General features: G+C 62.9%; 53 protein-coding genes and 2 pseudogenes (1 of these 55 only partly in view). 25 read left to right on the top strand and 30 right to left on the bottom strand.

Features of this window, described 5'->3' with window-relative positions; all coding sequences use genetic code 11:
* The 3 genes in view from catA to ACCD03_RS15555 are tightly spaced (at most 49 nt apart) and all read right to left on the bottom strand, a layout consistent with a single transcriptional unit that may run on beyond the window.
* A protein-coding gene (gene catA, locus ACCD03_RS15565; RefSeq protein WP_413412211.1) for a catechol 1,2-dioxygenase crosses the window boundary here: on the bottom strand, window positions 1-802 show its 5' portion. It extends 134 nt beyond the left edge of the window; only the first 802 of its 936 coding nucleotides appear in the window; its start codon is at window positions 800-802; its stop codon lies beyond the left edge, outside the window.
* 49 nt (window positions 803-851) lie between these two features.
* On the bottom strand, window positions 852-1,142 hold the full coding sequence (gene catC, locus ACCD03_RS15560; protein ID WP_413412210.1) for a muconolactone Delta-isomerase: 291 nt from the start codon (window positions 1,140-1,142) through the stop codon (window positions 852-854).
* Between the two features lie 37 nt (window positions 1,143-1,179).
* Complete coding sequence (locus tag ACCD03_RS15555; RefSeq protein ID WP_413412209.1) at window positions 1,180-2,289, bottom strand: muconate/chloromuconate family cycloisomerase; 1,110 nt, start codon at window positions 2,287-2,289, stop codon at window positions 1,180-1,182.
* A gap of 112 nt (window positions 2,290-2,401) precedes the next feature.
* On the opposite strand from ACCD03_RS15555, the gene ACCD03_RS15550 reads away from it, so the two are divergent.
* Together ACCD03_RS15550 and ACCD03_RS15545 are read left to right on the top strand one after the other, a co-directional pair.
* Window positions 2,402-3,313, top strand: coding sequence for a LysR family transcriptional regulator (locus tag ACCD03_RS15550; protein WP_045206370.1), 912 nt, complete (start codon window positions 2,402-2,404; stop codon window positions 3,311-3,313).
* Window positions 3,314-3,416: 103 nt separating this feature from the next.
* Window positions 3,417-6,452 carry a transglycosylase domain-containing protein gene (locus ACCD03_RS15545; protein ID WP_413412208.1) on the top strand — a complete coding sequence of 1,012 codons (3,036 nt, stop codon included), beginning with the start codon at window positions 3,417-3,419 and terminating at the stop codon, window positions 6,450-6,452.
* A gap of 3 nt (window positions 6,453-6,455) precedes the next feature.
* Here the strand turns inward: ACCD03_RS15545 and ACCD03_RS15540 are convergent, their stop codons facing one another.
* Window positions 6,456-8,009, bottom strand: coding sequence for an MFS transporter (locus ACCD03_RS15540; protein WP_413412207.1), 1,554 nt, complete (start codon window positions 8,007-8,009; stop codon window positions 6,456-6,458).
* Window positions 8,010-8,073: 64 nt separating this feature from the next.
* On the opposite strand from ACCD03_RS15540, the gene ACCD03_RS15535 reads away from it, so the two are divergent.
* From ACCD03_RS15535 to ACCD03_RS15480, 12 genes are all read left to right on the top strand, one after another.
* Window positions 8,074-9,039: a LysR family transcriptional regulator gene (locus ACCD03_RS15535; protein ID WP_024975704.1), complete on the top strand. Its 966-nt coding sequence runs from the start codon at window positions 8,074-8,076 to the stop codon at window positions 9,037-9,039.
* Window positions 9,040-9,072: 33 nt separating this feature from the next.
* A complete protein-coding gene (locus ACCD03_RS15530; protein WP_316677625.1) occupies window positions 9,073-9,552 on the top strand; it encodes a CreA family protein in 480 nt (159 codons plus the stop codon).
* A 182-nt stretch (window positions 9,553-9,734) separates the two neighbouring features.
* Window positions 9,735-9,911 (top strand): hypothetical protein, encoded by a 177-nt coding sequence (locus ACCD03_RS15525; protein WP_009238172.1) that lies wholly within the window; start codon window positions 9,735-9,737, stop codon window positions 9,909-9,911.
* A 370-nt stretch (window positions 9,912-10,281) separates the two neighbouring features.
* Entirely contained in the window at window positions 10,282-10,809 is a 528-nt protein-coding gene (locus ACCD03_RS15520) for a (2Fe-2S)-binding protein (protein WP_253539317.1), read from the top strand.
* A 19-nt stretch (window positions 10,810-10,828) separates the two neighbouring features.
* A complete protein-coding gene (locus ACCD03_RS15515; RefSeq protein ID WP_413412206.1) occupies window positions 10,829-13,207 on the top strand; it encodes a xanthine dehydrogenase family protein molybdopterin-binding subunit in 2,379 nt (792 codons plus the stop codon).
* A 15-nt stretch (window positions 13,208-13,222) separates the two neighbouring features.
* Complete coding sequence (locus ACCD03_RS15510; protein WP_413412205.1) at window positions 13,223-14,029, top strand: FAD binding domain-containing protein; 807 nt, start codon at window positions 13,223-13,225, stop codon at window positions 14,027-14,029.
* Between the two features lie 19 nt (window positions 14,030-14,048).
* Window positions 14,049-14,945: an AAA family ATPase gene (locus ACCD03_RS15505; protein WP_413412204.1), complete on the top strand. Its 897-nt coding sequence runs from the start codon at window positions 14,049-14,051 to the stop codon at window positions 14,943-14,945.
* 3 nt (window positions 14,946-14,948) lie between these two features.
* Complete coding sequence (locus tag ACCD03_RS15500) at window positions 14,949-16,181, top strand: vWA domain-containing protein (RefSeq protein WP_045206377.1); 1,233 nt, start codon at window positions 14,949-14,951, stop codon at window positions 16,179-16,181.
* Entirely contained in the window at window positions 16,172-16,849 is a 678-nt protein-coding gene (locus ACCD03_RS15495; protein ID WP_413412203.1) for an SRPBCC domain-containing protein, read from the top strand. The genes ACCD03_RS15500 and ACCD03_RS15495 overlap by 10 nt, the downstream gene beginning before the upstream one ends.
* Before the next feature lie 54 nt (window positions 16,850-16,903).
* On the top strand, window positions 16,904-17,935 hold the full coding sequence (locus ACCD03_RS15490) for an XdhC family protein (RefSeq protein WP_413412202.1): 1,032 nt from the start codon (window positions 16,904-16,906) through the stop codon (window positions 17,933-17,935).
* Window positions 17,936-18,208: 273 nt separating this feature from the next.
* Entirely contained in the window at window positions 18,209-19,312 is a 1,104-nt protein-coding gene (locus ACCD03_RS15485) for an SDR family oxidoreductase (protein ID WP_045206380.1), read from the top strand.
* A 99-nt stretch (window positions 19,313-19,411) separates the two neighbouring features.
* Window positions 19,412-20,134 carry an MgtC/SapB family protein gene (locus ACCD03_RS15480; RefSeq protein ID WP_413412201.1) on the top strand — a complete coding sequence of 241 codons (723 nt, stop codon included), beginning with the start codon at window positions 19,412-19,414 and terminating at the stop codon, window positions 20,132-20,134.
* A gap of 87 nt (window positions 20,135-20,221) precedes the next feature.
* On the opposite strand, the gene ACCD03_RS15475 is transcribed toward ACCD03_RS15480, so the two are convergent.
* The 11 genes from ACCD03_RS15475 to ACCD03_RS15425 form a co-directional block, all read right to left on the bottom strand.
* Window positions 20,222-20,533 (bottom strand): putative quinol monooxygenase, encoded by a 312-nt coding sequence (locus tag ACCD03_RS15475; protein WP_413412200.1) that lies wholly within the window; start codon window positions 20,531-20,533, stop codon window positions 20,222-20,224.
* Window positions 20,530-21,618, bottom strand: coding sequence for an aldo/keto reductase (locus ACCD03_RS15470; protein ID WP_413412228.1), 1,089 nt, complete (start codon window positions 21,616-21,618; stop codon window positions 20,530-20,532). Before ACCD03_RS15470 ends, ACCD03_RS15475 begins: the two co-directional genes overlap by 4 nt.
* Window positions 21,618-22,241: a DJ-1/PfpI family protein gene (locus ACCD03_RS15465; protein WP_413412199.1), complete on the bottom strand. Its 624-nt coding sequence runs from the start codon at window positions 22,239-22,241 to the stop codon at window positions 21,618-21,620. The genes ACCD03_RS15470 and ACCD03_RS15465 overlap by 1 nt, the downstream gene beginning before the upstream one ends.
* A 29-nt stretch (window positions 22,242-22,270) precedes the next feature.
* Window positions 22,271-23,254 (bottom strand): hypothetical protein, encoded by a 984-nt coding sequence (locus tag ACCD03_RS15460; RefSeq protein ID WP_413412198.1) that lies wholly within the window; start codon window positions 23,252-23,254, stop codon window positions 22,271-22,273.
* 161 nt (window positions 23,255-23,415) lie between these two features.
* Window positions 23,416-23,634 (bottom strand): hypothetical protein, encoded by a 219-nt coding sequence (locus ACCD03_RS15455; RefSeq protein WP_413412197.1) that lies wholly within the window; start codon window positions 23,632-23,634, stop codon window positions 23,416-23,418.
* 102 nt (window positions 23,635-23,736) lie between these two features.
* Window positions 23,737-23,940, bottom strand: coding sequence for a hypothetical protein (locus ACCD03_RS15450; protein ID WP_413412196.1), 204 nt, complete (start codon window positions 23,938-23,940; stop codon window positions 23,737-23,739).
* A 790-nt stretch (window positions 23,941-24,730) separates the two neighbouring features.
* On the bottom strand, window positions 24,731-26,272 hold the full coding sequence (locus ACCD03_RS15445) for a methyl-accepting chemotaxis protein (protein WP_045206382.1): 1,542 nt from the start codon (window positions 26,270-26,272) through the stop codon (window positions 24,731-24,733).
* A 143-nt stretch (window positions 26,273-26,415) separates the two neighbouring features.
* Window positions 26,416-27,354 carry a fimbrial protein gene (locus tag ACCD03_RS15440; protein ID WP_325649978.1) on the bottom strand — a complete coding sequence of 313 codons (939 nt, stop codon included), beginning with the start codon at window positions 27,352-27,354 and terminating at the stop codon, window positions 26,416-26,418.
* Window positions 27,355-27,855: 501 nt separating this feature from the next.
* Window positions 27,856-28,782 (bottom strand): fimbrial protein, encoded by a 927-nt coding sequence (locus ACCD03_RS15435; protein ID WP_325649779.1) that lies wholly within the window; start codon window positions 28,780-28,782, stop codon window positions 27,856-27,858.
* Window positions 28,783-29,347: 565 nt separating this feature from the next.
* A complete protein-coding gene (locus ACCD03_RS15430) occupies window positions 29,348-30,478 on the bottom strand; it encodes a 3-deoxy-7-phosphoheptulonate synthase (RefSeq protein ID WP_325649777.1) in 1,131 nt (376 codons plus the stop codon).
* A 78-nt stretch (window positions 30,479-30,556) separates the two neighbouring features.
* Entirely contained in the window at window positions 30,557-31,783 is a 1,227-nt protein-coding gene (locus ACCD03_RS15425) for a DUF2252 family protein (RefSeq protein WP_413412195.1), read from the bottom strand.
* A 37-nt stretch (window positions 31,784-31,820) separates the two neighbouring features.
* Here ACCD03_RS15425 and ACCD03_RS15420 point away from each other — a divergent pair, with 37 nt between their 5' ends.
* The gene (locus tag ACCD03_RS15420) at window positions 31,821-33,722 is read left to right on the top strand and encodes a glycoside hydrolase family 15 protein (RefSeq protein ID WP_413412194.1); all 1,902 of its coding nucleotides are present in this window, start codon (window positions 31,821-31,823) and stop codon (window positions 33,720-33,722) included.
* A gap of 5 nt (window positions 33,723-33,727) precedes the next feature.
* On the top strand, window positions 33,728-33,988 hold the full coding sequence (locus ACCD03_RS15415) for a DUF1289 domain-containing protein (protein WP_024975718.1): 261 nt from the start codon (window positions 33,728-33,730) through the stop codon (window positions 33,986-33,988).
* Window positions 33,989-34,057: 69 nt separating this feature from the next.
* Here the strand turns inward: ACCD03_RS15415 and ACCD03_RS15410 are convergent, their stop codons facing one another.
* The gene (locus tag ACCD03_RS15410) at window positions 34,058-35,494 is read right to left on the bottom strand and encodes an aldehyde dehydrogenase family protein (protein ID WP_413412193.1); all 1,437 of its coding nucleotides are present in this window, start codon (window positions 35,492-35,494) and stop codon (window positions 34,058-34,060) included.
* Between the two features lie 151 nt (window positions 35,495-35,645).
* On the opposite strand from ACCD03_RS15410, the gene ACCD03_RS15405 reads away from it, so the two are divergent.
* Window positions 35,646-36,182, top strand: a complete 537-nt coding sequence (locus tag ACCD03_RS15405) for a hypothetical protein (RefSeq protein WP_413412192.1) — start codon at window positions 35,646-35,648, stop codon at window positions 36,180-36,182.
* Between the two features lie 169 nt (window positions 36,183-36,351).
* A complete protein-coding gene (locus ACCD03_RS15400; protein WP_045206389.1) occupies window positions 36,352-37,245 on the top strand; it encodes a LysR family transcriptional regulator in 894 nt (297 codons plus the stop codon).
* Between the two features lie 17 nt (window positions 37,246-37,262).
* On the opposite strand, the gene ACCD03_RS15395 is transcribed toward ACCD03_RS15400, so the two are convergent.
* The 8 genes from ACCD03_RS15395 to ACCD03_RS15360 form a co-directional block, all read right to left on the bottom strand.
* Window positions 37,263-38,810, bottom strand: coding sequence for an acetyl-CoA hydrolase/transferase family protein (locus ACCD03_RS15395; protein ID WP_045206390.1), 1,548 nt, complete (start codon window positions 38,808-38,810; stop codon window positions 37,263-37,265).
* A gap of 322 nt (window positions 38,811-39,132) precedes the next feature.
* Window positions 39,133-39,756: a carboxymuconolactone decarboxylase family protein gene (locus tag ACCD03_RS15390; RefSeq protein ID WP_316677592.1), complete on the bottom strand. Its 624-nt coding sequence runs from the start codon at window positions 39,754-39,756 to the stop codon at window positions 39,133-39,135.
* Window positions 39,757-39,998: 242 nt separating this feature from the next.
* Window positions 39,999-41,621 carry an ABC-F family ATPase gene (locus ACCD03_RS15385; RefSeq protein WP_325649767.1) on the bottom strand — a complete coding sequence of 541 codons (1,623 nt, stop codon included), beginning with the start codon at window positions 41,619-41,621 and terminating at the stop codon, window positions 39,999-40,001.
* A gap of 111 nt (window positions 41,622-41,732) precedes the next feature.
* Complete coding sequence (gene ldcA, locus ACCD03_RS15380) at window positions 41,733-42,659, bottom strand: muramoyltetrapeptide carboxypeptidase (protein WP_413412191.1); 927 nt, start codon at window positions 42,657-42,659, stop codon at window positions 41,733-41,735.
* A complete protein-coding gene (gene tadA, locus ACCD03_RS15375; protein ID WP_413412190.1) occupies window positions 42,656-43,204 on the bottom strand; it encodes a tRNA adenosine(34) deaminase TadA in 549 nt (182 codons plus the stop codon). The genes ldcA and tadA overlap by 4 nt, the downstream gene beginning before the upstream one ends.
* Window positions 43,205-43,225: 21 nt before the next feature.
* The gene (gene queD, locus ACCD03_RS15370; RefSeq protein ID WP_253539229.1) at window positions 43,226-43,702 is read right to left on the bottom strand and encodes a 6-carboxytetrahydropterin synthase QueD; all 477 of its coding nucleotides are present in this window, start codon (window positions 43,700-43,702) and stop codon (window positions 43,226-43,228) included.
* A 78-nt stretch (window positions 43,703-43,780) separates the two neighbouring features.
* Complete coding sequence (queE, locus tag ACCD03_RS15365) at window positions 43,781-44,419, bottom strand: 7-carboxy-7-deazaguanine synthase (protein WP_413412189.1); 639 nt, start codon at window positions 44,417-44,419, stop codon at window positions 43,781-43,783.
* 246 nt (window positions 44,420-44,665) lie between these two features.
* A complete protein-coding gene (locus ACCD03_RS15360) occupies window positions 44,666-45,883 on the bottom strand; it encodes an MFS transporter (RefSeq protein ID WP_413412188.1) in 1,218 nt (405 codons plus the stop codon).
* Between the two features lie 149 nt (window positions 45,884-46,032).
* On the opposite strand from ACCD03_RS15360, the gene ACCD03_RS15355 reads away from it, so the two are divergent.
* From ACCD03_RS15355 to ACCD03_RS15340, 4 genes and pseudogenes are all read left to right on the top strand, one after another.
* Window positions 46,033-46,977: a LysR substrate-binding domain-containing protein gene (locus ACCD03_RS15355; protein ID WP_045206396.1), complete on the top strand. Its 945-nt coding sequence runs from the start codon at window positions 46,033-46,035 to the stop codon at window positions 46,975-46,977.
* Between the two features lie 10 nt (window positions 46,978-46,987).
* Window positions 46,988-47,266, top strand: a pseudogene (locus tag ACCD03_RS15350) (DsbA family protein); the annotation flags it as partial.
* 3 nt (window positions 47,267-47,269) lie between these two features.
* The gene (locus ACCD03_RS15345) at window positions 47,270-48,097 is read left to right on the top strand and encodes an isocitrate lyase/PEP mutase family protein (protein WP_253539208.1); all 828 of its coding nucleotides are present in this window, start codon (window positions 47,270-47,272) and stop codon (window positions 48,095-48,097) included.
* 29 nt (window positions 48,098-48,126) lie between these two features.
* A complete protein-coding gene (locus ACCD03_RS15340) occupies window positions 48,127-49,341 on the top strand; it encodes an MFS transporter (protein WP_413412187.1) in 1,215 nt (404 codons plus the stop codon).
* On the opposite strand, the gene ACCD03_RS15335 is transcribed toward ACCD03_RS15340, so the two are convergent.
* Entirely contained in the window at window positions 49,334-50,245 is a 912-nt protein-coding gene (locus ACCD03_RS15335; RefSeq protein ID WP_045206399.1) for a LysR family transcriptional regulator, read from the bottom strand. The two genes, ACCD03_RS15340 and ACCD03_RS15335, sit on opposite strands and share 8 nt — an antisense overlap.
* A gap of 108 nt (window positions 50,246-50,353) precedes the next feature.
* Here ACCD03_RS15335 and ACCD03_RS15330 point away from each other — a divergent pair, with 108 nt between their 5' ends.
* Both ACCD03_RS15330 and ACCD03_RS15325 read left to right on the top strand, forming a co-directional pair.
* A complete protein-coding gene (locus ACCD03_RS15330; protein ID WP_045206401.1) occupies window positions 50,354-51,235 on the top strand; it encodes an MBL fold metallo-hydrolase in 882 nt (293 codons plus the stop codon).
* Window positions 51,236-51,260: 25 nt separating this feature from the next.
* Complete coding sequence (locus tag ACCD03_RS15325) at window positions 51,261-51,962, top strand: DsbA family protein (RefSeq protein ID WP_413412186.1); 702 nt, start codon at window positions 51,261-51,263, stop codon at window positions 51,960-51,962.
* An 8-nt stretch (window positions 51,963-51,970) separates the two neighbouring features.
* On the opposite strand, the gene thpR is transcribed toward ACCD03_RS15325, so the two are convergent.
* From thpR to pcaH, 3 genes are all read right to left on the bottom strand, one after another.
* A complete protein-coding gene (gene thpR, locus ACCD03_RS15320) occupies window positions 51,971-52,555 on the bottom strand; it encodes an RNA 2',3'-cyclic phosphodiesterase (RefSeq protein WP_413412185.1) in 585 nt (194 codons plus the stop codon).
* A gap of 145 nt (window positions 52,556-52,700) precedes the next feature.
* Entirely contained in the window at window positions 52,701-53,396 is a 696-nt protein-coding gene (gene pcaG, locus ACCD03_RS15315; RefSeq protein ID WP_045206405.1) for a protocatechuate 3,4-dioxygenase subunit alpha, read from the bottom strand.
* A complete protein-coding gene (pcaH, locus tag ACCD03_RS15310; protein WP_004626742.1) occupies window positions 53,396-54,145 on the bottom strand; it encodes a protocatechuate 3,4-dioxygenase subunit beta in 750 nt (249 codons plus the stop codon). Before pcaH ends, pcaG begins: the two co-directional genes overlap by 1 nt.
* A 102-nt stretch (window positions 54,146-54,247) precedes the next feature.
* On the opposite strand from pcaH, the gene pcaQ reads away from it, so the two are divergent.
* Entirely contained in the window at window positions 54,248-55,192 is a 945-nt protein-coding gene (pcaQ, locus tag ACCD03_RS15305; RefSeq protein WP_413412184.1) for a pca operon transcription factor PcaQ, read from the top strand.
* A 59-nt stretch (window positions 55,193-55,251) separates the two neighbouring features.
* Here pcaQ and ACCD03_RS15300 read toward each other — a convergent pair whose 3' ends face one another.
* Both ACCD03_RS15300 and ACCD03_RS15295 read right to left on the bottom strand, forming a co-directional pair.
* Window positions 55,252-56,640 (bottom strand): L-cystine transporter, encoded by a 1,389-nt coding sequence (locus ACCD03_RS15300; RefSeq protein ID WP_045206407.1) that lies wholly within the window; start codon window positions 56,638-56,640, stop codon window positions 55,252-55,254.
* Between the two features lie 289 nt (window positions 56,641-56,929).
* Window positions 56,930-57,042: pseudogene (locus ACCD03_RS15295) on the bottom strand (porin); the annotation flags it as partial.

Below are 57,042 nucleotides of genomic sequence, written 5' to 3'. Positions count from 1 at the left end.
TTTCCACCACGTGCGGAATCAGTTCTTCGCGCGTGGCATAGGCAAAGTCGTCCCAGATCAGCGGATCGCCTTCGATGTTGAATTGCGTCGTCAGCTTGCGGTGGCCATTGCTCGTGACGAAGAAGTGCACATGCGCAGGCCGGTTGCCGTGGCGGGCAAGCCCGTTCAGCAGCTGCTGCGTGGCACCTTGCGGCGGGCAGCCGTAGCCCACCGGCATCAGCGTGCGGAATTCATATTTGCCATCGGCACCGGTCCTGACCGCACCGCGCAGGTTGAACGGGCTTTGCGCACCGGTCGGATCGAAATGCGAATAGAAGCCGTTCGAGTTCGCATGCCAGCATTCGACCACCGCGCCAGCCACCGGCTTGCCGTCGGCACCGGTCACCGTGCCGTGAATGATCAGCGGGCCCGCAGCCGGATCCGGGTCGATATCGATCCTGGACACGCCATCGCGCACCGTCGTGCCCGCCACGTACAGGGGACCCTCAATCGTGCGCGGCGTACCGCCGTTGATGCCAAGCGCCTCGTCCGCAGCGTCCATGCGGATATCGAGATACTTCTCCAGGCCAACGCCTGCCGCCAGCAATGCGGCCTCGCCGTCCTGGCCGAGCTTGTTCAGGTAGTTGATGCCCGCCCAGACTTCATCGGGCGTGATGTCGAGGTCGTCGATGGCCTTGAACAGATCGGCCAGCAAACGATGGGTGATCTGTTTCAGGCGGGCGTTGCCCTCCTTGCCATCCAGATTGGTGGCGGCCTTCAGCAGGTCCTGCACTTCTTTCGTTTGGAATACGCGCGCGTTCATGATGGGTGTCTCCACGTGGTTTTCTGGGGGGAATGTCTCAGGCGGGATCTCAATCGTCCGTGCCGTGAACTGACGAGGGGTGACGGCACAGCGGTGTTACCGAAATCTCCATGTACGGAAACAGCGGCAGCGCCGTCAGGATGTCGTGCAGTTCTGTATTGCTCTGCACGTCGAAGACACTGACGTTCGCGTACTCGCCAACCAGGCGCCAGATGTGGCGCCACTTGCCGCTGCGCTGCAGATCTTGCGAGTAGGCTTTCTCGCGCGCCTTGATCTCGTTGGCGACATCGGCGGGCATATCGGCCGGCAGGCGGACATCCATGCGAACGTGGAACAGCATCGTGGGCTCCTTGGTGGGTGTCTTGGTCTGGTTGTTCTTATTGGCGGCGCAGGCGCGCCAGCTTGTCGCGGTCAATCTGGATGCCCAGGCCGGGGCCGGTGGGCACCTGCAACATGAAGTCGCGGTACTGCAGTGGCTCGGTCAGCAGTTCTTGCGTGAGCAACAACGGTCCGAACAGCTCGGTGCCGAACTGCAGTTCGCCAAAGGTGGAAAACACGTGGGCGGAGGCTGCCGTGCCAACGGCGCCTTCGAGCATCGTTCCGCCGTACAGGCCGATGCCCGCAAGCTGCGCGATGGCGGCGACTTGCATGGCCGGCACGAGGCCGCCGGATTGCGCGATCTTTACTGCGAAGACGTCGGCGCTGGCAGAGCAGGCCAACTCAAATGCGTCCAGCGGACCATGCAGCGCTTCGTCGGCCATCATCGGCACGGCGAACTGGCGAGCGAGGCGTTCCAGCGCGGCGCGGTTCTCGGCACGCACCGGTTGTTCGATCAAGTCGATGCCGCCGGCCTGCAACGCGGCGATGCCATTGGCGGCGTCAAGCTCGCTCCAGGCCTGGTTGACGTCCACGCGCACGCTCACGGCATAGCCCAGGGCGCGCTTGATGGCCAGCACGTGGGCAACATCGTCTGCCACCGGGCGCAGGCCGATCTTCAGCTTGAAGATGCGGTGGCGGCGCTCAGCCAGCATCGCCTCTGCCTCGGCAATGTCCTTCTTGGTGTCGCCACTGGCGAGCGTCCAAGCCACCGGCAGCGCATCACGCAGCCGGCCGCCGAGCAGCTCCGACAGCGGCACGCCAAGCCGGCGGGCCTGCGCATCCAGCAGCGCCGTTTCCAGCGCGCACTTGGCAAAGCGGTTGCCCTGGATGGTCTTTCGCACCTTTGCCATGGCAGCCGCCACATTGCGGGCCTCCATGCCGATCAGCAGCGGCGCGATGTGCGTGTCGATGTTGACCTTGATGCTCTCGGGGCTTTCTTCGCCGTAGTTGAGGCCGCCAATGGTGGTGGCCTCGCCCCAACCTTCGATGCCGTCTTCGCAGCACACATGCACGAGGACGAGCGTCTGCGTGTGCATGGTGGCGACGGACAGTTTGTGCGGACGGATGGTGGGCACATCCACTAGAATGGCCTCGATCGAGCGAATCATGTTTTCCAGGTATCAGAAGAACTGCTATCAACGTGGAATCCAGATTACGCAACGCGATTTATTGCGTCCAACACCGATTTAGTATCAGTTTCATACCCATCAGGTATAAAAAATGGAGCTGCGCCACCTTCGCTACTTCGTTGCCGTCGCTGAAGAGCTGAACTTCACGCGTGCCGCTGAACGGCTGCACATCGCGCAGCCGCCGCTCTCAAGGCAGATCCAGCAGTTGGAAGAGGAAATCGGCGTGCTGCTGTTCGAGCGCGGCAGCCGCCCGCTCAAGCTCACCGAAGCCGGCCGCTTTTTCCACGCGCACGCGCGGCAGTTGCTCGCGCAAACCGCAGAACTTGCGTCGATGACGCAGCGCGTGGGTCAGATCGAGCGGCGCATGTCCGTCGGCTTCGTGGCGTCGACGCTGTATGGGATGCTGCCGAAGGTCATCCGGCGCTTTCGGGCGGAATACCCGATGGTCGATCTGACCATGCACGAGATGACCACCATGGACCAGATCCAGGCGCTCAAAGATGGCCGCATCGACGTCGGGTTCGGCCGCATCCGCTATGAAGACCCGAACGTGCGGCGCATCCTCCTGCGCGATGAGCGATTGATCGTCGCGCTGCCGTCAGGCCATGCGCTGCTGGACGGCAGGACGACCGTATCCCTGCGCGACCTTGTCGGCGACACGCTCATCATCTATCCACGCACACCGCGTCCAAGCTATGCGGACCAGGTGCTCGCCCTCTTCCACGACCGCGCGCTCGAACCCAGCAAGATCTACGAGGCACGGGAATTGCAAATTGCGCTGGGGTTGGTCGCCGCGGGCGAAGGTGTGTCGGTGGTGCCGCGCAGTGTGGCGGGTTTGCGGCGCGAAGATGTCTGCTACATGGAACTCGACGATCCGCAATTGGTCTCCCCCATTATCTTCAGCACGCGCCTGCTCGACGAGTCTGAAGACATCCAGGCCATGCTGGCGCTGACGTATCGGTTGTATGACGAGCAGAAGATCCCGTATTACGCGCCCTCGTAAGGCTTGCAATGGTGGCACCAAAGTTACAAGCCGCTGGACACGACGGCCGCATGGGCTAGATTGAAGCAAGGCGCCCGTCCGCCTGCGATTGGAGCGCAAGCGAGTGAAAAGAATACGCCGCCCCATCATCATCAAGTTGGCCCTCGTCGTGGCGCTGCTGCTTGCGATGGCCGCCTTGCTTGTCGCTCACGAATTCCGCACCTCCGCCTGGCAAGCCCGCTACTTCGCGCATCTGGCGAAATCGCAAACCTTTCCCGTCAAGCCGGGGCCAAACAATTCGGCCCGCTACCCGAACTCCGGCCCCTACGACCAGCGGCTCGGTTATCACGACCTCCCCACGTTTCTAGACCGCCTGCGCTCGCGCGGTTACATCGTTGCCCAGCAGGCCCTGCCATCCAAAGAGATGGTCGCGCGAATGGACAGCGGCATGAATCCGCCCTATCGCGAGAAAGACCAAGCCGGCCTGGAATTGCTCGACGACGATGGCCGGCCGATCTACCGCGTGCGGCACCCCGAACGTGTGTATGACAGTTTCGCGTCGGTACCGCCGCTGCTGGTCAACTCGCTGCTCGCCATCGAAAACCGAACGCTGTTGCAGACCGAATACCCCAAGCGCAACCCGGCCGTGGAGTGGTCACGCCTGGCGCGCGCCGTGTGGGACCGCGCCCTGCATGCCGTCAACCCGGCGCATGAATCGCCCGGCGGCAGCACGCTTGCCACGCAAATCGAGAAGTACCGCCACTCGCCCGAAGGCCGCACCGATTCCCCCAGCGAAAAGCTGCGTCAAATGTTTTCAGCATCCGCGCGCGCTTACCTGAACGGGGAAGACACCACAGTCACGCGCCACCAGCTCGCCGTCGATTATCTGAACACCGTACCGCTGGGGGCGCGCGCCGGGTTTGGCGAGATCCAGGGGATTGGCGATGCGCTGTGGGTCTGGTACGGACGCGACTTCGCACAGGTGAATGGGCTGCTGTCGGCCAACTCAGCCGCGCCACTCGCAGACCGTGCGCTGGCGTACAAGGAGGCGTTGAGCCTGCTCGTATCGCAGCGGCGGCCGTCGTATTACCTTGAGAACCTCGATGAACTCGAAACCTTGACCAACGCCTATCTGCGCGTGCTGGCCGTATCCGGCGTGATTCCGCCAGCGCTGCGCGATGCGGCGATCGCGCAATCGCTCAAGCAGCAAGCCCTGAACACCCGCGTGCCGCCTCCGCCCATCGAGCACAAAGGCACAAACGCCGTGCGCGTGAATCTGGCGGGCATGCTCGGGATCTCGCGCATGTATGCGCTCGACCGTCTCGACCTGACCGCCAGCAGCACGCTAGATGCGCCGTTGCAGCGCGATATCTCCACTGAGCTGCGCAAGCTGCGCGACCCGGCACAAGCCAAGGCCGCAGGCCTCGTCGGCGACATGATGCTGGAACGCGGCGACCCGCGCGGCGTGACTTACAGCTTCACGCTCTATGAACGGGCGCCGGGCGGCAACCGCGTGTTGGTGCAAGCCGACACGTTCGACAAGCCGTTCGACATCAACGAAGGCGTCAAGCTGGATCTGGGCTCAACGGCCAAGCTGCGCACGCTGGTGACGTATCTCCAGATCGTGGCCGAGCTGCACAAGCGCTATGCCGACCAGCCTGCGGCCGCGCTGCGCAAGCTCAACATCCCCGTGCAGAATCCGATCGAGCGCTGGGCGGTGGACTACCTCGCCCACACGCAAGACCGGTCGCTCAAGGCGATGCTCGATGCATCGATGGAGCGCAAATATTCCGGCAACGCTGGCGAATGGTTTGCCACCGGCGGCGGCATGCAGAGCTTCGAGAACTTCGAGAAATGGGAAGGCACGCAGAACTTCACGGTGCGTGAGGGGCTCAAGCACTCCGTCAATCTCGTGTTCGTACGGATCATGCGCGACATCTCGCGCTACTTTCAGCACCAATTGCCCAACGCCGGCGCCGAGGCGTTGACCAACCCCGATTCCCCGCAGCGGCAGGTCTACCTGCAACGCTTTGCCGACCGCGAAGGCAAGCTGTTCATGGGGCGGTTCTACGCAAAGTACAAGGGCAAGACCGACCAGGAGCGCGAAGCCATCCTGGTGCAAAGCACACGTGCCACACCGGTGCGCTTGGCCACGATCTACCGCAGCATCGACCCGGAAGCCGGCCCGGGCAAGCTCGCAGCGTTCATCCGCAGCTACCTGCCGGGCGCAAAGCTGGATGAGGCCGAACTCACCAATCTGTACGAGAAGTATTCCGTCCAACGTTTCGACCTGGCCGACCGCGGCTACATCGCACGGCTGCATCCGCTGGAACTCTGGCTGGTGGCCTACCTGCGAACTCATCCGCAAGCCACGCTCACGCAGGTGAACGAGGCAAGCGCCGATGAGCGCTTGTCCGTCTACAAATGGCTGCTGCAATCGCACCGCAAGGCCGCGCAAGACAAGCGCATCAAACAGATGTTGGAGATTGAAGCGTTCCAGCAGATTCACGCCATGTGGAAGCGGCTGGGATATCCATTTGAATCGCTGGTGCCGTCATACGGCACGGCCATCGGCGCATCGGCAGACCGGCCGGCATCGCTGGCGGAGCTGATGGGCATCATCGAAAACGACGGCATTCGCCTGCCTAGCGTACGCATCGACCGCCTGCGCTTCGCCGCCGACACGCCGTACGAAGTGATGCTCTGCCGCGACCCCAGCGCTGGAGAACGTGTGCTGCCGCCCGAAATTCCGCCTTTGGTCAAGTCAGCGCTGGCCGGCGTCGTCGAAGGCGGCACCGCCAAGCGGATCTCCGGAACGTTCGTTCAGAAGGATGGCAAACCCATCGCCATCGGCGGTAAAACCGGCACCGGCGACAATCGCTTCAAAACCTTCAGCCGCGGCGGCGGCCTCATCTCCGAGCGAGTCGTCAGCCGCTCCGGCGCGTTTGTCTTCTATTTGGGAGACCGCTACTTCGGCACCGTCGTCGCATATGTAGCCGGCGCCGACGCTGCCAAGTACAAATTCACCAGCGCACTGACGGTGCAAGTGCTAAAAGTCCTGGCGCCCACGCTGATGAACCACCTGAACCTGCAAGACGAGGCGCCAGCCTTCAACTGCAAGGTGCCGCAGGCCATGGCGCCGGAACAAAAGCTGGATTGACCCTCACCGCAACGACCGCTGCAACCAAATCGCCCCCGCGCAAACCAACGCCACCACCGCGCCCCAGGCAAACAAATCTCCCACAGCCAACAACGTCGCCTGCCGGTCAATCTCGGCGGAGATGCGAATCAACTCCGAACCCTGCAACGGATGCGGCCACTGCCAAGCAGGCGTCAGCGCGCTTACGTGCCCGACCAGGTCGGTGCGATGCTGCGCCTGTCCGCGCTGCAGTAACAGCGTGGCTCCCATCGTCCCAAACGCCTGCGCCCAAGCCCGCATGATTCCCTTGAACTGGTAGGCATGGCCGAAATCCTTGGCCGGCAAATCCACGTAAGACAGCCCCGCCACCTGGATCACCACAAACATCCCCACCATGCCTTCGATCATGAACCCCGGCACCACTGCCGCCACCGAAGCCCCCGGCATGGCCACACGCGACATCCACAGCAGCGCAGTCGCCATCAGCACAAAGCCGATGGAAATCAGCACGCGCTTGGTTGGCAGCACATTCGTCAACTGAAAGTTCAGGATGCCCAGCACCACCGTTACCAAGCCGCCCAGGCTCATCAACTGGGCGGTGGTCTCGTAACGGAAGCCCAAACCGTTCTGCAGCAGGCTCGACGAGAGAAACCCCCAGGCGCTCGCAAACATGTAATAGATGGCGTAGAACACCATGCCCATCAGGAAACGCCGCTGCAACGTCGCCCGCAAATCGACCCACGGCACGGGATGGCCCGTCTGGCGAATGCCAACCCAGATGATGAGCGTCACCACCGCAATGATCGGCACCACTTGCGCGGGCGAACCATCGGGGTGAATGAAGCGGGCCTGCTGGAAGCCATGCAGCGCAATCAGCGCCGCCAGCCCAAACGCGATGGCCGAGGGCCAGTCGAGCGACGCGAAATCGCCCTTGCGCTCGTGCATCTTTGGGTGCGGATAGAACGCCGCCACGAGCCCGCACACCACCACCGCCACCAGCAACTGCGCGACGAAGATGGCGCGCCAGCCAAATTGCTCCGTGAGCGCCGCCGACAGCATCGGTGACACGCAACTCAGCCCGAAGATGCCGTAGATCATGCCCTTCATCATCGTGCGGCGTTCGTGCGCGGGGCTGTGCTGCACAAAGATGCGCGAGGTGGACAGCATCGGCCCGCCGCCAAACCCCTGCACCGCCCGGCCGACGATCAGCATCGTGCCGCCCTCGGCAGCCGCGCACATCAGCGTGCCGACGATGAAAACAAGCAGCGACAGCAGAGTGTGCTTCCGGTACGTCATGTGATCGGCCAGCCGGCCCATCACCAGAATCGCCAGGCTGGCCGCTGCCGCATACGCCGTCACGGCCCACAGATACACATCTTGTGACGCCAGCACCCCGCCTTCGATATGCGGCCCGGCAATCGAGAACATCAGGTTGGACATGTAGTCCACGCCCGTTGCCAAGCCAATCACCATGCCCACCATGCGCAATTCCATCCGGCTGCCGACGGTCGATGCGGCGGCCGGTTTGCGCGGTGCGGGCGGCGGAGAAACCGTGTGGTCTGTGCTTGGCGTGTTCATGCAGGGATGGTAATTTGCCTCGAAACCGGCGGAAATCGCCTGCTAACAAATTCATTGTTCAACTATGCGAACGACGGACTGGAACGACTGGGACACTTTTTGCACCGTGGCCACGCTCGGCAGCTTCACGCGTGCGGCCGATCGGCTGGGGTTGCCCAAGTCGTCGGTCAGCACGGCGGTGTCGCGGCTGGAAGGCAAGATGGGCGTGCGCCTTTTCGAGCGCAGCACACGCCGCCTGCGCCTGACCGATGCCGGTGAAGCCCTGCTGCGCGACGCCGGCCCATTGTTCCAGCGGCTGCGCGAAGTTTCGGAAGATGCCGCAGCGACGTTCCAGTCACCCGCCGGCACCTTGCGCATTGCCATGCCGTATGAGTTTGCCGCCAAGCAGCTCGCCGAGGTGGTGCTGGAAGTCATGCGCGAGCACACCGGCTTGCGCATCGAGGTGGATGTCGCGCCGCGCCAGATCGACCCGCTCGCCCAGGGCTACGACATCATGCTGACCGTGCCGCGCGGGCCGTTGCCCGATTCCGGCCTCGTCGCCCAGCGCGTCTTTGACTTGCGGCGCGCCGTGGTCGTCGCCCCGCAGCTGCTGGAGCGTCTTGGGCCGCTCACCCACCCAGACCAGCTCGCCGATTGGCCCTGCCTCGGTACCTCAAACGAAGCCGAATGGCAGTTCCGCACGCCCGGCGGCGAGACGATCAACCTGCCGCTGGACTTCCGCATGCGCACCTCCAACAGCGAGTTGCGCATGCAGGCCGCGATTGCGGGTCTGGGTGTCGCTCGCATCACCTCCGTGTTTGCTACCGACCTGATCGCTTCAGGCGCGCTTCAGGAAGTGCTGACGGATTTCCAATCCCCGCCGATGCGCGTGTATGCCGTATTTCCAGGCCGCCGCCTGATGCCCGCCAAGGTCAAGGTCTTCATGGACGCCCTGCACCGCCGCATAGAGCATTCCCGCCAACACACCGACATGCGGCCCACCTTTGTCGACGAAGCTGCCGCTTCCTGGCCGCCTGAGTCGCTGCTCTGATTTTCAATCTTCCTTTTTTATCTACGCAAAGCCATGCGCCCGTTCACCAAATTCCCCGTCTTGATTGCCGCGCTCGCTCTGAGCACCGTTGGCTGCTCTCGCGCCGAAGATATCGGCAGCGTCAGCACCAATTTCCGCATCACGGGCTCTGACAAGATCGTCATCGAAGCCTTTGACGATCCGCTCGTGCAGGGCGTGACCTGCTACGTCTCGCGGGCCCGCACCGGCGGCATCAAGGGCACGCTGGGCGTGGCCGAAGACGTGAGCGAAGCCGCCGTGGCCTGCCGCCAAGTCGGTGACATCAGCTTCGTCAAGCCCCTGCCGCAGCAGGACGACATGTTCACGCAGCGACTGTCGCTCGTCTTCAAGACGCTGCACGTGGTGCGCACGGTCGATCGCAAGCGCAATGTGTTGGTCTATCTGACGTATTCAGACAAGGTCATTTCGGGCAGCCCGAAGAACAGTGTGACGGCGGTGCCGATCCCGGCCAGCCAACCCATTCCCGTCAAGTGAGGCGCAAGACGTATAGAAAAGCGATGCCTGCACCACATTGGTGCGGCGCAACGCCAGCGTGGTGGCCGAGCAACGGTAGACGGCGCAAAAGGGGTGCATACGTAAGCCTACGTATGGTGCATTGCGTCATCTGGTGTATGATCAGGGTATTCCCTAACCGGGATTTCCCTAAGAGGCCAATCATGCAAAACACGAACGACCTGAAGCTGACCGATCAACTCGAACGCGAACTGATCGAGCGCGAAATGTCCGAAGGTATCTACTACTATCGTCGTCCGAGCGGCCAATCGTTCTCGTTCGCCCAGTTCTTCTCGGCAATCGCGAACCTGTTCGGCACGCACCGCACCGCCAAGGCCTAACCCGCCACGCTATTGTTGATGGGCGTGTGCCCAGGTTAGCTGTATGCAGCAATCGCAGTTTCAGTAGCACCGTGCGCCGGCCGTGTGTCATCACACCCGCCGCCACACCCGCCAGGTCATGACCGCCTGGTGCCAATCGAGGGCCGGATTCCGGCCCTTTGTCATTTCTGCGGCATTTGTTTGGTTTGTCTGCGTGCCGCAGCATCGCCCTTTTTCCTCCGACCAGCTCACCGCGCTGCGGTTGTCTTCTGGTCCGCCTGTGCTTTACTGAGTAGAGCCGCGACCACCGATATCGAGACCACGCGCGCATCTTCGCAGCAACGAAGGCGCACAGCATGGCACCCGGCGCCCATCCCCCAAGGAGACTCCCATGGCGATCAGCCTCAAGCTGTCGGTCAACGGTGCGCCTGTCACCGTCAGTGTCGAACCCCATACCCTGCTAGTCCAATTGCTGCGCGAAAACTTGCGCTTGACCGGCACGCACGTCGGCTGCGATACGGCGCAATGTGGCGCCTGCACCGTCCATATGAATGGGCGCGCGGTGAAGTCCTGCAACATCCTGGCCGTGCAGGCTGACGGCGCCGAGGTGACCACCATCGAAGGGCTGTCGAAGGACGGCACACTGCACCCGATGCAGGAAGCCTTTCGCCAATGCCACGGCCTGCAATGCGGCTTCTGTACACCGGGCATGGTGATGGCCGCCACGGCGCTGGTTGCACAACACCCGCATCCCGATGAACACACGGTGCGTGAGCAGCTCGACGGAAATCTTTGCCGCTGCACGGGTTATCACAACATCGTGCGGGCCGTGATGCACGGTGCCGAAGCCATGGCTGAAGCTGAGGGCGACGATGCCTCTCTGCAAAGCCTGGCCGCAGCGCGCGCCCACGCCGCCTAACCCGAGCGAGGAGACCACCATGAACGCTCCCGCAGAACCCAACAACCATCTGATCGGTGCGTCCGTCAAACGCAAGGAAGATTTCCGCTTCCTGACAGGCGCCGGACAGTACACGGACGATGTCGTCCAGGCCCACCAGTCGTACGCGGTATTCCTGCGCTCGCCGTATGCGCATGCGCGCATCAAACACATCAATGCGGATGCCGCACGCAACCATCCGGGCGTGCTGGCCGTGCTTACAGGCGACGACCTGGCCGCCGACAAGGTCAACGGCCTGCCGTGCGGCTGGCTCATCCACAGCATTGACGGCACGCCGATGAAGGAGCCGCCCCACCCCGTGCTCGCGCAAGGCAAGGTGCGCCACGTGGGTGATCAGGTCGCGCTGGTGGTGGCTGAATCGGTGAAGATCGCCAAGGACGCCGTCGAGATGATCGACGTGGAATACGACGAACTGCCCGCCGTGGTCGACACTGCCACCGCAGATGCCGCCGGCACCGCCGTCCACGACGACGTGCCGAACAACACCTGCTACACCTGGGGCCACGGCGACAAGGCCGCCACCGACGCGGCGTTTGCCAAGGCCGCGCACGTGACGCACCTCGATATCGTCAACAACCGGCTGATTCCGAATGCGATCGAACCGCGCGCCGTCAACGCCAGCTATTCGCGCCAGGACGACAGCTACACGCTTTACGTCGCCAACCAGAACCCGCACGTGGAGCGCCTGCTGATGTCGGCGTTCGTGCTGGGCCTGACCGAAGCCAAGGTGCGCGTGATTGCGCCGGATGTGGGCGGCGGGTTCGGCTCGAAGATCTTCCTGTACCCGGAAGACGTCGCGCTTACGTGGGCATCGAAGAAGGTCGGCCGGCCGATCAAGTGGACGGCCGAGCGCTCCGAATCCTTCCTGACCGACGCGCATGGCCGCGACCACGTTACGCATGCAGAACTGGCGCTCGACGCGCAGGGCAATTTCCTCGCCATGCGCGTGCATACGACGGCCAACATGGGCGCGTATCTGTCGACGTTTGCCAGCAGCGTGCCAACCATCCTGTATGCGACGTTGCTTGCGGGCCAGTACAAGACGCCAGCCATCTATGCCGAGGTGAAAGCGGTATTCACAAACACCGCGCCCGTCGATGCGTATCGTGGCGCCGGCCGGCCTGAGGCGACGTATGTGGTCGAGCGCCTCGTTGAAACTGCCGCGCGCGAGTTGCAAGTTGACCCGGCTGAGCTGCGCCGCCGCAACTTCATCCGCACGTTCCCGTATGCCACGCCGGTGGGGCTGACGTATGACACGGGCGACTACGAACCGTGCCTTGACCGCGCCATCGAACTGGCCGATGTGAAAGGCTTTGCGGCCCGACGCGATGCCTCGCGCGCCAAGGGGCGGCTGCGCGGCATGGGCTATTCCTGCTACATCGAAGCGTGCGGGCTGGCGCCGTCGAACATCGCTGGGGCCCTAGGCGCGCGGGCTGGCCTGTTTGAAGCCGGCGAAATTCGTGTGCACCCGACGGGCTCCGTCACGGTCTTCACCGGCTCGCACAGCCACGGCCAGGGCCACGAGACGACGTTCGCGCAAGTGGTGGCCGATCGGCTAGGCGTGCCCATCGACAACATCGAGATCGTGCACGGTGACACCGGGCGCATCCCGTTCGGTATGGGCACGTATGGCTCGCGTTCGATTGCCGTGGGCGGCTCCGCCATCATGAAGGCACTCGACAAGATCGAGGCCAAGGCCAAGAAAATCGCCGCGCATCTGCTGGAGGCGTCGGCGGAGGACATCGAGTTCAAGGATGGCGTCTTCCGCGTGGCCGGCACCGATCGCACCAAGACCTTTGGCGAAGTCGCGCTCACCGCGTACGTGCCGCACAACTACCCGCTCGACAAGCTCGAACCTGGGCTGGACGAAAACGCCTTCTACGACCCGACCAACTTCACCTACCCGGCCGGCGCGTACATCTGCGAAGTGGAGGTGGATCCTGATACCGGCGAAGTCCACATCGACCGCTTCGTCGCGGTGGACGATTTCGGCAACATCATCAATCCGATGATCGTCGAGGGTCAGGTGCACGGCGGGCTTGGCCAGGGGATCGGACAGGCGCTGATGGAAGCGTGCGTGTACGACGAGAACGGCCAGTTGCTGACCGGCTCGTACATGGACTACGCCATGCCGCGCGCAGACAACCTGCCCAGCTTTACGGTGGAAACCGCCAAGGGCACGCCGTGCACGCACAACCCGCTGGGCGTCAAGGGCTGTGGCGAAGCCGGCGCGATCGGCTCGCCGCCGGCGCTGATCAACGCCATCGTCGACGCGCTGGCGCCGCTGGGCGTGAAGGACATCCAGATGCCAGCAACGCCGCATCGTGTCTGGCAAACCATTCAAGCGGCCAAGGCCTAGGCAGAGGAGCCCACCATGTACGATTTCGAGTACCAGAAAGCCACCGACGCCCAGACCGCCGTCACCGCGCTGAAGACGCACACCGACGCCAAATACCTTGGCGGCGGGCAGAGCCTGCTGGCAGCGATGAAGCTGCGGTTGGCGCAGCCGTCTACCCTGGTGGATGTGACGCGCATTCCGGGCATGTCGGGCATTCGCACGCAGCCCGGTGTGATTACGGTGGGCGCGGCCACACGCCATGCCGATGTGGCAGACAACGCCGACATCGCTCGCATGCTGCCCGCGCTGGGGGAACTGGCCGGCGGCATCGGCGACCGACAAGTGCGCGCGATGGGCACGCTCGGCGGCTCGCTCGCCAACAACGATCCGGCGGCGTGCTACCCGGCCGCTGTGCTGGGCCTGAACGCCACCGTCGTCACCGAGCGGCGCAACATCGCGGCGGACGACTTTTTCCTCGGCATGTATGAGACCGCGCTGGCCGCGGACGAACTCATCACCGAGGTGCAGTTTCCCGTGCCGGACCAGGCGGCCTACGTGAAATTCCGCAACCCGGCGTCGCGCTTTGCGCTGGTGGGCGTATTCATCAGTCGCAAGGGCAACAATGTGCGTGTGGCGGTCACGGGCGCGGCGCCGTGCGTGTTCCGTTGCACGCCGTTGGAGCAGGCGCTGGCCGCCAGCTTTACAGCAGAAGCCGCACGCAAGGTGGTGGTGCCCGCTGACGATCTGGTAGGCGATCTGCATGCCTCGCCGGAGTACCGGGCGCACCTCATTCCGGTATTGACGGCGCGCGCGGTCGAACAGGCATTGACGCACCATCACTGAGCGCCCGCCAAGGAACGGCATGCCAGTCGATTCCATCGACAACTGCATCGCGCAACTGCAAGGCCAGGGCTATTTCGCCAGCCGTGAGCTGGCCACGGCCTTGTTTCTTGCGTTGCGCATGCAGCGGCCGCTGTTTCTCGAAGGCGAGCCCGGCGTCGGCAAGACCGAGCTCGCGAAGGCGGCGGCGGGACTGCTCGGCACGTCGCTGCTGCGGCTGCAGTGTTACGAAGGGCTCGACACCGCCAGCGCGCTCTATGAATGGGATTACCCGCGCCAGATCATGGCGCTGCGGCTGGCCGAGGCCGCCGGCGAGAAACCGCGCGCAGACACGCTCTACCGCGATGAATTCCTCCTCAAGCGCCCGTTGCTGCAGGCGCTGCTGCCCGACCCACTCCATCCCGACACACCGCGCGTTCTGCTGATCGACGAGATCGACCGCGCTGATGAACCGTTCGAGGCGTTTCTGCTGGAGCTGCTGTCCGACTTCCAGGTGTCGATTCCCGAATTCGGCACGGTGCGCGCGCAGGTGATTCCGCTGGTCATCATGACGTCCAACCGCACGCGCGAAGTACACGACGCGCTCAAGCGGCGCTGCCTGTATCAATGGATCGGCTACCCCGATAAGGCGCGGGAGCTGCAGATCGTGGCGCAGCGCTCGCCCGAGACCTCTGCCCGCCTGCAGCAGCGCGCGGTCGATTTCGTGCACCGCCTGCGCGGCATCGACTTGTTCAAGGCGCCGGGCATTGCCGAAGCCATCGACTGGTGCCGCGCCTTGGTGGCGCTCAACGTGACCGAGCTCGATCCACAGTCCGTGCAGGACACGCTGGGCGTGCTGCTCAAGTATCAGGACGACCTGGCGCGCGTCGATACGCAAACTATCGAGCAACTGCTGGCCGCGCCCGCGCTGCCGGAGTAAGGCATGCAAGCGACCGTGCCGATGCAGCTCCCGATGCTGGCGCGCAACGTGACGCATTTCGTGCGGCTGCTGCGCAACGCCGGCATGCCGCTGGCGCCCTCGCGCGCCGTGGATGCCATCGAAGCCCTGAGCCATATCGACATCGGCCGCCGCGACGACGTAAAGGCCGCGCTGTCTGCCCTGCTCGTCTCGCATCCCGACGAACGCACGCTGTTCGATGCGGCCTTCAACGTGTTCTGGCGCGATCCGGACTGGGAAGGCAAGCTGCGCGCGCTGTTGCTGCCCAAGGTGCGTGGCGGCATTCCCGCAGCGCGCAGCAACCGCCTGGCCGATGCCCTGCGCGCGCAGCCGTCGACCAACCTTCCGCCGGGCCCGAAGCCCGATGGCGAACGCCATGACATCGTGGCGCCGCTGGCGTTTTCTGCAAACGAGGCCCTGCGCACGCGCGATTTCGACACGCTCAACGCTGCGGAATGGCGCACGCTGCAACACATGATCCGCCGCCGGCGCGTACATCTGGCGCAGGAGCGCACGCGCCGGCTCAAAGCAGCCTCGCGCGGGCGCCATCCGGACCTGCGTGCCACCGCCCGCCAGGCCGTGCGCGCCGGCGGCGAATGGACCGGCTGGAAATACCGCCAGCCCGTCGATCGCACACCGCCGCTGGTGCTGCTGCTCGACATCTCGGGATCGATGAGCCGCTATTCGCGCGCCGTGCTGTATTACTGCCACGCGCTGGTGCAATCGCGCGAGCGCATCCAGGCCTTCCTGTTCGGCACGCGGCTGACGAACGTCTCGCGGCAGCTGCGCGAGCGTGATCCGGATGTCGCCGTGCAAGCCATCGCGCAGCTTGTGCCGGATTGGTCGGGCGGCACGCGCATCGGCACAGCGCTGGCAGAGTTCAATCGCCAATGGGCGCGCCGCACGCTGTCCGGCCGTGCCACCGTCCTGCTCGTGACGGACGGGCTCGACCATGAGCATATCGACCTGCTCGACACCGAGATGGCGCGCCTGGCGCGCTTTGCCCATCGCATCGTCTGGCTCAACCCGCTGCTGCGCTTTGCCGGTTTTGAGCCGCGGGCACGTGGCGTGCGGGCCATCCTGCCGCATGTCGATGTGATGGTGCCGGCGCACCATTTCGACAGCCTGGCTGCGCTGGAGCACGAATTGGCGCATGCTCGCCGCACGCGCAACCCCCGCCCCCCAACCCCAGCCCGATCGACCGCGCCATGGAACTGACCCAGACCCATCTCTTGCCCGTGCCACTCCAGACCGCCTGGGATGCGCTGAACGACCCAGCCGTGCTGCAACGTTGCATTCCCGGCTGCGAGAGCATCACCGCCGCCGAAGGAGCGGCCAACCCCGCCTACGACGTCGCTATGACCGCCGCCGTCGGGCCCGTCAAGGCGCGCTTCAAGGGGCGCATGGAACTGGTCGATGTGGCGCCGCCGCGCAGCTACACGCTGCATTTCGACGGCCAGGGCGGCGCGGCCGGCTTCGGCAAAGGCAGCGCGCAGGTGCAACTCACGCCCGAAGGCCCCACGGTCACGCGGCTTTCTTACACCGCGACCGCGCAGGTGGGCGGCAAGCTTGCGCAAATCGGCTCGCGGCTCATCGACGGTGCTGCACGCAAGCTGGCCGACGAGTTCTTCCAGCGTTTTGCGGCCGAATTCGGCCCCGCAGATACGGCCGGCGCCGACGGACAGGCCGCGCCGCCCGTTGACGGCATGCCGGCCACGCAGGCAATTCCCGACCTCGCGGCCGGCCAACTGCAGGCTCATGGCGCACCGCCGGGCGCCGCCCCCAACGTCAGCCCGGCGCTGCAGCCGCGTAACCCATGGCCGTGGATCATCGTGGCGTTGGTGGCCGTGGCGGCCGCCTACCTGTTTTTGCACCACGGGGCATAATCGGTGCATTCCCCGCAACAGACACACAGCGCGCGAAAGCGCCGCTAACGCATCATGGACAGCGTCGATCTTGAAGTCTTGAAAACCAGCGTGCGCTGGCTGAAACAGGGGCGGCGCGTGCTGCTCGTCACGGTGGTCAAAACGTGGGGTTCGTCGCCGCGGCCCGAAGGCGCAATGCTCGCGCTGCGCGATGACGGCGTGGTCATCGGCTCGGTTTCAGGCGGCTGCATTGAAGATGACCTCATCGACCGCGTGCGCCGTGAAGGCCTGCATTACACCAAGCCCGAAGCCGTCAAATACGGCATCAGCGCGGAAGAAGCACACCGCTTTGGGCTGCCCTGCGGCGGTACGCTCCAACTCGTGCTGGAACCACTGAACGCCTCCAGCGGTATCGACGCCCTGCTGCGCGCCGTGGAGGCCGGCCAGCTCGTCGCGCGCACGCTGGACATGGCGACCGGTGTGTCGTCACTGCAGCACGCCACCGTCACCGACGGACTGCAGTTTGACGAAGCGCGCCTCGTGACGATTCACGGGCCGCGCTACCGGATGCTCGTCATTGGCGCGGGACAGCTCTCGCGCTACCTGTGCCAGATCGCCGTGGGTCTGGACTACCAGGTCACCGTCTGCGACCCGCGCGAGGAATACAGCGAAGAGTGGTCGATCCCTGGGGTGGCCATGGTCCGCACCATGCCCGACGATACGGTGATGGCCATGAAGCTCGATGAGCGCTGCGCCGTCATTGCCCTCACCCACGACCCAAAGCTCGATGACCTCGCGCTCATGGAAGCGCTCAAGACGCCAGCGTTCTACGTTGGCGCGCTCGGCAGCCGCCGCAACAACGCCAACCGCCGGGAGCGACTCAAGGAATTCGACCTGAGCGATGCCGAGCTGGCGCGCCTGCATGGCCCGGTCGGCATTTACATCGGCAGCCGCACGCCGCCGGAAATCGCCATCTCGATCCTGGCCGAAGTGACGGCCGCCAAGAACGGCGTATCGCTGCCGACCATCCTGCAAGTTGAAGGCGCCAAAGCCGCGCGCGAGATTGCTGCCAATGCCACGTCGAGTTGCGCAGTGCCGCAAACTTGAGTCAACCCTCTGATGGAATGGGGTGCTGAAAGGCACCTGAAAGGTTACATTCTTATAAATCGCTGATTGTGCGCAGGTTTCGGCCGCATCGCGTCACGCGAATCTTGCGGCCCGCGAACCCCGTTTCGTGTGCGCGGCTTCATCTGGCACGACTTGCCCCTCCCTGCCTCGAGCGTGCTGCCGATACGCGCCTCGCCGGTGCGGCAGCGGCAGTGTTGTTTGCAAGCGGGTTGGTCGCCCGTTTTGCCACCCAAGGGATTCAAGTTTTCTCGCATGAGTATTTTGCTAACCGGTGCGACCGGTTTCGTGGGCGGCGCCATTGCCGCCAATCTGGCAGCCAAAGGTTTGCTGGCCGACACACGCTTTGCCGTGCGCGGTGATACGCCCGCAGAAGGGTTGGCGCGGCTACGCAGCAACCTGCGCCGCTTCGAGTTTGCACAGGGCACGCTGGAGGGCATTAAGGAATCGCAGATCGTGCCATTCGACCTGCGCGAAGCCGGTGCCGCCAAGCTGGGCGATCCGGAAATCATCATCAACTGCGCGGCGCTGGCAACGTTCTCGAACCATCCGTCGCTGTGGGAAACCAACGTGGAGGGCGTGCTGGCGCTGGGCCGACTGGCGGCGCAGGGCAAACGCCTGAAGCGATTCCTGCAGATCGGCACGGCCATGTCGTGCGGCCAGTTGGCGGATCGCCATGTCAGCGAAAGCTGGGATGTCCCCCCGCTGGAGCAGCACGCGGTGCCTTACACGTATTCAAAGGGCATGGCCGAGCTGAAGCTTCGCGAAGACGTGCCCGAACTGCCGTTGGTGGTGGTGCGGCCGTCCATCGTGGTGGGTCATAGCACGCTGGGCTGCGAGCCGTCGGGCAGCATTTTCTGGATGCTGCGCATGGTGGCGCTGCTGGAGACATTCAGCTGCCGCTTGTCCGACCGCGTCGACATCCTGCCCGTGGACGACTGCGCCGAGGCCATCGTGCAACTGTCGACCAAGCCCACGCTGGCGCACGACCTGTATCACATCAGCGCCGGCGACGCGAACTCCGAGCGCATCGAAACGCTGTACCCGCGCTTCAAGCGTTGCAAGACGCCGGAAGAAGATGCCCAGGCGCTGGCCGGCTACGTGTATCAGGAAAAAATCGCCGAGAAAGCTTTGGCGCGTAAATTCCTGAGCCTGACGGGCGACGGCAATGTGCGACTGGTCGCGCGCTGCATCCACCTGTATGCCAAGTTCGCCAGCATGAGCTACGTGTTCGACAACACGCGGCTGGTGCAGGAGACCGGTTTTCAGCCGCGCTCCCTGCTCGCTTACCTCGACCGCTGTCTGGAGACGTCGGACGCCGTGCCGATCCCCGAGCAGATGCAGTGGGACTATAAGTAGCCGTCCGACCTCCCCGGCTCGCACGGCGTGTCATGGCGCCGTGCTATAACCATCGGCGCCATTCACCAAGACTCCGGTCACCACAACAAGGAGCCGCCGATGACGCTGCAAGCCCTCGTCCATCTCAATGTCGCCACGCTGGTGGATTCGTTCATCAGCCTTGCCTCGGCCTTTGCACTTGGGTCGCTGATCGGCTTCGAGCGGCAGGTCAGACAGCGGACTGCTGGGCTGCGCACCAACGCGCTGGTGGCGGTGGCGGCATCGGCATTCGTCGACATGGCCGCGCAGATCGGCACCGCATCGGACACCACCCGCGTGATCGCCTATGTGGTGTCGGGCGTCGGCTTTCTGGGTGCCGGCACCATCATGAAGGAAGGCCTGAACGTGCGCGGCCTGAACACCGCCGCCACGCTGTGGGGCTCGGCGGCTGTGGGTGCGGCAGCAGGCTCCGATCTTGTCGGCCAGGCCATTCTGATTACGCTGTTCGTGCTGGCCTCCAACATCCTGCTGCGGCCCGTGGTGGACCGCATCAACCGCACGCCGCTGGACAATCAGGCCAGCGAAGTCACGTACACGATGTGCGTCATCTCCACCAGCGAGCGCCAGAAAGAAGCCCTGGCCGATCTGGAACGCCTGCTTGAAGAGGCTCGCTACCCCGTCAGCGACCTGTCAGTCGAACCCTTTGGCGACGACCACGTAGAAATTGAAGCGATGCTGATGTCGACCGCCGTGAACGCGGCCGAGCTGGACCGCATCGTTGCGTCGCTGCAATCGCAGCCGCACGTGGCCCAGGCGTTCTGGAATCCGAGTACGACGGAGTGACCCGCCGCGCCGGCGCCAGATCAGGCCAGGCGCAAGGCTGCAAAGGTCGCGTTCGGCGCTTTCACGATTCCGCCTGTGCAAACGGCGCTACCCCACCACATTGAGGATTTGCATTGAAGCGCCGGCTACCTGATGCCACAGTCCGGCAAACCAGGCCCTATATTCCGGATCCGATATGTGCGCGTTCAGCGCGTCGAGATCGATCCACTTCTCGATAACGACAAGTTCGTTCGGATCAAACGGCGCCTGCCCGGGCAGCCCACTAGGCAAATGAACGGCCAAGCCGTACTCAATGCAGCCGGCCTTCTCTCGTGTGCGTGCGACGATCATCCGGAATGCTGCCGTCAAACTCTCCAGTTGACCGTCTTTGGCTTGTATCGCTGCGATTACATGGATCATGTCGGCCCGTCGTTTGCATTCAGGTTTGGCCGCAGTGACGGAAGCGCTGGCACATCCAGCAAATGCTGACGACTTCCAAACAGCGCATTTAGCAACGGCGCTTGGGCCAGGAAATGGTGCGGAAAGCCGAGCTCGATTTCGCTCGCCGCATCGAGCTGTTTCAACAGCGAGTCGTCGATTTCAAAATCGAGGCACTTCAGATTCTGCTCCATTTGCTGAAGCGTTCGGCCGGCGATCATTGGAATGACGCCACTCGGCCGTTGTCGAAGCCAGTTGAGCGCGACCTGGGACGGCGAACGGTCAAGCGACTGAGCGACTTGTGCAACTGAGGCGGCAATTTTCAGCGATCGTCTTGTCAGGCGTTCGCCGTTCAGCCACTCACCGCGTTTCGAATCTCCGATATGGACTTCGTCCCCGGTCAGCAAATACTTCCCACTCAACACGCCGCCGGCCAGCGGCGCCCACGCGAGTAGGCCAAGGCCCAATGCGCTCGCCATTGGTACGACATCGCGCTCGGCGGTACGATCGATCAGACTGTATTCCGCCTGGTAGCCGACAAATTTGGCCCAACCCCGAAGATTCGCTAGCGTGTGCGCTTGCGCGACACGCCAGGCCGGGGTGTTCGATACGCCGACATAAAGGACCTTACCTGCACGCACCAAGTCGTCAAGCCCATGCATCACTTCGTCGACAGGTGTCAGAGAATCCCATGCGTGCAGCCAATAGACGTCGATGTAGTCCGTATTGAGACGCTTAAGGCTGTGGTCGACCGCCCGCATCAGGCTTTTGCGGTGATTTCCGCCTCCATTGGGGCTATCGGGGCGCGTGCTGAGCGAATACTTGGTGGACACGACGAAATAGTCACGCTCCGACGCAATGAACTCGCCTACCAACTTTTCGCTCGTTCCTTGCGTATACGTGTTTGCCGTATCGATGAAATTCCCTCCGGCGGAGCAAAAGGCATCAAAGATCGCCCGGCTCTCTTCAGCCGAAGCGCCGAAATTCCAGTCTTCACCGAATGTCATCGTGCCGAGGCACAACTCCGACACGCGCAGGCCGCTCTCGCCTAAGAGCCTGTATCGCATCATCGCGCCTGCGCCGCTTCAACATCCGTCGAGAAGAACAGGCCCTCTCCGACTGGTTGCCACGAAGTGATCACTGCATCCGCAATCGGCTTACCGACCAACCGCTCCATCACCCAGTGCGCAAGGTATTGCCCCGACATGCAACCGCCCGCCGTAGCGACGTTCCCGTCTATCACGAGTGGTTCTTCCACCACCCATACCCCGTATTGTTCAAGAAGCGGTTTTGCCGATGGATACGTCGTCGCGCGCTTTCCATCGAGTAGGCCGAGGGCCGCCAGCAGAAGCGCACCCGAATCGACCGAACCGATCAATTGGCGTTCCGGGTTCAATTGAAACTGCGCTAGATAATCGGCGTCTCGAATCTTCGCTCGCGTTCCTTTTCCACTTGTGAAGAGCACGGCGTCGGCCGTATTGGCTTCGCTGAGCGGACCATGCATCGGTATGGTCAAGCCGGTCATTGACCGATGAAATGGGCCATCGCCAACGAGGGAAACATTCCAACCGGGAAGATGCACGCGATTCAGAAGATCCCAAACCAATATCAAATCGATATCCGTGAAATCGTCGAAGGCTACGATGCTAATGCGCACATCTTCGCCAGATGAATCAACCGATCCAGGCATAGGTCTATCACCATTCCTCGAGTGGAAATTCAGATCGCCTCGAAATCTACGGGTTGCCTGGGCACATATTTGCCGTTCAGCGCGGCAAAGTAAGCTTTGATCTCGATCCCCTGCAGGTCAAACGCGTGCTTCAGGTCATGAATCTTGTTGACGACAAGGTCGAGCGTTCGCCTGTCCTCGATCCGAATCAGATCCAGGTTGGATGCGAGGAGCTCTGCATGGCCCATGTCGACATCAATCTTTTGATGCTCGAAATAGGGATCGAGAGCGTGAGCGCCAATTCCGTAGTGCTCATGCAACTTGGCTTTGAAATTCTCGATCTCCGCTTCGGAAAATCCCTGCGCCTCGATGACTGCGGCAACCAACAGTGCGGCCGCTGGCATCAACTCGAACAACTCGCGCATGAGAAAACCGATGAGGCGCGTGGATAACAATGGAATGCTCGACTCGACCTCCGGCACCGAGATCCCCACATTCACAAGCGATCTCAAAACGAATCCTTCATGCCCTTTCTCTTGTTCTGCATACGTCATGAGAACGTCTTTTAACGCTCCCGTCGCGTGTCGCGCACCATGTTCAATCGCGAAAGGGAAATCCCGAACGTAGTGATACATTTCGAGCAACCAGCCGATCAAGACCGATTTTTGTAGCTGACCTGCCGAAAATTCATTTCCGATATAGGAAATCTGCAACTCCGCACTCCAGATGCGACATGCCCTCGTCAGAACATCTCGCACATGCTCTTGAGGGAGTTTTTCGTCCAGATCCGAGTTGGTGTAGATGATGCCTGCCGGCTCCAGTGAGCCCAAAAGCGCATTGACATCGGCGACCGAAAACCCGCTCTTTTCGGCAATACTGTCGATGGAGTGCCATCCGGTGCAATAACTTCGCATTCGCAGAAACTGCAAAGCCCTTTCGGTAGGCACCTCATAAGTCGCCCTGCTGGTAATGAGCATGGCGGTTTCCCGCTGCGGGTCGATATGCCAAACATTTTCACGGAGCTTGGGGTACATATTGAAATCATCTCCCGCAGAAAAGAGCGCCCCGTGCATGTACCGGGCCGATTATCCCGGCACGTGCATGGGGCTGCCACTTGACAGTCGATCGTCACCACAATCCTGATGCTTGTCGCCCCGATGGCTCATTGCGATGTCGCGCAACATGCCTTGTGACACTACCCACAGACAAAGATGACGGTGGAGCCGGTATGCGCGACGATTGCGCCGGGCTTCAGCTCAAAGCTCAGGCCGCTCGTATGTTGAACGCCGGTGATTACCTTCAGTGGAACCTGCGCGTCTTGATATCCGTTTTCGAGCACAGGGGTCAGGTTCGCCTCGTCAGCGGCGCCGTGAACGGCGATCCGGCTTGTTCCTTCAGTTGATTTTTCTGGCATGGTAATTTCCCTTAAGGATTAAGCATGCAGATTAATGATAGAAGCAGCGGAAAATAAAAGCCCGCAGCTGGAAGGCGTGGAAATGTGTGTCAGAGCGTCACATTAACCGCACACAAATATGACGGTGGAGTTTGGGTGCGCAACGATTGCACCGGGCTTCAACTCGAAGCTCAGGCTGCTGGTTGTTTGGGTCCCGGTAACAACTTTCAAAGGTGCCCGCCCCTCAACAGCATCTCCAATGGCCTTAATCAACAGCTTCCCTTCCTCGGTGCTATGACCGGTCTCCTCAAGGCGTGTATCAGTCATGGTTTCACTCCTTTTTCAGATAGATTAAATCGTTTATAACGCTATCCATACATAGCTGTCCGACCGAACCCTAGTCATTCAAAGTCTATGCACGGCTGACTATATATGACGACGATCCGCCATGACATGTTTATTTCGGATTACCGTAAATAGCTGGAAGTTCATCATCCAAATACTTTGTGTTGCATAAAAACTTAAATCAGATATCCATTTCATTAAACATAGTCAATGGTTTGCGGAAGGCCTCAATCACATTTATGTCGGTAATTTGATTTAAAATTTTCAACCTCAATTTAAATTTATTCACTTGCTTTGGTGGAGTCCGCGATTTTCTGGGCGACATCGGCTCAATGCGAGACTTCTTGCCGTGGCCTTTTGGCAGAATGGCTCGGGGATTCGCAACTGACCACACGGGGTTCGCCTGTGTCTGTATCTGCACTCCGACGACGTGAGGCGGGCGCGTCAAAGCTGCGGCGTTGGGTGACCCGCTAAGACCGGCATGACAGAAGCTTGCGGTAGCGCGAACCAAAGCACAGGAATTTCCGGCGTTTCGGGGCAGGCGCCTTTGGGTTACAGCATTGGCTAGTCGAGCGCGGCGCGGTTGCACGCGAGGCTCAAGTCGGTCGCGCTCAGGGCGAGTGCGGATGGTCAGGCGAGCAGACGTGGACGCGGCAGAAGTGGCGTTTGCGACTTTTCACGCAGGCGTGGCAGTCGCAGCCTCATATTGCCCCAGGCGCTCTGGAGCCTCAGCACGACGGAGAGTGATCCGCCGCGCCGAGAACGATGCAACTCAGGCCAGGCGGAACGCTGCGATGGCGGCGTTCAAGGCTTGGGCCTGCTCCTCCAGCGATTCAGCCGCTGCGGCAGCCTGCTCCACCAGCGCTGCGTTCTGCTGCGTGGCTTCGTCCATCAGCGTGACGGCCTTGTTGACCTGTTCGATGCCGGAGCTTTGCTCGTTCGAGGCGGCGGCAATTTCGCCCATGATGTCGGTCACGCGGCGGATGGACGACACGATGTCTTCCATCGTGCTGCCTGCACGTTCGGCCAACGCGCTGCCTGTCTCGACCTTTGAGAGCGACGCCTCGATCATTTCCTTGATTTCCTTCGCGGCCGCGGCGCTGCGCTGTGCGAGGTTGCGCACCTCACCGGCCACCACCGCAAAGCCACGGCCTTGTTCCCCAGCACGGGCGGCCTCGACGGCGGCATTGAGCGCAAGAATGTTGGTCTGGAATGCAATGCCGTCAATCACGCCGATGATTTCCGACACCGTGCGCGACGACGCGCTGATCTCGCGCATGGTCGCCACCACGTCGGTCACCACGGCACCGCCCTGGCTCGCGACTTCCGATGCGCTGTCGGCCAGTTGGCTGGCCTGGCGGGCGTTGTCGGCGTTCTGACGCACGATGGAGGTCATCTCTTCCATGCTGGAAGCGGTTTCTTCCAGCGAGCTGGCCTGCTCTTCCGTGCGTTGCGACAGGTCTGCATTGCCCGCGGCAATCTGCTTGGTGGCGGCGCCGATGGATTCGGAGCCCGTGCGCACGCGGCGCACGGTATCGGTCAGCGCGGTCTGCATGCGGGCCAGGCCTTCGAGCAGACGGCCCATTTCGTCGTGACGGTCGATGCGCACACGTTCGGTGAGGTCTCCCGCAGCAATGCGGTCGAACTGCGCCAGCGCGGCGTTCAGCGGCCCCACAATCGCGCGCAGCAACGACCAGGCGCACCACAGCGCCACCACCAGGGCGACGAGGATGGCCGCCGTCACGATCACGCGAAAACGCGCGTAGGCCTCCTGAGATTCGTCGTAGTTGGCCTTGGAAAAGCCGAGCTGCTTCTTGCTCAATGCCAGGCTTTTGTCGTTGGAATCGCGGAAAGCGTTGGACACGCGCTTTTCCATGATGCCATCGGCCGTCGCACGGTCATCCGCGCGCAGCGCCTTGATGATGTCGCGCAGGCTGCCTGCCGCGGCTTCACGCGTGGTGGCGACCTCCTTGGCCAGGCGGTCCTCTTCTTCGCTGCGGGGCAGCGTCAGGTATTTCTTCCACGCTTCATCCGAGCGCGCGATCAGCTCTTCGGTACGATCGAGCAACTTCATCGCGCCCTTGTCGTTCGGATACAGCATGGCCTTGTCGAGGGCCGTGCGTGCGCGCGTAAGGCTCAAATCGGATTCGCCGAGCGCGAGCGCAGACGGAAACTGATTGGTGAAGGTTTCCTCGTGCGCATGGTTGGCGGCGCGCAGGCCGAGCAGGCCTGCCACGCCAATCAGCAAGGCAAGCAGAAACAGAATCGAAACCGAAAGCACCAGGCGGGTGCGGATGGTCAGGCGAGCAGACATGGGCGCGGCAAGAGTGGCGTGCGCGGCTCTTCACGCGGGCGCGACCATCGCGCCGGGCGGCCGGCTACCTCAGCACTATCGGCCGCGCCCCCTTTAACTTAAGGGCGAAGAGGCGAATGCATCACTAAAGCCCGCCCTTCCCGTCATTGATAGTCGAGCCGCAGCGAGATCGCGCCCTTTACCGTACCGGGGGTGACTGCGGCGTCGGTCTGGATATACGACGCCTGCATCGGAATCATGTATGAACCGCCAGTCGCCTTATCGTAATCGTCCACCTTGAGCGACGTCCCGAATTTGGCCGCGAGCCCGTCACGGCCGGTAAGGCGAATCTTCACGCCCTTTGCGGTTGAATCGGTGGCAAGCGGCAGTACGCCGGGCGTATCCACCACACCGCCCATCGGCTGGAGCGTGTATCCGACCCGGTTGTACCCCTTCGGGCAATTGTTGATCTTGATCTGAAAGTCGCGCACTCCGGCTGTTGAACCGATACCGTCCAATCTCCGTCCGACGGTGGGCGGCAGTTCTACCGCCTGACTTGGCACCGAACATGTTCCTTCGATTCTGGTCAGTGTGGCGTCATTGATGAGAAATTGGGCAGTAAGAAGACCGTTATTGGGTTTCGACATTGCTCTCATGTAGAGCGTGAAGTGAATTTTGCGGCTCGTTGTGCTGGTAGTGACGTCGCCGTCGTTTCTGAACAACTGCACTTCCATGGGGCTGGAAAATTTGATCGAGGAGCTCGAACTCGTAAATACTTCTTGAGGCTTTCCATTAACAAGAACACGCATGCTCAAGCCTATTAAATTTGTGCCAACCTCAGATCCAGTCAGTATCTCGCGCCCCCCGGTGCTGAGCATGTGGAAACTATACAATTCGCAATGGGCCTCACCACAGAGTTGCGTAGGCGTATAAGAGCGCCTCGCCACAACCGTTCCTTCGGCCATGCCACCTGGGAGCGCATATGAGCCGGAAAATGCGACAAGATCCTGGTGAGCCTCGGCGCGCTGCATCACGGCCAAACCTAAAATTGCAAACGCCGTGGTTCTCAACATTTGCGTGCGGCGTTGACTCAATCGTTTCACAATCGTCAATCTCCAAAACATAATTTCGTTCTGATGGTTTGGTTTTATGCGCAACTATTTTTGTGCCAACCTTGATAGAAATTCAATGTGCATCTCGGTGATTGCGCAATGCTTTTCCGGAGTCTTCCGCTCTGTCGGGTGGATACCACGCCCCACATTAAATGCGCCTGCCATCGTCATGCACGGCCAAGGTGGGACTCTGAATGTTCTGGAATGCCACGAAAATAGGAAAATTCCTATAAGAACAGAAACTGGGTCAAGGCCCAATTTGGCTTGAAAATCGAGAATTGCTCGGCTGACATCTGTCGTGCGGCGGCAAGGCGAGCACGGCGTCGAGCGCGTAGGAGCATGCGCTGATCGCCCGGGTCGGCACGCCGGGAACGGGGTTCCGACGCCGTTATTGCTTTGCAGCGACAACGGCCCGGTCCTTACCAGCTCTGATTACACCGCCCTAGTACGGCTTTTTGCATCACTGCGGCGCGCCTTTCTCGGGCAATCGGATCACAGATAGTCCAGCCGCAGAGAGATCGCGCCCTTTACCGTACCGGGTGTGACCGTTGCTTCGGTCTGGATATACGAGACCTGCATCGGGATCATGTATGAGCCGCCGGTCGCCTTGTCGTAATCGTCTAGCTTGAGCGACGTGCCAAATTTGGCCGCAGTACCGTTACGGTTGGCAAGGCGAATCTTCACACCCTTTGCGGTTGAATCGGTGCCAAGCGGCAGTACGCCCGGCGCATCCGCCACACCACCCATCGGCTGGAGCGTGTATCCGACCCGGTTGTACCCCTTCGGGCAATTGTTGATCTTGATCTGAAAGTCGCGCACGCCGGCTGTTGAACCGACACCGCCCAATTTCCGCCCGATGGTGGGCGGCAGTTCTACCGTCTGACTTGGCACCGAACACGTCCCTTCGATTTTCGTCAGGGAACCTTTATTGATGGAAAAATAGTTTTCGATTCTGGTGGCGCCTGTCATCGTGTATGTGAAGAACCAGAAACGAATTTGATCTTGCGTCGTGCTGCTGGCTATATCGCTAGACGAGTCTCTGATCAACTGCAATTCAACTGGCGTGGAAAATGCGACGTATGGGTCCGACAAATCCATTCGTTTTTGAGCCTTTCCGTTGACAATCACCTGCATACTCAACCCCTTCAATTCGAGAGGAGATGTCGGCCCGTCTGCTCCATAGGGGAAGGGGGCGAAGGTCATCAATCTGCACTTGGCCTCGCCACAAAGCTGTGTAGGCGTATAGAAGCGCCTCGCCACAACCGTCCCCTTGGGAAGGCCGCTTGGCAGCGAAAGTGTGGCCGGAAAAGGATAGAATTCTCTAGCCGAGGCGCCCTGTGCCGCGATCAGACACAGAACGGCGAACACTGTGCTTCCAATCATTGGCACGGCGCATTTAATAAATTCTTTAACAATCACCAGTCAATCTCCAAAACCAATTTAAGATTTTCACCAAGACGGCTTGATTTTATTTTCAGATATTTTTCACGCCAATCTTGAATAAAGTTCGCAACGCACATCGGTGATTGCAGGACAGTTCACTAGCACCTTGCATACGGCAGATTCTGTGCTCCACATTGAATGCGCCAGCTATCGCCACACACCACCAGGGTGGGATTCTGATTGTTCGGAAATGTCAGACACATAGGATGACTCCCAAAAACGACCGAAAGCTGCACCAACGGCCCGAGTCGACTTGAAAATCGAAATCTGCGCGCGTGCGTGTGTCACGCTGGCATGCAACTCGTCACGCCAAACGGAAGATGTGATCTGGAAGCGGTAAGCCGGCGCGGGGCAGCCGGAGGGGATCGGTGTTACTCAACGAGCGACACCGCGACGCGTGTGGGCAGGATGCCGACACACAATGCTCGGCCGAGCCGCATGCGAATGTGCGGCGGCTGGCCGTTATGGAAATGGCGAGTGGGACGCCAACCAACGTCAGCGATAGGGACAAGGCGACAAGCCTGAACCTGCCGCCGTCACATCACCCGTCGTACGAATACGCGCGCCGATGCCGCACCGCCTCGGCGAGTATGTCGAGCACGGGCTCAGTCTGCGTCCAGCTCAGGCAAGCATCGGTGATCGACACGCCGTACTTGAGCGGTACACCCGGTTTCAGGTCTTGGCGGCCGGCTTCGAGGTTGCTTTCCACCATCACGCCGACGATCCGGCGCTCGCCCTGCGACAGTTGCCGCGCGAGATCCTGCGCGACGTCGATCTGCCGTTCATGCGATTTGTTCGAATTCGCGTGCGAGCAGTCGACCATCACCTGTTCGCGCAACTTCGCCGCGCGCAGCGCCGCGCAGGTCGCCTCGATGTGCGCGCTGTCGTAGTTCGGCCCGCTCTTGCCGCCGCGCAGGATCACGTGCGCGTCGTCGTTGCCGCGTGTCTCGAAAATCGCGGCCATGCCCATCTTGGTCATCCCCATGAACGCATGGCTAGCGCGCGCCGCGATGATCGCGTCTGACGCAACCTGCACGCCGCCGTCGGTGCCGTTCTTGAAGCCGATCGGGCAGCTCAGGCCCGACGCGAGCTGTCGATGGCTCTGGCTTTCTGTCGTGCGCGCGCCGATCGCGCCCCACGCGATGAGGTCGGCGATGTATTGCGGGCTCAGCAGGTCGAGGAATTCCGTCGCGGCGGGCAGACCGAGCGCGTTCACGTCGAGCAGGAGTTGCCGCGCAGCGCGCAGCCCTTCATTGATACGGAAGCTGCCGTCCAGGCGCGGGTCGTTGATGTAACCCTTCCAACCGACCGTCGTGCGCGGCTTCTCAAAGTAGACGCGCATCACGATCAGCAGGTCGTCCTTCAGTGCATCGCCCGCGGTCTTGAGGCGGCGCGCGTAATCGAGCGCCTGGTCGTGGTCGTGGATCGAGCACGGGCCGACGACGAGCAGCAGCCGATCGTCGCGGCCGTGCAGGATGTTGCTGATGGCCCGGCGGGTGTCTTCGACGAGCGTCTGCGTATCGGCAGGCACGGGCAGCTCGTCCAGCAGCAGCGCAGGGGAAATAAGCGGACGCACCGCGCCGATGCGGGTGTCGTCGATGCGCGTCGTGTCTTGCGTCGCGTCGGCGACGCCCACCTCGCGATCATGTGAGGGGTTGTCGAGGTTTTTCATTGCAATCTCAGAGGGATTTCAAATAGTAGTCACGGGCCTGACGTCAACGGCGCGCCATCGCGCACTTACACCGCGCATTTAAGCGGACTTGCCACCGCGCGCCTGCCGATAATCTTCAGCAAACTCAGCCCATTGCTTGAGCGACACGTCTTTGCCATGCGCCGCCAGCTTCAACGCCGATTTGCGCCACGCCGTGCCGGCCGCGTAGTCCTGCACCTTTTCGACGAGATCGGTGCCGTGTCGGCCACAGCCGCGCAAATGACACCACGCTGCTACGCGCGCCATGGTCTGCAGCGCGTCGTCTAGGTTGGCGACCACGTTCTTGCCCGAGCCGAGCGCGACGCGGTCGGCGGTCGGTTGCAGGCTTTTGACGACGTACGATTTCGGCTTTTCGCCCTTGGCGCCGTAGACGACGCCGCGCAGCAGTGCCGGCGAAATGGCCTGCGACAGGCGCTGGATATCGACCACGCGCCCGGCCTCGCTACGCCAAGGAGCAACGCTACAGGCGTCGCCCAGCACATCGTCCCAGACACTTGGGATAGAGAGCTTGATGTCGATCAGGCGCAGCGTGGTGGGGTCGTTTTCGGGGCGAGCGAGCACGGAATAGCGCTCAAGGCCCAGACTGCCTGTGCCGGCAATCCGCCGCGCGACGTCGATGGCAATGAAACGCTGGCCGTTGCCCTGCTGGCCATACGCCTCGAGGATGCGCCGTGCGCGGCGGGCCTCTTCCTTGCTTGCCCGTAAAGTGCGCCGGCCGTCGATGCGCAGGGTGACTTGGTTGCCGTTGCGCTCGGTGCGGTCAGCCAGGTACGCCGCCCGGTTACGCTTGCGCAGGCCCCGCAGCAGATTGCGCACGATGCCAGTGGCGGTGGCCCGCTCGACCCAGCGCGGCTTGCCGTCAACCAGCGCGGCCGCATACGTGTCGAGAAAGCGCCGGCACAGGTTGTGAGCGTCTTCATCGGCCAGCTTCCAGCTAAAGGACGCCACCTGCAGGCTCGACAGCACGCGCACCAGGTCGACCGTGAACGGCGCCGCCAGCGCTTCGTCAAAGTCGTTCATGTCGAAGTAGACGAGGCCGTTGTCGCCCTTGAAGCTGCCGAAGTTTTCAAGGTGCAGGTCCCCGCAGATCAGCGTGCGGGGCGCGTCGTGCAGCAGCGCAGCATCGGCCAGCGACGCGGCATACAGGTTGTTGGTGCCGCGAAAGAATGAAAACGGGTCGGCGGCGATGGCATCCAGCTTGCGGGTGAGTCTTTCGGGATCACGCCCGGCGTTGTATTCAAGCAGGATGCGGGTGCTGTCATGCATGGTCACGGCCTCGTTAAAGTGCTTGGAGTGGAGTGCAATGCCCTCAAAAATCGAAGATTACGCGTTGATTGGCGATTGCGAAACCGCGGCACTGGTTTCGCGCGACGGGTCCATCGATTGGCTGTGCTGGCCGCGGTTCGATTCAGGCGCTTGTTTTGCCGCGCTCCTTGGCACGCCGGACCACGGACGATGGCGCATCGCGCCGCACGGCGAGGTCCGTGCCACGAGCCGGCGCTATCTGCCTGGCACGCTCGTGCTGGAGACCGTATTCGAGACCGAGACGGGTTCCGCCAGCGTGACCGACCTGATGACCGCCCGTCTGCCGGGCACCGCCGGCGCCCGGGACGACACCTCGGACCTCATCCGTATCGTGCGGGGGCTCTCCGGCACCGTCGACATGCGCATGGACCTCACGCTGCGGTTCGATTACGGCGCGTCGATACCGTGGGTCAGCCGCGTGTCCGAAGTCACGGGGGCGCCGGCTGACGGGCCGTGCGACATGGCCGATTGCGTGCTCCGGGCCGTGGCCGGCCCCAATATGACGACGCTGCGCACCCCCGCCCCGATCCGTGGCGAGAACCTCTCCACCGTCGCGGATTTCACCGTACGCGAAGGTGAAGCGGTGCCATTTGTGCTCACGCATTCGCCCTCGCATTTGCCATTACCGGCATCGATTGATGCGCTTGAAGCCCAGGTCGACATCGAGGCGCGCTGGCGTGCGTGGTCCGGCCGCTGCCACGGTGCAGGCCCATGGACAGAAGCCGTCGAGCGCTCGCTCATCACGCTCAAGGCACTGACCTATCACCGCACCGGCGGCGTCGTGGCCGCGCCCACAACGTCGCTACCTGAGCAGCTCGGCGGCGTGCGTAACTGGGATTACCGCTACTGCTGGCTGCGCGACGCCACCCTCACGCTGCTCGCGCTCATGAACGCGGGCTACTACAACGAGGCACGCTCCTGGCGACAATGGCTCGAACGCGCAATCGCCGGCAGCCCGGCACAGGTGCAGATCATGTATGGCATTGCCGGCGAACGGCGCTTGGGCGAGTGGACCGTCCCCTGGCTGCCCGGCTACGAAGGCGCGCAACCCGTGCGCGTGGGCAATGCGGCCGCGATGCAGCTCCAGCTCGACGTGTACGGCGAACTGATGGACGCCCTCTTTATCGCCCGTAAAGGTGGCCTGGATGGCGATGAAGCCTCGTGGCGCCTGCAGGTGGCGCTGATGACGCACCTCGAAAGCGTCTGGCAGACGCCCGACGAAGGCATCTGGGAGGTCCGTGGCCCCTCGCGCCATTTCACGCATTCCAAGGTCATGGCATGGGTGGCGTTCGACCGCGCCGTCAAAACCATCGAGCAATTCAACGTGGATGGCCCCGTAGAGCGCTGGCGCGCGGTGCGCGATCGCATCCACGCGGAGGTTTGTGCTCGCGGCTACAACGCCACGCGCGGCTGCTTCGTGCAGAGTTACGGTGGCGACGAGCTGGACGCCGCGCTCCTGATGCTGCCGCTCGTCGGCTTTCTGCCGGCGTCCGACCCACGCATTCAGGGCACGGTCAAAGCCATCGAAGAAGACTTGCTCGTGGATGGCCTCGTGCGCCGCTACCGCACCGAAGCCGTGACCGATGGCCTGCCCCAGGGCGAAGGCGTATTTCTCGCCTGCAGCTTCTGGTATGTCGACAACCTCGTCCTGCAAGGCCGCCAGAACGAGGCTCGCGCGCTCTTCACCAAGCTGCTGGCTTTGCGCAATGACGTCGGCCTGCTCGCCGAAGAATACGACCCGCGCGTGAAACGGCTGGTTGGCAACTTCCCGCAAGCGTTTTCGCATATCGCGCTCGTGAATTCAGCATTGGCGCTATCTGCCGCGGCCGATCACGTCAGCCAGCGCACGGGCGACGCAGCTCGCCGCGCAGCTGACGACCAGCCGAAGCCGGTAAAATAGCGGCCATGACCGAATCGACCGCATTCAGCCCCATGCCAGACGACGCAACCAGTGCTTCCGACAGCACCCTGCTGGGCCGCCCAGACAGTCCCTGCATCGGCATCTGTTCGACGCTCTTTGACGAGGTCTGCCAAGGCTGCGGGCGCACGCAGCTTGAGGTCAGCAACTGGGTGTTCATGACGGACGAAGAACGCAACACGGTCTGGACGCGCATCCTTGCCGAAGGCACGGCGCAGGGCTACAACCCCGATGGCAGCCGCAAGTAGGCACCGCGCTTCAGATGCAAAAAACCCGGCCGAAGCCGGGTTTTTCATTGGTGCGGCACGCCCAGCCGATCAGGCCGTTTTCGCAGGATTGAGCTGCATCGCCTTGTACTCCAGGAACTCCTCCAGCCCGTACTTGCCGTTCTCGCGCCCGTGGCCGGACTGCTTGTAGCCGCCAAACGGCGCCTGCATGTTGAACGGCCCGCCGTTGATGTTGACCTGCCCCGTGCGGATGCGCCGCGCCACGCGAATCGCCCGCGCCTCGTCGCCCGACCACACACCGCCGCCCAGACCGTAGATGCTGTCGTTGGCAATGCGGATGGCCTCTTCCTCGTCGTCGTAGCAGATCACCGTGAGCACGGGGCCGAAGATTTCCTCGCGCGCCACGGTGTCAGTCGTCTTGACGTTGCCGAGCACCGTCGGCTTGACGAAGAAACCGGTGGACAGGCCTTCCGGCGTGTCGGCTCCACCGGTAATGAGTTCGGCGCCCTCTTCCAGGCCCTTGCGGATATAGCCCAGCACGCGATCGCGCTGCACGGCAGAAATGAGCGGCCCGAGGCGCGTGTTTTCCAGCGCCGGATCGCCCGGCACGTACGCGGCGGCAAACTGCGCGGCCAGCGCCTTCACCTCTTCATACTTCGCGCGCGGCACCAGCATGCGCGTGTGCGCCGAGCACGTTTGCCCCGAATTCAGGAAACACGCCGACAACGTGCCCTTGACCGCCGATGCCAGGTCCGCATCATCCAGGATCACCGATGCCGACTTGCCGCCCAACTCCAGCGCCACGCGCTTGACCGACTGCGATGCCAGTTCCGCCACGCGCTTGCCCGCACGCGTCGAGCCCGTGAACGACACCATATCGACATCCGGGTCGCTTGCGAGCACCTCACCCACCACGGGGCCATAGCCGGTGACAAGGTTGAACACGCCCGGCGGCAGACCCGCTTCTTCAATGACTTCCGCCAGTACGAAGGCGTTGAGCGGCGCCACTTCCGATGGCTTGAGCACCACCGTGCAGCCAGCGGCCAGCGCGGGCGCAACCTTCAGCGTGATCTGGTTGAGCGGGTAGTTCCATGGCGTGATGGCGCCCACCACACCCACGGGCTCGCGCACCACCAGCGAGTTGCCAACGTGTTCTTCAAACTCGAACGTGCTGAGCAGCTTGGCGAAATTGCCCCAGTTATAGACTGGGCCGCCCACCTGGATGGCACGCGCCAGCTTGATCGGCATGCCGACTTCGCCGGCAATCAACTGCGCCAGCTCTTCGCTGCGGGCCTGCAGGCCGTCGGCAATCTTCTGGATGTATTCGGCGCGCTTGGCAACGGGCGTGGCAGCCCAGTCATCAAATGCGGCGCGGGCCGCTGCCACGGCGGCTTCCGCATCGGCCGCGCTGCCTTCGGGAATGGTTCCCATGACGGCTTCGGTAGCCGAATGAATCACTTCAATGACGCCCTTGCCCTGCGGCGCCACCCACTTGCCATTGATGAAAAGCTTGTCGCGTTGCTGCATCGTTGGTCGTCTCGCTCTGGTGGATGCGCGATTTGCGCGTTGTGCTATCCGGGTTGCGACTGAGGCCCACGTCGCCCCCGGGCGGTTATGATCGGTCTATTGTAGAGCCAGCAGAGCGCGCGCTGCAGACGCGCCGGCCGAGGGAGACAGCATGACCACCACCATCTACCAGAAGACCGAAAAAGGTCAGGACGAGATCCGCACACGTGCGAATCACCTCGACCAGCGTCACCGCGCGCTCCTTCTGATGATCAACGGCGAAAAAACCTGCGACGACATCCTCGTCCAGCTGCAACCTCTGGGCATGACGCAAGCCGTGTTCGACGAGCTCGAGAACGCCGGATATATCCGCACGCACGCGCCCGGGGTCGCTACCGTGAAGGCGGCATCGGCCACCGCCTCTGCGGCAACTGCAGAGGCGGCGTCCCCCGCCTCTGCAGCCACTTCAAAAGAGCCGGCCGCCGAAGGCTATCAACGCCTCTACCGCTTCTATACCGAAACCATCAGCCGGTATCTCGGCCTGCGCGGCTATCTGCTTGAGATGAAAGTGGAGAAAGCGGGCAACATCGCCGAACTCGTCGCCCTGCGCGACACGCTCAAGACCGCGCTCAGCAAAACACGCGGCGAGCCCGAGACCAGCAACGTGATCGCCCAGCTGGATCTGCTGATCGACGAGGCGAAAGGCTGACAGCGACGTATCCGGGCGAGCATGAAAGGCGGTCGCGTTAGCCACCTTTTTTTTTGAGCGCCGTTGAATGCGAGCGTCCACCAGATCTTGAGGTCACCGCGTCGCGGAATGGGAAAACTTCATTACCATGGCGAATCCCATTCGCGTGCTTCATGGCTGAGGACCGCCCATGCCCATCGATATCCGAGCCCTTCGTTACTTCGTCGAAACCGCGCGGCTGCACAGCTTCACGCAGGCGGCGAGTTCGCTCTCGGTAACACAGTCCACCATCAGCAAGATGGTGCGTCAGCTGGAAAACGAGGTTGGGCAGCCGCTGCTGATCCGCGAAGGCAGGCAGGTGCGGCTTACCGACGTGGGCCGTGTCGTGTACGCGCGCGGCCAGGAAACGCTCGGTGTGGTGCACAGGCTGACGCTTGAAGTCGCCGACCTGTCTTCGCTTGGACGGGGCGAACTCACGGTCGGCATCCCGCCGATGGTGAACCTGTTCTTCTCGCCCGTCGTGAGCGCGTTTCGGCAGCGTTATCCCAACCTGGCGCTGAACCTGGCCGAGTACGGCGGCAAAACTGTGGAACAGCAGGTAGCCAACGGCGAGCTGGAGGTCGGCGCCACGGTTCTGCCCGGCGACAGCGGCCTCGAACTCGCTACGCGGCAGTTTGCAAAGTACCCGATCTGGGTGGTCGGGCCGCGCAAAGCGAAATGGGCTAAGGGCAAGACCGTCAGCCTCTCTGCACTGCGTGACGAACCGCTGCTGTTGCTGGCCGAGGATTTCTCCCTCACGCGCAAGCTGCGCCAAGCCTTTCTCGAAGCCCGCATCGAGCCGCACATCGCTGCGCAGAGCGGGCACTGGGAATTCCTCGCCTCGATGGCGGCTGCGGGCCTAGGCACGACTTTTTTGCCACAGCCGCTGGTGGCCAATCTTGCGAACCGTGACAAGCTGGCTGTGGCGCGCTTGACCGCTCCCGACATGGAATGGGCGCTCGCGCACCTGTGGTCGCCGGGCCGCTATCTTTCCCACGCCGCTCGTGCGTGGCTCGCGACGTGCGAGGAAGTGCTGGGCGCCTGAGCAGCGGCGCCCACGCTTCAAGCGCTGAGAGCGGGTTCCAGGGGCTGGCTCTCATCCATAGAATCTGCCGGGGCCATCGAGCCCTGATCGCGGAAGCGCACATGCCAAGCCAGCGCCTCTTCCAGCAGATGCGGGGTATGCCCGCCGCGCCGCTGCGCGCGCACAACGTAGTCGCGCAGCAGCTCGCGGTAGCGAGGGTCCGCACAGTTGCCGATGATCTGGACAGCACGCTCGCGCGGCGCCAGCCCTCGCAGATCAGCCAACCCGTGTTCAGTGACAATGATGTCGACGTCGTGCTCGGTGTGGTCCACATGGGAGACCATCGGAACGATGCTCGAAATATCACCGTCCTTAGCCAATGACTTGGTCACGAAGACCGACAGATGCGCGTTGCGCGCAAAGTCGCCCGAGCCGCCGATACCGTTCATCATGTGCGTGCCGCCCACGTGCGTTGAATTCACGTTGCCGTAGATGTCGCATTCCAGCGCGGTATTGATGGTGATCAGGCCCAGCCGGCGGATCACTTCCGGGTGGTTGCTGATCTCCTGCGGCCGCAGAACCACGCGCGTCTTGTAGCGCTCCAGCTCCGTCAGGAACCGTTTGTAGACCGGGCGTGACAGCGTGATCGATGAAGCTGACGCAAACGCCAGCTTGCCCGAGTCGAGCAGCTCGATGGAACTGTCCTGCAAGACCTCGGAGTACATCTTGAGGTCATGGAACGGCGAGTCGATGAAGCCATGCAGGACCGCGTTGGAGATGGTTCCGATACCCGCCTGCAGCGGCTGCAGCGTGGGCGAGAGACGGCCCGTGCGCACCTCTCGCGCCAGGAATGCGTTCAGGTGCCCGGCGATGGCGTTGGTCTCCACATCGGGCGGCAACACGTTGGATGGGCTGTCGTCCTGCCCCGTAATGACGATGGCAGCGATCTTGCGCGGATCGATCGGGATATACGGCAGGCCGATGCGTTGCTCCGGTGCAATGAGCGGAATCGGCTGACGATGGGGCCGCTGCACCGGGAAGAAGATATCGTGCAGCCCTTCCAGATTGGCGGGCATGTTCAGGTTGATCTCGACGATCACCTGTTTCGCCAGCACCGCAAAACTTGCGGAATTCCCCACCGATGTGGTCGGCACGATGCCGCCGTTCTCGGTGATGGCCGTGGCTTCGACAACCGCCACATCCAGCGGTGCAATCTGCCGCGAACGCAGTTGCTCGACGGTTTCCGACAGGTGCTGGTCAATGAACATGACCTCGCCTGCGTTGATCTTGCGCCGCAGCGTGGCATCGGCCTGGAACGGCAGGCGTCGGGCAATCACATCGGCTTCGGCCAGCACCTTGTCGATGTCGTTGCCCAGCGAGGCACCGGTCATCAAGGTAATGCGCAGCGGCTCGTGCGCAGCACGCCGGGCCAGGGCAAACGGCACGGCCTTGCAGTCGCCCGCACGGGTGAAACCGCTCATGCCGACCGTCATGCCATCGCGGATCAGGGCTGCGGCTTCGTCCGCAGACACCACTTTGTCCAGCAAGGATTGCAACCGAATGCGGCCGCCGATATCAGAGGTCATTTCGTCTCCTGGGTACTTCGCCGGGCCTGCGTTTGGCGCTTCTTGGTGTGACGCGCGGCGCCTGATCCGCAGCTCTCGGCTTGTTCACTGTGATATGCAGCCCCAGTGTAGCGACGGCAATGAATTCTGATGGCGATAAAAAATCATGGAATCCAGTCGGTTTTTTCATAGATGGCCGACCTTGGTGGCGCGTCTGCCGCTTGCGGTGAAAACCAAAAAGCAAAGGGCCGCACATGGGCGGCCCCTTGATTACGGCAAAGAATCGATGCTCACCCTGCGCGACATCAAAGCTGAGCGTAGTCCTCGCTCGGCGGCACGGCGGTCAAGGCTCCGGGAAACGTGCGAGCTTGGCGGCATTTTTCGGCACCGGATACTGCGCCACGTTCATTTCCATGGCGAGCAGCGTGTAGTAACCGCAGATACCGGTCATGTCTACGATGCCCTTATTGCCGAACCGCTTTTCCGCCCTGGCATAGGTCCCGTCGGCCACGCGCTTGTTGCGGATGAGTTCGGTCGTGAAGTCATAGACGATCTCCTCGTCATCACTCATCCCGGTGGGGCGGCGGCCATCGGCAATCGCATCGGCAATACTGGGCTTGATGCCCGCCTTCAGGGCGATCGGATGGTGCACGTACCACTCGTAATCCTGGCTCCACTCCCGCGCAGTGACGAGTATGACCAATTCGCTCAGCGTGTTGCCGATGGCGGAGTGATACCGCAGATAGTCACCCATTGCCCGGGTCTGGCTCATCACCTCCGGGCTATGCATCAGGGGCTCGAACGGCCCGAATACAGGCACCTTGCGCGCAGCCTGAAAGTCTTGCGCTGCCTTGGCCTGTTCGGCGTCGTATTTGTCCGGCGGAATGGTTGGCAGGCGCTCGGCAGCGTGTGCAGACGTCATCAGCACCAGTGCGGCTGTCGACAGTAATGTCAGTACGTTTTTCAACGTGAGTCTCCTCATATGTTTTGATTGTTCTTTGCTGGCGCTGAACGCAACGGCAGGGATGCAGGTGCGGCGTTCGGCCAAGGCATTCTGGAATCGGGAGGAGGTACTGTCAACGCAGCCTTGGCGAGCGGCGCGCGGAGGGCTGATCACGATCGGACCACGCGCGTTCACCTTATGGAGACCACGGCAAAAAAAAGAGGCCGCACATCGGCGGCCCCTTGATCACGTCAGAGGATCTGCGCTCAGACTTCGACGCCCTGGCTCTGCAGGTATTCGTCGTAGGTGCCAAGGTAATCGGTCAGCGTGCCGTCCGGGCGCACTTCGATTACGCGCGTGGCCAGGGCGCTAATCAACTCACGGTCATGCGACACGAAGATCAACGTGCCTTCGTACTTGTCCAGCGCGATCTGCAGCGACTCAATGGATTCCATGTCCATGTGGTTGGTCGGCTCGTCGAGTGCCAGAACGTTGTGACGGCCCAGCATCAGCTTGCCCCAGATCATGCGGCCCTTCTCGCCACCGGAAAGCACCTTCACGCTCTTCTTGATGTCGTCGGCCGAGAACAGCAGGCGGCCCATCGTGCCACGCAGCGATTGGTCATCGTCACCGGCTTGCGTCCACTGGCTCATCCAGTCCATCAGGTCGCGGTCTTCGGGGAATTCTTCGTAGGTGTCCTGCGGCATGTAGCCGACGTTGGCGTTCTCGGCCCACTTGACGGCGCCACCGTCGACCTCGATGCCGCGCTGTACGCCGGTCTTCACGGCGCCGTTCAGCAGGCAGCGCAGCAGCGTGGTCTTGCCCGCGCCGTTCTCACCGATGATGGCAATCCGCTCGCCAGCGCGCACGGCCATGGTCAGGCCATCGAAAATCTTGCGGTCGTACGTCTTGCGTGCGTTATCGGTTTCCACCGCCAGGTTGTGCAGCTTCTTCTCCATCTCGAAACGGACGAAGGGGTTCTGGCGCGACGACGGCTTGATGTCTTCCACCTTGATCTTGTCGATCATCTTCAGGCGCGACGTGGCCTGGCGGGCCTTGGACTTGTTGGCCGAGAAGCGGCGCACGAAGTCCTGCAGGTCGGAGATGCGTTCCTTGGCCCGCGCGTTGGCAGCCTGCAGGCGTTCGCGCGCCTGCATGGAGGCTTCCATGTAGTCGTCGTAATTGCCCGGGTAGACCTTGAGCGTGCCGTAGTCCATGTCGGCCATGTGCGTGCAGACCGAGTTCAGGAAGTGGCGATCGTGGGAAATGATGATCATGGTGGAATTGCGCTCGTTGAGCACCGATTCCAGCCAGCGGATCGTGTTGATGTCGAGGTTGTTGGTCGGCTCGTCCAGCAGCAGCACGTCCGGGTTCGAGAACAGCGCCTGCGCCAGCAGCACACGCAGCTTCCAACCGGGAGCAACGTCTCTCATCGGGCCCTGATGCTGGCTGGTCGGGATGCCGACGCCCATCAGCAGTTCACCCGCACGCGCTTCGGCGGTGTAGCCGTCGTATTCAGCGTACTTGGCCTCCAGGTCGGCGGCCTTCATGTAATCGTCGTCGGTCGCTTCCGGGTTGGCGTAGATGGCATCGCGCTCCTGCGCGGCGGCCCACATTTCGGTGTGGCCCATCATCACCACGTCCAGCACGCGCATGTCTTCATAGGCGAACTGATCCTGGCGCAGCTTGCCCAGGCGCACGCCCGGCTCCAGCATCACGTTTCCGCCGCTCGGCTCCAGATCGCCGCCCAGGATCTTCATGAAGGTCGACTTGCCGCAGCCGTTGGCGCCGATCAGGCCATAGCGATTGCCCTCGCCAAACTTGACCGAGATGTTCTCGAACAAGGGCTTGGGCCCGAACTGCATGGTGATGTTGGCGGTGGAAAGCACGTGGAAACCTTGATTTGGAAAGCGGTGATCTGGCGCGGCAGGCACATGGCCGTTCGCCATTTGGGGAACCGGAAATTTTACCACCCGGACGTGACCCGGATGGCTCGGGGCTTACGCCTTCAGTGCCGGATACCCCGACAAGTGCAGCGTAAAGCCCGTGGCGTCGACCTCCAGCTCGGCCTGGGCGCCAATCGGCAGTGTCGCCTTGGTCGGGCAATGGCCGAACGGCAAGCCTGTGACGACCGGAATCGACAGGCGTTCGGCCAGGTAATCGCGCATGGCGTCGAAATCGTAGCCGGCGTCGTACGGCGTGGTGCGATAGCCGGAGAAGTCACCCAGCACCAGCGCCTGCTGCGTCTCCAGCACGCCGGCTTGCTGTAGCTGCAGCAGCATGCGTTCCACGCGGTACGGATGTTCGTTGATGTCTTCAACAAACAGGACGCCGTCGCGGATATCCGGCAGATACGGCGTGCCGATGAGGCTGCACAGCATGGCCAGGTTGCCGCCCCAGAGCGTGCCAGCGTAGCGGCCAGGCCGTGCGCAACCATTCGGTTGCGGCACATCCACGCGCAACGCATAGGTCGGGCTGCGCAAAATGCCCCAGAAGTGCTCGACCATGAACGGGTCGATGTTTTCCAGCCCGAAGTCCGAACACACGTGCGGGCCAGCAAACGTTACGCCGCCCGTGGCCGCCAGGTACGCCAGCGAGAACACGGTGAAATCGCTGTGGCCCACGATGATGGCGTCCGTCGCCTGCGCGCGACGACCGATATCGATGAAGTCGATATGGTCCAGCAAGCGCGTGAGGCCATAACCGCCGCGGATGGCCATGGCGATTTCCTGGTCAGTACCCGTGCCGATCTGGTGCAGGTCAGCCAACCGCGCAAGTTCGCCACCTGCAAAACGCTGATGCTGCCGGCTCAAGCACTCACGGTTGACGACCGTGCAGTCCTGCGCTTCCAACGCCGCCACGCCGCGCTCGGCAATGGCCGCATCGTTCGGATAACCGGAAGGCGCAATCAGGCGGACAGTGGTCATGTGGCGGATTCGTCGGGTACGGTGGACGCCAGGCGTGCGGCCTTCTGGCTCGCGCGGCGCTCGGCAAAGAATGCGCGCAGCATGTCGCCGCATTCCTGCGCGAGCACGCTGCCGGCGATGGCGGTCTGGTGGTTCAGCCGCGTTTCTGCAAACAGGTCGAGGATGCTGCCGGCGGCACCCGTTTTGGGGTCGGGCGCACCATACACGACGCGCGCCACGCGGGCATGCAGCATGGCACCGGCGCACATCACGCACGGCTCCAGCGTCACGAAGACTTCGCAGTCGGGCAGGCGATAGTTGCCGAGAGTTTCGGCCGCCTGACGCAGGGCGCGCATTTCGGCATGCGCGGATGGGTCATGCGTGCCGATCGGTGCGTTGTAGCCTACGCCGACGATTTCGTTGCCGCGCACGACCACGGCACCCACCGGCACCTCGCCCTGCCCCCACGCGAACTTCGCCTGCACGAGCGCCTGCTGCATCCAGTAGCCGTCGCGCTCATGGGCGGACATGTCGGCGGGCGGCGTGAGAACGTGGGGCGTGGTCATGCGTGCGGGGAGATTTTCCGATCAATCCTGTTCGTGCGGACGCGCAAGCTTCACGTCGGCCCAGCAGTTTGGGGTTTCATACAGCACGAGCTTGGACAGGCGCAGATGGTGCCCAAACGTGTTGCGAAACACCGGCTCGAGAATATCGAACGCAATCTGAGCGAGGTTCTCGACGGTGGGCACGTCGTTCAGCACGACGGTCTTATGACCGCCTTCCATATCGTTCAGGAACTCGACCAGCTTGGTATCGCCGCGATAGACGAGGAAGGCGTGGTCCCACAGATCGACGAGGTGCTTGTTGGCGAGCTGCTTGACGTCGCCGAAGTCGAGAATCATGCCGTCGTCGGCAGCCTTGTCGTTGTGCAGGACTTCGCCGGTGAGCGTGAGTTCGAGCTGGTAGCGATGCCCATGCAGGTTGCGGCACTGGCCGGCATGGCTCGGGATGCGGTGGCCGGCATCGAATTCGAGCCGGCGCGTAATGGAAACGGTCTTGGTCATGGAACAAGGTGGCGGCAGCAGGCGCCGCGAAACGGCTGGAACCGGCAGAAAACCGGAGGCAAAGTGCTGCGGCCCGCCTTAGCGGATGCCCAGCATCTTATGGGTTTGCAGCGACAGGCGCCAGCGCGGCCGGCGCTGGCACAGCTCAACGGCGAGCGCCGTATTCTGCCGGGCAAGCGGGCCATCCATGGCCTGCAGGAAGAAATGCTGGAAATCCAGCCGTTCGTATGCGTCGAGGTCCTGTCCGTCTTGCGGAATCACCACCTTCAGCTCGTCGCCGCGCGTGACAACGAGTTCGGAGCCCATCTTGGGGCTCACGCACACCCAGTCGATGCCCTCCGGCACGGCGATGGTGCCGTTGGTCTCGATGGCGATTTCGAAGCCGCGTGCGTGCAGCGCATCGATCAGCGGCTTGTCGAGTTGCAGCAGCGGCTCGCCGCCGGTGCAGATGACGAGTGGCTTGCCGCCCGCGGCGTTGGCCGGCCATTCGGCGGCAACGGTATCGGCGAGTGCGTTGGCAGTGGTGTATTTGCCGCCTTGTGTGCCGTCCGTGCCAACGAAGTCGGTGTCACAGAATTGGCAGACGGCAGTGGCGCGATCGGCTTCGCGCCCACTCCAGAGATTGCAGCCGGCAAAGCGGCAGAAGACAGCTGCACGGCCGGTGTTGGCACCTTCGCCTTGCAGCGTGTAGAAAATTTCCTTGACGGCGTAAGTCATGTCTGAACGGTGGCATTCACAGGAGAACGCCGCAAAATCGACGTCATTCCCGCGCAAACCGTACCAGTGCCCACTAGTGATTAACCCGATATTGTTTCACAAATCGGGCTGTTACGCCGCGCTACCCGCAGAAGGACGCCAGCGTCACAAAGGAAAAAGCACCCTCTGGCGTCAGCCATGCCGCAAAAATGAAGGAGGCGCCGGCCGCTGCCAACGCCCATGCAGCCCATCGGTTCAGTCGCGCCTTCATGCCGGTTGCGCCAGCGGCGCGCGCGCGAGTTGGCGATCATCGATCGGCCAGTGCAGCAGCGCGGCCACCACGCCGAGCGCCATCGCGCCAAACCAGACCGCGTCGTAGGAATGCAGGTGGTCGTACACCACGCCGCCCAGCCACACGCCCAGGAACGCGCCAATCTGGTGGCCAAGGAACACGAAGCCGAACAGCGTGCCGATATAGCGCACCCCAAACACCTGCGACAGCAGCCCGTTTGTCAGCGGCACCGTGCCCAGCCACAACAAGCCCATCACGATGGCAAACGCATACAACGTTGGCGGCGACAGCGGCAGCAGGATGAACAGCGCAATCGCCGCCGTGCGAATCAGGTATAGGAGCGACAGCAGATACTTGCGCCGGAACAGCCCACCCAGCGCGCCGCAGTAATACGTGCCGACGATGTTGGCGGCGGCAATCAGCGCCAGCGCGACCATGCCGTGTCGGCCGGTGAGCCCTTTGTCGAGCAGGTACGCCGGCATGTGCGCACCGATAAAGGCGAGCTGGAATCCGCACGTCAGAAAACCGAGATTCAGCAGCCAGAAACCGCGGTGGGAAAAGGCCTCGCGGATGGCCGAACCCATGCTCTGGTGCGCTTCCTGTGCGGCAGCATTAGACGTTTTTTCGCGCAACGGCGCGGCCAGCGGCAAGAAGATCGCCATGACCACCGCCATGACCACCAGCGCCGTCACCCAGCCGACCGTGCTCAACAAGCCCTGCGCGGTCGGCACCATCACGAACTGGCCGACACCGCCCACCGCACCGGCCACGCCCAGCGCCCAGCTGCGCCGCTCAGGCGGCGTCAATCGGCTGATTGCGCCATACACGACGCCGAACGACGTGCCTGACAACCCGAGCCCGATCAGCCCACCCGCCGACAGCGTGAAGCTCAGCGGCGTACTCGCATGCGCCATCAGCAGTAAACCAAGCGCATAAACCACGACGCCTGCCACGACCACTTTGGCCGCCCCGCAGCGGTCGGCCAGCATGCCCGCAAATGGCTGTGCCGCGCCCCAGATGAGGTTTTGCAACGCGATCGCCAGGCCAAAGGTTTCGCGTGTCCAGCCGTGCCCCATGGTGATCGGCACGAGGAAGAGGCCTTGCACGTGGCGGATGCCCAGCGCAAGGCCGATCACCGCCCCGCCGGCCAGTACCGGCAACCAGGGCGATTGGGTGAGAGATTTCGATGTCATGAGCGTTTTTTCTCCGATGTGAGTGACATTCCCACTTCGCAAGCGTGCCGAATGTGCATTTGGCTGGAATGTCGCTTGATGGCTTATTAAACTTCGCCATATCCGGGTTCTCAACTGACCTTTGAGAACGCCTTGCATGAGGAAAACGCATGTCGACACCCCTGGTTAGGCTGGCCTCCCTGGACTTGCTGCGCGGTTTCGTGGCGGTGGGCCGGCGCATGAGCATCACGCTCGCGGCCGATGATCTGTGCCTGACGCAATCCGCTGTAAGTCGGCAGGTATCGGCGCTGGAAGAGGCGCTGGGCGTGAAGCTGCTGGTGCGCGGGCACCGCTCTATCGCGTTCACGCCCGAGGGTGAACGCCTGTTCCGCAGTGCCGACAGTGCCGTGCAGCAGTTGCAGGACGCCATTGGCGCCATCCGCGTGGCGGCCGAACGTCGGCCGGTGACGATCACGGCCAGCATCGGCGTGACAGGCTTGTGGCTGCTGCCGCGCCTGGCGCGTTTCCAACTGCAGTACCCCGACATCGACGTGCGCGTGGCCACCAACAACCGCCTCGTCGACCTGAGGAACGAAGGGATCGAGCTTGCCATCCGGTATTGCCCACCGGGCGATGCGCCGCCCGGCGCCATCCGGCTGTTTGGGGAGACCGTTGCGCCGGTCGCGCATCCGTCGCTGGGGTTGCGCTCGCTGGATTCCGCCGAGGCGTTTGCCGGCCTGACGCTGCTCGACTTTGACGACCGTGACCTGCGCCGCCCGTGGCTCCAGTGGACAGACTGGCTGGCTGCAGCGGGCTGGAGCCACGCCAAACCGCGCACCGTGCTGCGCTTCAACCAGCACGACCAGATCATCCACGCAGCGGTGGCCGGCCAGGGGATCGCGCTCGGGCGCCTGGAACTGATCGCCCCGCTGCTGGCCGACGGCCGCCTTGTCACCGTACCGACCATCGCGCCTGGGGTGCTCAACACGCATGCGTACTGGCTGATCCAATCCGAGCCGAACCCGCGCCGCGACGTGCGCGATGTGGCCGCCTGGATCTGCTCGGAAGCGACAACCCAGGCCACGCATGCGCCGGGCGCATCCGAACTTGCGTGACACACCGCACAATTTCGCCCAGGACCGCGACATTTACACGCCCGAGGCCCTAGCCGGAGAACTGACGGCGCTCGGCTTACCTGCCGACGCCATCCTTGCACAGGCGCAGTCCGACGCCAGCAAGCCGCCCCTGCGCGAGCAAACACACGCCGCGCAGATTCGTGGCATCTTTGGCGCTCCCACATTCTTTGTCGGCGACGCGATGTTCTGGGGCAATGACCGCCTGGACGATGCGCTCGCCTGTGCCGCAGCATTGCAGTCCAGCCCCCCTCCACTTCACACCGGATAGCCCATGCCGACCCAGATCGAAAAAGCCCATGCCTTCCGCGCGCTGCACGAGCGCAGCGGCACCTTCGTGATCCCCAACCCGTGGGACCGGGGCTCGGCCCGGCTGCTGGCGTCGCTCGGCTTCGAAGCATTGACCAGCACCAGCGCAGGCTTCGCGTTTTCGCGCGGGCTGCCGGACTATGGCGTGGGCCGCGACACCATCCTCGCGCATGTGGCCGATCTGGCCGCCGCCACGGATGTGCCCATGGCTGCCGATCTGGAAAACGGCTTTGGCGACGCCCCGGAAACCGTGGCGGAGACGATCCGTCTGGCAGGCGCCACCGGCATCGTCGGCGGCTCGATTGAAGACGCCACGGGCCGCGCTGATGCGCCCATCTATTCGCTGGAAGCTTCGGTGGAACGCGTGCGTGCCGCGGTGGAGGCTGCACGCTCTCTGCCGTTTCCGTTCACGCTGACCGCGCGCGCTGAAAACCACCTGCACGGCCGCAACGACCTGGCCGATACGATCCGCCGCCTGCAAGCCTTCCAGGACGCTGGCGCCGACGTGCTCTACGCTCCGGGCCTGAAAACGCGCGACGAGATTGCCACGGTGCTGCGCGAGATCGATCGCCCGCTCAATGTGCTGATGGGCTTTGCCGACGGCAACCTGAGCGTGGCCGAGTTGACCGAATTGGGCGTCAAGCGCATCAGTGTGGGCGCCACGTTGATGCGCGTGGCCATGGGCGCGTTCCAGCGTGCGGCGGAAGAACTGCGCACCGCCGGCACGTTCAACTTTGCACGCGATGCTGCCAGCGGGGCCCATCTCAACAGCCTCTTTGCGCCGTTCGCCTGACCCGCGCGACCAAGCCAACGCAACCCGCCATGCCATCCTCCCCAACCGATGTAAAGCCGCCCGGCGGCCTGCGCCAGATTCCCGCCGGCATCTGGGTGCTCGGCTGCGTCAGCCTGCTGATGGACATCGCCTCCGAGATGATCCACAGCCTGCTGCCGCTGTTCATGGTGTCAGTGCTGGGGGCAAGTGCCTTGTCGGTCGGCTTGATCGAAGGTCTGGGGGAATCGACGGCGCTCATCGTCAAGATCTTCTCCGGCACGCTGAGCGACTACCTCGGCAGGCGCAAGGGCCTCGCGGCGTTCGGCTATGCGCTGGGGGCGCTGTCCAAGCCGTTGTTCGCCATGGCGCCCACGGCCGGCGTTGTGCTGACAGCGCGCCTGGTGGACCGCCTCGGCAAAGGCATCCGCGGTGCGCCGCGCGATGCGCTGGTCGCCGACATTGCCCCGCCTGCGCTGCGCGGCGCGGCCTTCGGGTTGCGGCAAGCGCTCGATACCGTGGGCGCGTTTCTGGGGCCACTTCTGGCCGTCGGGCTGATGGTGCTGTGGGCTGATGATTTTCGCGCCGTGTTCTGGGTGGCCGTCGTGCCGGCGCTGTTGTCAGTAGCGCTGCTCATGTTTGGCCTGCGCGAGCCCGAGACCCACAACGGCGCGCGCCGCACCAACCCCATCCGCCGCGACAACCTCCAGCGGCTGAACGGCGCGTACTGGTGGGTGGTGATGATCGGCGCAGTCTTCACACTTGCCCGTTTCTCCGAGGCCTTCCTGGTCCTGCGTGCACAGCAAGGCGGCATTCCCGTCGCGCTGGTGCCGCTGGTCATGGTGGCAATGAACGTCGTTTATGCGCTGGCGGCGTATCCGTTCGGCAAGCTCTCAGATCACATGAGCCATACGAAGCTGCTGGCGCTCGGGCTGGTGGTGTTGATTGCCGCCGATGTGGTGCTTGGCCTATCCGCTCACTGGAGCGTGGTCGTCGTGGGCGTGGCGTTGTGGGGCGTACATATGGGCATCACGCAGGGCTTGCTGGCAACCATGGTCGCCGATACCGCACCGGCCGATTTGCGTGGCACCGCATACGGCATGTTCAACCTGGTAAGCGGGCTGGCCATGTTGGCCGCCAGCGTTCTGGCCGGGCTGCTGTGGGACAAGCTGGGCGCAGCCGCAACGTTCCACGCGGGCGCGGTGTTCTGCGTGCTGGCGTTGGGGCTGCTGGCGATAAGAGGGAAGTCTTCCGGGCCGATCACGTGACTCCCGTGACGTTCGGCTGCACCTTGAACCAGTCCACCAGAAAATCCAGCATGGCCCGCAGCGCCGCCGGCATCTGCCTGCGCGAGCTGTACACGCCGTGAATGCCCAGCGCCTGGGGCGCGTGCTCAGGCAACAGGCGCACGAGTTGCCCGCTGGCGATCATCGGCGCAGCAGCAAACACCGGTTGCAACGCTATGCCCGCGCCCTCTCGTGCCGCTGTCAGCAACACCATCGATTCATTCGCACTCAGATTGCCGCCCACCGGCACGTCCGACGGGGCGCCCGTCTTCGCATCCGTGAACTTCCACAGGCTTTTGCCGAAATACGAATACGTCAGGCAGTTGTGAACGGCCAGGTCTTCCACGCGGCGCGGTGTGCCATGCGCGGCCAAGTACGACGGTGCCGCCACCACAACGGATTCACACACGCCCAGCGGCCGCGCAATCAAGTTCGGATCAAGGTCGTTGGTGATGCGCACGGCCAGGTCGATGCGCTCTTCCACAAGATTGATGGTGCGGTTGTCGACCACCAGATCGACGGCCGTGTGCGGATAGCGCCGCAGGTAGGCCGTCACCGCCGTGCTCAACGTCTGCTGCGCCAGGGATTGCGCACAGGCAATGCGCAGGAGCCCGCGCGGCGTATCGGCTTCGGGGCCATCCGCCACAGCCATCTGTGAAGCGATTTCCAGCATCTGGCGGCAGCGCGCGAGCGTCGTTTCACCGGCGGGCGTCAGGCCGATGCGGCGCGTGGTTCGGTGCAGCAGCCGCGCGCCGGACCACGCCTCCATCTGCGCCAGATAACGCGTGACCATCGCGCGCGACATGTCGAGCCCTTCTGCGGCGGCGCTCAGGCTGCCGCGATCGACGATCGCCACAAAAACTTCGGCTGACGTGATGCGATCCATATTTGATCGATTGGCGAAACAAATATGCGCATCTTAGGCGGTTTTTTGATCGAATCAAGCAACCTAAAGTGGCGACATTGCTGCAACCACATGCAACTGGAGAAAACAATGCCCCTGCTTCGCACCTTGCTTGCCGCCGCCCTTGCAACCGCCGGCATGATTGCCCACGCTGCCGCACCGGCGCCGCTGCATCTTGAGGTCTACAACCCGGGCGACAAAGGCATCTTCCCCGTGTCGTCGGAAATCATCACCGGTGCACATGAGGCCATCCTGATCGACGCGCAATTCCAGCGCAGCGACGCAGAAGCGCTCGTGCAGAAACTCAAGGCCAGCGGCAAGACGCTCACCACCGTCTACATCAGCCATAGCGATCCGGATTATTACTTCGGGCTGGATGTCATCCGCGCGGCATTCCCGAAGGCGAAGATCGTGGCCACGCCGCAAACGGTGGCTGCCATCAAGGCGTCGATGAACGGCAAGCTGGCCTACTGGGGCCCGATCCTGAAAGACAATGCGCCCAAGACGCTCGTGCTGCCCGAGGCGCTGCGCGCCGACCGTCTGACGCTGGAGGGCCGCGCCATCGAGATCAAAGGCCTGAACGGCCCGAACCCGGCACGCACGTATCTGTGGATTCCGTCGATCAAGACCGTGGCCGGCGGCGTGGTGGTCTTCAATGGCGATCACGTATGGGTGGCCGACACGCAAACGCGCGAATCGCGCCTGAGCTGGCTGCAGACGCTCGACAGCATCACGGCGCTCAAGCCGACGACGGTGGTGCCGGGCCACTTCACCGGGGCGATGCCCAAGGGGCTGGAGGCGGTGCGCTTTACGGCGGATTACCTGAAGACCTTCGAAGTACAGGCCGCCAAGGCCGACAACTCGGCAGAGCTGGTCAAGGCGATGAAGACCGCGTACCCGACGCTGGCCGGCGATGCATCGCTGGACTTGAGCGCCAAGGTCATCAAGGGCGAAATGAAGTGGCCGCAGTAAATCGGCCGGTCACCTGGAAAACAACATGACGACGCTGCATTACATTTACGACCCGCTATGCGGCTGGTGCTACGGCGCCGCGCCGCTCGTGCAAGCCGCGCGAAACGTGCCGGGCTTGACGATCACCTGCCACGGCGGCGGCATGCTTGCCGGCCCCAACCGCCGCGCAGTAACGCCTCAGTGGCGCGACTACGTGATGCCGCACGACCACCGCATTGCAGAGTTGACTGGCCAGCCCTTTGGCGAGCCCTACTTTGAAGGCTTGTTGCGCGACACCACTGCCACGATGGATTCGGAGCCGCCCATTACTGCCGTGCTCGCCGCGCAAGCGCTTGGCGGCCGCGGGCTGGATATGATCCATCGCATCCAGCGCGCGCATTACGAAGAAGGCCGACGCATTGCCGACGTGCCTGTATTACGCGAGCTGGTAGCGGAGATCGGCCTATCGGCCGAAGCATTCGATGCGGAATACGCGCAGCAAGCCGGCGGCCCGACGCAGAAGCACATCGCACAAAGCCGGCAGTGGCTCGATCGTGTTGGCGGTCAGGGTTTTCCGACGTTTGCGCTGGAAGATGCGCAAGGCAAGCTTGGCATCATCGATATCGGCCCGTGGCTTGGTAACCCGGAGCACTGGGCTCAAGCGCTAACCCAGCACATCGGCGCGCCTGCCCCGGCCCCGAAGATCGAAGCTGATGGCCCCGTCTGCGGGCCGGACGGCTGCGCGTAGAGGCGTGCTCAGCCCTTGAGCTGCCAGCGGGCAAGTTCGTCGTAGCGCGTCTTGCCCAGCCAGCTATGGATGAGAACGAACTCGCGCACCGTCCACGTGATGGGCTCGATTGCCTTTGGCGCAAAGCCGCCGCGGTCATACAGCAGCGTGATGTGAGGTTTGAACGCCCCACGTGGCGCCGGCACGGCGGCATGTTGGAGCGCTTCGCCCAGCGCCGCCTGAAACGCCATCAAACCGGCTACACCTTCATCGCCCAAGAGAACAAACGGCCGGTGATCGCGTCGGCCATGAAAGCTCACCACTTGGTTGAACGTGGCATCGAATGCCGGCAAGGCCAGGCTGTCCGCCGCTGCGCGCACGCGCGTCAGGATATCGTCAGGCGGCAGATGAACGAAATCGCCCAGATGATGCAGCGTGACATGCAGACGCTCGGTGCGCAGCGCCTTGCCTTTGAAACCCACCACGGGCCGCAATTGGTCGATCAGGCGTGCAATGCGCCCTGCGGTCTCCACGTCGGGCTTGATCGCCAGAAACAGGCGATGCGCGGGCAATTGCGGGGTGGCTTCGAATCCGGGAAGAGTGAGCTGGGTCACGGCAGAGTCGTCGAACGACGGTTGGCGATCCACTCATTATCGACGCCCGCATGACGTCTCGCTGAAAGTCCTGCTGAGCGCATCAAAAGCAACGCCCGGCGGTGACAACCTGCCGGGCGAAGTCTTTCCAGATGTGATGCAGCGATCAGATATCGAAGAACACAGTCTCGGCGCCGCCATCCGGGGTGTCTTGCAGGCGCACGTCGAAGGTGTAGACCACCTCGCCGTTACGCTCGCTGCGCTGGGCAATCAGCGTCTTGCGGCGCACTTCCCACTCGATGCCGTTCAGTACCGGGTCAGTACCGTTGGCTGCGGCCTCATCGCTGAAATACACGCGGGTATGCAGGCCGAGGTTGATGCCGCGCGCAAACAGGATCATGCAGATATGCGGTGCCTGCGTCGACCCGCTGCGGCCAGCCACCGCGCCCGGCTTGATGGTGTCGAAACGATAGACGCCCGTATCGAAATCCGCGCCGGCGCGGCCCCAGCCACGGAATGCCGGGTCGACGGCTTTGTCTTGCCGGTCTGCGGGATGCGCGTATTTGCCGTCGGCGTTGGCTTGCCAGATCTCGATCAGCACATCGCGCACGAGCGAGCCCGAGCCGTCATAGACGCGGCCTTCCAGCGCGATGCGTTCGCCGCGCGTGGCGGGCGTAGTCAGTACGCTGCCGAATTCCTTGTCGTAGATGTCGAAGCCAGCCTGGCGCGGTGCAAGGCCGATGTGCACATACGGGCCGCCCGTCTGCGAAGCAGTCTCGTTGAAATGCGCGAACGGAGGCGTTGTCGTCATGGCCGTTGCCTGGGCACGTTCGAGCGATTCACGCAGTGTGGTCGTGGTCATCACTTGGCTCCTTGCAGGGCGGGCACGGCGTTCTCGAAATGCGTGGCACGGCGGCCGCGCAGCGTGATGTCGAAACGGTAGCAGCGGCTGTCGAGCGGCACGTGGTTTGCCGTGTCGTGCAGTGCAATCAGGCCGCGCACCTGCTCTTCGCTGGGGATGGTTTTGATGATGGGGCACTGCGCGATCATCGGATCGCCCTCGAAGTACATCTGCGTGATCAGGCGCTGCGCCCAGCCGTCCCCGGAGAGCGAGTAATGGATGTGCGACGGGCGCCAATCGTTGATGCGGTTACGCCACGGATACGGGCCGGGCTTGATGGTGCGATAGACGTAGTAGCCGTTGGCATCCGTCAGCATGCGGCCGCAGCCGCCGAAGTTCGGGTCGATCGGCGCGATGTATTGATCTTTCTTGTGGCGGTAGCGCCCACCGGCGTTGGCCTGCCACACCTCCACCAGCGCGTTCGGCACGGGGCGGCCGAACTCGTCGCGCACGTAGCCGTGGACGATGATGCGCTCGCCGATCGGCAGGCCTTCCTTGGCGTAGTTGAGGATGAGGTCGTTGTCGAGCGCGCCCAGGTCATCGGCATGGAACACCGGTGCGGTGGTCTCCGACAGCGTATTGAGCGTGGAGATGAGCGCGTTGCGCGGCGAGCGCAGCACGCTGGTCTTGTAGCCGGGGGTCAGTGCGGGCGGATGCTGCGCGGTGTCACGCTGGGCGAATTCGCCGGTGCCGGAAAGCGGCAGGGTCATGGGGCGTCTCCTTATGAAACTTATGAAATCGTGGGAAGACTGTATCGCCGCCAAAAAGTGAAGTAAATTGACTTTTTATCGGAAAATCGATAACTCCAAGTTATGGAAAGAGTGATTTCGGCCGACCTGCCATCCCGCATCCGGTTTCGCCATCTGAGCTGCTTTGTCGCCATCGCGCAGGAGCGCAACCTGCGGCGCGCTGCCGAGCGGCTGCATTTGAGCCAGCCGGCGGTATCGAAAACGCTGGGTGAGCTTGAAGCCCTGGCCGGTGTGCAACTTGTTGAGCGCGGCCGCCAAGGCGCACGGCTCACCGCTGCCGGCGAGCAATTCCTCCGGCACGCCGTGGGCGTGACCCAGGCGCTTGAATCGGCCACTGCCGCGCTGATGGGGTCGACGGACGCTTCTGCGCCAGTCGTGCATGTGGGCGCCCTGCCAACGGTGGCCAGCAGCCTGCTGCCCCAGGCGATTGCGCATCTGCACGCGCAGCGCCCGCATGCCGGCGTGCGCTTGCGTACCGGCACCAATGTCGAACTGCTGACCGCGCTCAAGGCCGGCGAACTCGACTTCATCGTCGGGCGCATGGCCGAGCCGGATCGGATGCAGGGGCTGTCGTTCGAACTGCTGTACGCCGAGCCCCTGGCGCTGGTCGTGCGGCCAGGGCATCCGCTGTTGATGCAGCCAGGCGCATCGGCCTCGTTGCAGGCGGTGCTGGACTACCCGCTGGTGATCGCCATGCCAGGAACGGTGCCGCGCCATCACACCGAGGCGCTGTTCCAGACGCACGGGTTGCGCTTGCCCGCGGGAGTGACGGAAACGCTTTCGGTGTCCGTCGCACGGTTGCTGGCGTGTCGATCCAACGCGGTGTGGATCACGCCCGAGCGCTCCGCCGCCGACGACCTGGCGCACGGGCAACTTGCCCGTCTGGACATCGCCACGTCCAGCACCAAGGAGCCCGTCGGCCTGCTGCGCAGAAGCGATGCCACGCCAAGCGAACTGGCCAGCGCGTTCATGGAACTGCTGACCGAACTGGCGCAAGCGCCCTACTGAGCCGCCGCCCAAAAAAAATGCCGACCCCATGGCCGGCATTCTTTCTTTCGAGGCGCAGATCAACGGTGCGCCATCTCCACGTCATCCGCAGCATCGAAGACACTGCGATCGGTCTGTCCGAGCAATTGGCTGGTGATCGTTCCGGCAGTCATCGAGCCATTGACGTTGAGCGCGGTACGGCCCATGTCGATCAGGGGCTCGATGGAAATCAGCAGCGCCACGAGCGTCACCGGCAAGCCCATGGCCGGCAGCACGATCAATGCCGCGAAAGTGGCGCCACCGCCCACACCTGCCACGCCAACCGAGCTGAGGGTGACGATTGCCACCAGCGTTGCAATCCACACCGGATCGAACGGGTTGATGCCGACGGTGGGCGCCACCATGACTGCCAGCATGGCCGGATACAGGCCCGCGCAGCCGTTCTGGCCAATGGTGGTGCCAAACGAGGCGGCGAAGCTGGCGATCGACTCCGGCACGCCGATGCGCCGCGTCTGCGCCTCGATGCTCAGCGGAATGGTGGCTGCACTCGATCGGCTCGTGAACGCGAAAGACAGCGCCGGCCAGACCTTGCGGAAGAAGCGAAGCGGATTGATGCCGTTGAGCGTAAGCAGCACGGCATGCACGCCAAACATGATCGCCAGGCCTAGGTAAGACGCCACCACGAAACCGCCGAGCTTGATGATGTCCTGCACGTTGGATACGGCCACCACGTTGGTCATGAGCGCGAGCACGCCATAAGGCGTCAGGCGAATGACAAGCCGCACGAGCTTCATCACCCAGGCCTGCGCGGTGTCGATGGCGGTCAGCACGCGCTCGCCTTTCACAGCGTCATCCTTGAGCAGGTTCAACGCCGCCACACCCAAGAACGCCGCGAAGATCACCACGCCGATGATGGACGTCGGCTTGGCGCCGGTCAGCTCGGCAAACGGGTTCTTCGGGATAAACGACTGCACCAACTGCGGCACCGAGAGGTCTGCCACCTTGCCGACATAGCTGTCCTGGATGGCGGTCAACCGGGCGGTTTCCTGCGCGCCTTGCACCAGCCCCTCGGCTGTCAGCCCAAACAGGTGGGTGACAAACACCCCGACCAGTGCGGAAATCAACGTCGTAAGCAGCAGCGTGCCGATCGTTAGCACGCTGATCTTGCCGAGCGACGCCGTGCTGTTGAGCTTGGCCACCGAGTTCAGCACCGACACCAGCACCAGCGGCATGACGATCATCTGCAGCAGCTGGATATAGCCGCCGCCAACGATGCTGAACCAGGAGATCGACTGCTTGAGTGTCGCGCTGTCGTCACCATAGATGAGGTGCAGCGCCAGGCCGAAAACGATGCCCAGCACCATGCCCAGCAGCACACGTTTGGCCAGACTCCAGCTCGCGTTCACGCGCCCCAGAGCAAGCAGGATGACGACAAAAGTCGCGATATTCAGTAAGAGCGGAAGGTTCATGTTCCTTTGTGTCGCACGTTGCGCTCGAAATCGAGCCGGAATCTTACGCCAGTTGCACAAAGGTTGCCCGAGCACGGATCGCATCCAAAATGCAGGCCAATCCGCCGTAGAGCCGGCACAGGCTTGGGTTTACGGCTGACGAACTTCCGTGTGCGGTGACGAGGAATGCCCATGCGTGAATGCTCACAACGCCCAGTTCCCCCGCGCGGCAGTGGCTTTCCGAGAACGAAAAAAAACCCGCACAAGTGCGGGCTGACAAGGAGCCGAGCGATCAGGAGGTCACGCTCAGTCAGAACGAGTGAACGATACCGGTGTACGCACCCAACTGGTTCTTACCCACCGCCGGGTTGTTGTTGGTTGCTTCCACCGAGAAGTTGGCGGTAGCGCTGTTCTGCACCGTGC

Origin of the sequence: Ralstonia sp. Ralssp135, from assembly GCF_047304345.1 — a bacterium.
Lineage (GTDB): Bacteria > Pseudomonadota > Gammaproteobacteria > Burkholderiales > Burkholderiaceae > Ralstonia > Ralstonia chuxiongensis.
Note: the sequence above shows the minus strand (reverse complement) of the source record. Positions and strands in the feature narration are given on the sequence as shown.

Bases quoted from the DNA above. Each gene is read 5' to 3' on its own strand.
- ACCD03_RS15300 (WP_045206407.1), bottom strand. From the start codon at position 56,640: ATGAACCTTCCGCTCTTACTGAATATCGCGACTTTTGTCGTCATCCTG.
- ACCD03_RS15455 (WP_413412197.1), bottom strand. From the start codon at position 23,634: ATGCCAGAAAAATCAACTGAAGGAACAAGCCGGATCGCCGTTCACGGC.
- ACCD03_RS15400 (WP_045206389.1), top strand. From the start codon at position 36,352: ATGCCCATCGATATCCGAGCCCTTCGTTACTTCGTCGAAACCGCGCGG.
- ACCD03_RS15515 (WP_413412206.1), top strand. From the start codon at position 10,829: ATGAACGCTCCCGCAGAACCCAACAACCATCTGATCGGTGCGTCCGTC.
- ACCD03_RS15345 (WP_253539208.1), top strand. From the start codon at position 47,270: ATGCCGACCCAGATCGAAAAAGCCCATGCCTTCCGCGCGCTGCACGAG.
- ACCD03_RS15470 (WP_413412228.1), bottom strand. From the start codon at position 21,618: ATGCGATACAGGCTCTTAGGCGAGAGCGGCCTGCGCGTGTCGGAGTTG.
- ACCD03_RS15355 (WP_045206396.1), top strand. From the start codon at position 46,033: ATGTCGACACCCCTGGTTAGGCTGGCCTCCCTGGACTTGCTGCGCGGT.
- queE (WP_413412189.1), bottom strand. From the start codon at position 44,419: ATGACTTACGCCGTCAAGGAAATTTTCTACACGCTGCAAGGCGAAGGT.
- pcaG (WP_045206405.1), bottom strand. From the start codon at position 53,396: ATGACCACGACCACACTGCGTGAATCGCTCGAACGTGCCCAGGCAACG.
- catC (WP_413412210.1), bottom strand. From the start codon at position 1,142: ATGCTGTTCCACGTTCGCATGGATGTCCGCCTGCCGGCCGATATGCCC.
- ACCD03_RS15445 (WP_045206382.1), bottom strand. From the start codon at position 26,272: ATGTCTGCTCGCCTGACCATCCGCACCCGCCTGGTGCTTTCGGTTTCG.
- ACCD03_RS15480 (WP_413412201.1), top strand. From the start codon at position 19,412: ATGACGCTGCAAGCCCTCGTCCATCTCAATGTCGCCACGCTGGTGGAT.
- ACCD03_RS15555 (WP_413412209.1), bottom strand. From the start codon at position 2,289: ATGATTCGCTCGATCGAGGCCATTCTAGTGGATGTGCCCACCATCCGT.
- ldcA (WP_413412191.1), bottom strand. From the start codon at position 42,659: ATGACCACTGTCCGCCTGATTGCGCCTTCCGGTTATCCGAACGATGCG.
- ACCD03_RS15450 (WP_413412196.1), bottom strand. From the start codon at position 23,940: ATGACTGATACACGCCTTGAGGAGACCGGTCATAGCACCGAGGAAGGG.
- ACCD03_RS15540 (WP_413412207.1), bottom strand. From the start codon at position 8,009: ATGAACACGCCAAGCACAGACCACACGGTTTCTCCGCCGCCCGCACCG.
- ACCD03_RS15340 (WP_413412187.1), top strand. From the start codon at position 48,127: ATGCCATCCTCCCCAACCGATGTAAAGCCGCCCGGCGGCCTGCGCCAG.
- ACCD03_RS15425 (WP_413412195.1), bottom strand. From the start codon at position 31,783: ATGCATGACAGCACCCGCATCCTGCTTGAATACAACGCCGGGCGTGAT.
- ACCD03_RS15550 (WP_045206370.1), top strand. From the start codon at position 2,402: ATGGAGCTGCGCCACCTTCGCTACTTCGTTGCCGTCGCTGAAGAGCTG.
- ACCD03_RS15465 (WP_413412199.1), bottom strand. From the start codon at position 22,241: ATGCCTGGATCGGTTGATTCATCTGGCGAAGATGTGCGCATTAGCATC.
- tadA (WP_413412190.1), bottom strand. From the start codon at position 43,204: ATGACCACGCCCCACGTTCTCACGCCGCCCGCCGACATGTCCGCCCAT.
- ACCD03_RS15510 (WP_413412205.1), top strand. From the start codon at position 13,223: ATGTACGATTTCGAGTACCAGAAAGCCACCGACGCCCAGACCGCCGTC.
- ACCD03_RS15490 (WP_413412202.1), top strand. From the start codon at position 16,904: ATGGACAGCGTCGATCTTGAAGTCTTGAAAACCAGCGTGCGCTGGCTG.
- ACCD03_RS15395 (WP_045206390.1), bottom strand. From the start codon at position 38,810: ATGACCTCTGATATCGGCGGCCGCATTCGGTTGCAATCCTTGCTGGAC.
- ACCD03_RS15530 (WP_316677625.1), top strand. From the start codon at position 9,073: ATGCGCCCGTTCACCAAATTCCCCGTCTTGATTGCCGCGCTCGCTCTG.
- ACCD03_RS15405 (WP_413412192.1), top strand. From the start codon at position 35,646: ATGACCACCACCATCTACCAGAAGACCGAAAAAGGTCAGGACGAGATC.
- ACCD03_RS15410 (WP_413412193.1), bottom strand. From the start codon at position 35,494: ATGCAGCAACGCGACAAGCTTTTCATCAATGGCAAGTGGGTGGCGCCG.
- ACCD03_RS15335 (WP_045206399.1), bottom strand. From the start codon at position 50,245: ATGGATCGCATCACGTCAGCCGAAGTTTTTGTGGCGATCGTCGATCGC.
- ACCD03_RS15495 (WP_413412203.1), top strand. From the start codon at position 16,172: ATGGAACTGACCCAGACCCATCTCTTGCCCGTGCCACTCCAGACCGCC.
- ACCD03_RS15430 (WP_325649777.1), bottom strand. From the start codon at position 30,478: ATGAAAAACCTCGACAACCCCTCACATGATCGCGAGGTGGGCGTCGCC.
- ACCD03_RS15535 (WP_024975704.1), top strand. From the start codon at position 8,074: ATGCGAACGACGGACTGGAACGACTGGGACACTTTTTGCACCGTGGCC.
- ACCD03_RS15325 (WP_413412186.1), top strand. From the start codon at position 51,261: ATGACGACGCTGCATTACATTTACGACCCGCTATGCGGCTGGTGCTAC.
- ACCD03_RS15460 (WP_413412198.1), bottom strand. From the start codon at position 23,254: ATGTACCCCAAGCTCCGTGAAAATGTTTGGCATATCGACCCGCAGCGG.
- ACCD03_RS15420 (WP_413412194.1), top strand. From the start codon at position 31,821: ATGCCCTCAAAAATCGAAGATTACGCGTTGATTGGCGATTGCGAAACC.
- ACCD03_RS15485 (WP_045206380.1), top strand. From the start codon at position 18,209: ATGAGTATTTTGCTAACCGGTGCGACCGGTTTCGTGGGCGGCGCCATT.
- queD (WP_253539229.1), bottom strand. From the start codon at position 43,702: ATGACCAAGACCGTTTCCATTACGCGCCGGCTCGAATTCGATGCCGGC.
- ACCD03_RS15415 (WP_024975718.1), top strand. From the start codon at position 33,728: ATGACCGAATCGACCGCATTCAGCCCCATGCCAGACGACGCAACCAGT.
- ACCD03_RS15505 (WP_413412204.1), top strand. From the start codon at position 14,049: ATGCCAGTCGATTCCATCGACAACTGCATCGCGCAACTGCAAGGCCAG.
- pcaQ (WP_413412184.1), top strand. From the start codon at position 54,248: ATGGAAAGAGTGATTTCGGCCGACCTGCCATCCCGCATCCGGTTTCGC.
- ACCD03_RS15500 (WP_045206377.1), top strand. From the start codon at position 14,949: ATGCAAGCGACCGTGCCGATGCAGCTCCCGATGCTGGCGCGCAACGTG.
- ACCD03_RS15520 (WP_253539317.1), top strand. From the start codon at position 10,282: ATGGCGATCAGCCTCAAGCTGTCGGTCAACGGTGCGCCTGTCACCGTC.
- ACCD03_RS15330 (WP_045206401.1), top strand. From the start codon at position 50,354: ATGCCCCTGCTTCGCACCTTGCTTGCCGCCGCCCTTGCAACCGCCGGC.
- pcaH (WP_004626742.1), bottom strand. From the start codon at position 54,145: ATGACCCTGCCGCTTTCCGGCACCGGCGAATTCGCCCAGCGTGACACC.
- ACCD03_RS15475 (WP_413412200.1), bottom strand. From the start codon at position 20,533: ATGATCCATGTAATCGCAGCGATACAAGCCAAAGACGGTCAACTGGAG.
- ACCD03_RS15360 (WP_413412188.1), bottom strand. From the start codon at position 45,883: ATGACATCGAAATCTCTCACCCAATCGCCCTGGTTGCCGGTACTGGCC.
- ACCD03_RS15525 (WP_009238172.1), top strand. From the start codon at position 9,735: ATGCAAAACACGAACGACCTGAAGCTGACCGATCAACTCGAACGCGAA.